Origin of the sequence: Streptomyces sp. NPDC088097 (genome assembly GCF_044741845.1) — a bacterium.
In the GTDB taxonomy this organism is placed as follows: domain Bacteria; phylum Actinomycetota; class Actinomycetes; order Streptomycetales; family Streptomycetaceae; genus Streptomyces.
Map to the genome: position 1 here is coordinate 32,735 of NZ_JBIUTJ010000018.1, position 55,186 is coordinate 87,920.

Annotated in this window: 56 protein-coding genes (1 of these 56 only partly in view); 25 read left to right on the plus strand and 31 right to left on the minus strand. The window is 71.8% G+C overall.

The window, feature by feature from the left end; all coding sequences use genetic code 11:
* From ACIOD1_RS31415 to ACIOD1_RS31430, 4 genes are all read left to right on the plus strand, one after another.
* Positions 1–191 (plus strand): hypothetical protein (locus ACIOD1_RS31415; protein ID WP_401906143.1); only part of this gene is annotated, 191 nt, incomplete at its 5' end.
* 664 nt (positions 192–855) lie between these two features.
* Complete coding sequence (locus tag ACIOD1_RS31420) at positions 856–1,596, plus strand: GPP34 family phosphoprotein (protein ID WP_365626409.1); 741 nt, start codon at positions 856–858, stop codon at positions 1,594–1,596.
* Positions 1,597–1,943: 347 nt separating this feature from the next.
* Positions 1,944–2,828 (plus strand): helix-turn-helix transcriptional regulator, encoded by an 885-nt coding sequence (locus ACIOD1_RS31425; protein ID WP_365626406.1) that lies wholly within the window; start codon positions 1,944–1,946, stop codon positions 2,826–2,828.
* A 271-nt stretch (positions 2,829–3,099) separates the two neighbouring features.
* Positions 3,100–3,303 carry a DUF397 domain-containing protein gene (locus tag ACIOD1_RS31430; RefSeq protein ID WP_401906145.1) on the plus strand — a complete coding sequence of 68 codons (204 nt, stop codon included), beginning with the start codon at positions 3,100–3,102 and terminating at the stop codon, positions 3,301–3,303.
* A gap of 189 nt (positions 3,304–3,492) precedes the next feature.
* Here the strand turns inward: ACIOD1_RS31430 and ACIOD1_RS31435 are convergent, their stop codons facing one another.
* Complete coding sequence (locus ACIOD1_RS31435; RefSeq protein WP_401906148.1) at positions 3,493–4,347, minus strand: hypothetical protein; 855 nt, start codon at positions 4,345–4,347, stop codon at positions 3,493–3,495.
* 148 nt (positions 4,348–4,495) lie between these two features.
* Here ACIOD1_RS31435 and ACIOD1_RS31440 point away from each other — a divergent pair, with 148 nt between their 5' ends.
* A complete protein-coding gene (locus tag ACIOD1_RS31440) occupies positions 4,496–5,722 on the plus strand; it encodes a PLP-dependent aminotransferase family protein (protein ID WP_401906240.1) in 1,227 nt (408 codons plus the stop codon).
* Between the two features lie 37 nt (positions 5,723–5,759).
* Here the strand turns inward: ACIOD1_RS31440 and ACIOD1_RS31445 are convergent, their stop codons facing one another.
* A complete protein-coding gene (locus tag ACIOD1_RS31445) occupies positions 5,760–7,553 on the minus strand; it encodes an AMP-dependent synthetase/ligase (protein WP_401906151.1) in 1,794 nt (597 codons plus the stop codon).
* Positions 7,554–7,670: 117 nt separating this feature from the next.
* On the opposite strand from ACIOD1_RS31445, the gene ACIOD1_RS31450 reads away from it, so the two are divergent.
* Positions 7,671–8,741 carry an AraC family transcriptional regulator gene (locus ACIOD1_RS31450; RefSeq protein WP_365626394.1) on the plus strand — a complete coding sequence of 357 codons (1,071 nt, stop codon included), beginning with the start codon at positions 7,671–7,673 and terminating at the stop codon, positions 8,739–8,741.
* 152 nt (positions 8,742–8,893) lie between these two features.
* Entirely contained in the window at positions 8,894–10,087 is a 1,194-nt protein-coding gene (locus tag ACIOD1_RS31455; RefSeq protein ID WP_401906154.1) for a lipase family protein, read from the plus strand.
* A gap of 34 nt (positions 10,088–10,121) precedes the next feature.
* On the opposite strand, the gene ACIOD1_RS31460 is transcribed toward ACIOD1_RS31455, so the two are convergent.
* Positions 10,122–11,642 carry an alpha/beta hydrolase gene (locus ACIOD1_RS31460; RefSeq protein ID WP_365626388.1) on the minus strand — a complete coding sequence of 507 codons (1,521 nt, stop codon included), beginning with the start codon at positions 11,640–11,642 and terminating at the stop codon, positions 10,122–10,124.
* Between the two features lie 134 nt (positions 11,643–11,776).
* Entirely contained in the window at positions 11,777–13,657 is a 1,881-nt protein-coding gene (locus ACIOD1_RS31465; protein ID WP_401906157.1) for an AMP-dependent synthetase/ligase, read from the minus strand.
* Positions 13,658–13,957: 300 nt separating this feature from the next.
* Between ACIOD1_RS31465 and ACIOD1_RS31470 the strand changes: the two genes are divergently transcribed.
* The 3 genes from ACIOD1_RS31470 (at position 13,958) to ACIOD1_RS31480 (ending at position 17,150) form a co-directional block, all read left to right on the plus strand.
* Entirely contained in the window at positions 13,958–14,680 is a 723-nt protein-coding gene (locus ACIOD1_RS31470; protein ID WP_365626382.1) for a hypothetical protein, read from the plus strand.
* A gap of 94 nt (positions 14,681–14,774) precedes the next feature.
* On the plus strand, positions 14,775–15,152 hold the full coding sequence (locus tag ACIOD1_RS31475; protein WP_401906160.1) for a VOC family protein: 378 nt from the start codon (positions 14,775–14,777) through the stop codon (positions 15,150–15,152).
* Between the two features lie 192 nt (positions 15,153–15,344).
* Positions 15,345–17,150 (plus strand): serine/threonine protein kinase, encoded by a 1,806-nt coding sequence (locus ACIOD1_RS31480; protein ID WP_401906162.1) that lies wholly within the window; start codon positions 15,345–15,347, stop codon positions 17,148–17,150.
* Positions 17,151–17,174: 24 nt separating this feature from the next.
* On the opposite strand, the gene ACIOD1_RS31485 is transcribed toward ACIOD1_RS31480, so the two are convergent.
* Both ACIOD1_RS31485 and ACIOD1_RS31490 read right to left on the minus strand, forming a co-directional pair.
* The gene (locus tag ACIOD1_RS31485) at positions 17,175–18,029 is read right to left on the minus strand and encodes a helix-turn-helix domain-containing protein (RefSeq protein WP_401906165.1); all 855 of its coding nucleotides are present in this window, start codon (positions 18,027–18,029) and stop codon (positions 17,175–17,177) included.
* 311 nt (positions 18,030–18,340) lie between these two features.
* Positions 18,341–18,574, minus strand: coding sequence for a hypothetical protein (locus ACIOD1_RS31490; RefSeq protein ID WP_401906167.1), 234 nt, complete (start codon positions 18,572–18,574; stop codon positions 18,341–18,343).
* On the opposite strand from ACIOD1_RS31490, the gene ACIOD1_RS31495 reads away from it, so the two are divergent.
* Positions 18,573–19,310: a VOC family protein gene (locus ACIOD1_RS31495; RefSeq protein WP_401906170.1), complete on the plus strand. Its 738-nt coding sequence runs from the start codon at positions 18,573–18,575 to the stop codon at positions 19,308–19,310. The two genes, ACIOD1_RS31490 and ACIOD1_RS31495, sit on opposite strands and share 2 nt — an antisense overlap.
* A gap of 141 nt (positions 19,311–19,451) precedes the next feature.
* On the opposite strand, the gene ACIOD1_RS31500 is transcribed toward ACIOD1_RS31495, so the two are convergent.
* From ACIOD1_RS31500 to ACIOD1_RS31535, 8 genes are all read right to left on the minus strand, one after another.
* On the minus strand, positions 19,452–19,793 hold the full coding sequence (locus tag ACIOD1_RS31500) for a HopJ type III effector protein (RefSeq protein WP_365626364.1): 342 nt from the start codon (positions 19,791–19,793) through the stop codon (positions 19,452–19,454).
* A gap of 181 nt (positions 19,794–19,974) precedes the next feature.
* Entirely contained in the window at positions 19,975–21,330 is a 1,356-nt protein-coding gene (locus tag ACIOD1_RS31505; protein ID WP_401906173.1) for a dicarboxylate/amino acid:cation symporter, read from the minus strand.
* Between the two features lie 133 nt (positions 21,331–21,463).
* On the minus strand, positions 21,464–21,547 hold the full coding sequence (locus ACIOD1_RS31510) for a putative leader peptide (protein WP_401906242.1): 84 nt from the start codon (positions 21,545–21,547) through the stop codon (positions 21,464–21,466).
* Positions 21,548–21,768: 221 nt separating this feature from the next.
* On the minus strand, positions 21,769–22,038 hold the full coding sequence (locus ACIOD1_RS31515; protein WP_365626509.1) for a DUF4229 domain-containing protein: 270 nt from the start codon (positions 22,036–22,038) through the stop codon (positions 21,769–21,771).
* Between the two features lie 103 nt (positions 22,039–22,141).
* Positions 22,142–23,707 carry a hypothetical protein gene (locus ACIOD1_RS31520; RefSeq protein ID WP_401906176.1) on the minus strand — a complete coding sequence of 522 codons (1,566 nt, stop codon included), beginning with the start codon at positions 23,705–23,707 and terminating at the stop codon, positions 22,142–22,144.
* Between the two features lie 36 nt (positions 23,708–23,743).
* The gene (locus tag ACIOD1_RS31525) at positions 23,744–24,268 is read right to left on the minus strand and encodes a GNAT family N-acetyltransferase (protein ID WP_365626358.1); all 525 of its coding nucleotides are present in this window, start codon (positions 24,266–24,268) and stop codon (positions 23,744–23,746) included.
* Positions 24,269–24,373: 105 nt separating this feature from the next.
* The gene (gene mqnE, locus ACIOD1_RS31530; RefSeq protein ID WP_401906178.1) at positions 24,374–25,537 is read right to left on the minus strand and encodes an aminofutalosine synthase MqnE; all 1,164 of its coding nucleotides are present in this window, start codon (positions 25,535–25,537) and stop codon (positions 24,374–24,376) included.
* A gap of 56 nt (positions 25,538–25,593) precedes the next feature.
* Positions 25,594–26,049, minus strand: coding sequence for an Lrp/AsnC family transcriptional regulator (locus ACIOD1_RS31535; RefSeq protein ID WP_365626352.1), 456 nt, complete (start codon positions 26,047–26,049; stop codon positions 25,594–25,596).
* A gap of 127 nt (positions 26,050–26,176) precedes the next feature.
* On the opposite strand from ACIOD1_RS31535, the gene ACIOD1_RS31540 reads away from it, so the two are divergent.
* Positions 26,177–26,311 carry a hypothetical protein gene (locus ACIOD1_RS31540; RefSeq protein ID WP_365626349.1) on the plus strand — a complete coding sequence of 45 codons (135 nt, stop codon included), beginning with the start codon at positions 26,177–26,179 and terminating at the stop codon, positions 26,309–26,311.
* A gap of 8 nt (positions 26,312–26,319) precedes the next feature.
* On the opposite strand, the gene ACIOD1_RS31545 is transcribed toward ACIOD1_RS31540, so the two are convergent.
* The 4 genes from ACIOD1_RS31545 to ACIOD1_RS31560 form a co-directional block, all read right to left on the minus strand.
* Entirely contained in the window at positions 26,320–26,994 is a 675-nt protein-coding gene (locus ACIOD1_RS31545; protein ID WP_365626346.1) for a UbiX family flavin prenyltransferase, read from the minus strand.
* A gap of 134 nt (positions 26,995–27,128) precedes the next feature.
* Positions 27,129–28,052, minus strand: a complete 924-nt coding sequence (mqnP, locus tag ACIOD1_RS31550) for a menaquinone biosynthesis prenyltransferase MqnP (protein WP_365626343.1) — start codon at positions 28,050–28,052, stop codon at positions 27,129–27,131.
* Positions 28,049–28,534 carry a hypothetical protein gene (locus tag ACIOD1_RS31555; protein ID WP_365626340.1) on the minus strand — a complete coding sequence of 162 codons (486 nt, stop codon included), beginning with the start codon at positions 28,532–28,534 and terminating at the stop codon, positions 28,049–28,051. Before ACIOD1_RS31555 ends, mqnP begins: the two co-directional genes overlap by 4 nt.
* A complete protein-coding gene (locus tag ACIOD1_RS31560) occupies positions 28,531–29,988 on the minus strand; it encodes a menaquinone biosynthesis decarboxylase (protein ID WP_365626337.1) in 1,458 nt (485 codons plus the stop codon). Before ACIOD1_RS31560 ends, ACIOD1_RS31555 begins: the two co-directional genes overlap by 4 nt.
* A 90-nt stretch (positions 29,989–30,078) precedes the next feature.
* Between ACIOD1_RS31560 and ACIOD1_RS31565 the strand changes: the two genes are divergently transcribed.
* On the plus strand, positions 30,079–30,435 hold the full coding sequence (locus tag ACIOD1_RS31565) for a PLD nuclease N-terminal domain-containing protein (protein WP_365626334.1): 357 nt from the start codon (positions 30,079–30,081) through the stop codon (positions 30,433–30,435).
* A 91-nt stretch (positions 30,436–30,526) separates the two neighbouring features.
* Here the strand turns inward: ACIOD1_RS31565 and ACIOD1_RS31570 are convergent, their stop codons facing one another.
* Positions 30,527–31,408 (minus strand): hypothetical protein, encoded by an 882-nt coding sequence (locus ACIOD1_RS31570; protein ID WP_401906184.1) that lies wholly within the window; start codon positions 31,406–31,408, stop codon positions 30,527–30,529.
* A gap of 186 nt (positions 31,409–31,594) precedes the next feature.
* Positions 31,595–31,960, minus strand: a complete 366-nt coding sequence (locus tag ACIOD1_RS31575) for a cupin domain-containing protein (protein ID WP_365626328.1) — start codon at positions 31,958–31,960, stop codon at positions 31,595–31,597.
* Positions 31,961–32,143: 183 nt separating this feature from the next.
* Between ACIOD1_RS31575 and ACIOD1_RS31580 the strand changes: the two genes are divergently transcribed.
* Together ACIOD1_RS31580 and ACIOD1_RS31585 are read left to right on the plus strand one after the other, a co-directional pair.
* Positions 32,144–32,569 carry a MarR family winged helix-turn-helix transcriptional regulator gene (locus tag ACIOD1_RS31580; RefSeq protein WP_401906246.1) on the plus strand — a complete coding sequence of 142 codons (426 nt, stop codon included), beginning with the start codon at positions 32,144–32,146 and terminating at the stop codon, positions 32,567–32,569.
* A 75-nt stretch (positions 32,570–32,644) separates the two neighbouring features.
* Positions 32,645–33,202: a hypothetical protein gene (locus ACIOD1_RS31585; RefSeq protein WP_365626325.1), complete on the plus strand. Its 558-nt coding sequence runs from the start codon at positions 32,645–32,647 to the stop codon at positions 33,200–33,202.
* 95 nt (positions 33,203–33,297) lie between these two features.
* Here the strand turns inward: ACIOD1_RS31585 and ccsB are convergent, their stop codons facing one another.
* The 7 genes from ccsB to hemL all read right to left on the minus strand — a co-directional run bounded on the left by ccsB (position 33,298) and on the right by hemL (position 41,657).
* Positions 33,298–34,392, minus strand: coding sequence for a c-type cytochrome biogenesis protein CcsB (gene ccsB, locus ACIOD1_RS31590; protein WP_365626322.1), 1,095 nt, complete (start codon positions 34,390–34,392; stop codon positions 33,298–33,300).
* Positions 34,389–36,137, minus strand: coding sequence for a cytochrome c biogenesis protein ResB (locus ACIOD1_RS31595; RefSeq protein ID WP_401906188.1), 1,749 nt, complete (start codon positions 36,135–36,137; stop codon positions 34,389–34,391). The genes ccsB and ACIOD1_RS31595 overlap by 4 nt, the downstream gene beginning before the upstream one ends.
* 13 nt (positions 36,138–36,150) lie before the next feature.
* Positions 36,151–36,936, minus strand: coding sequence for a cytochrome c biogenesis CcdA family protein (locus tag ACIOD1_RS31600; protein WP_401906191.1), 786 nt, complete (start codon positions 36,934–36,936; stop codon positions 36,151–36,153).
* Between the two features lie 4 nt (positions 36,937–36,940).
* On the minus strand, positions 36,941–37,582 hold the full coding sequence (locus ACIOD1_RS31605; RefSeq protein WP_365626316.1) for a TlpA disulfide reductase family protein: 642 nt from the start codon (positions 37,580–37,582) through the stop codon (positions 36,941–36,943).
* 66 nt (positions 37,583–37,648) lie between these two features.
* Entirely contained in the window at positions 37,649–38,881 is a 1,233-nt protein-coding gene (locus ACIOD1_RS31610; RefSeq protein ID WP_365626501.1) for a hypothetical protein, read from the minus strand.
* A gap of 713 nt (positions 38,882–39,594) precedes the next feature.
* On the minus strand, positions 39,595–40,242 hold the full coding sequence (locus ACIOD1_RS31615) for a histidine phosphatase family protein (protein WP_401906248.1): 648 nt from the start codon (positions 40,240–40,242) through the stop codon (positions 39,595–39,597).
* Between the two features lie 92 nt (positions 40,243–40,334).
* Positions 40,335–41,657, minus strand: a complete 1,323-nt coding sequence (hemL, locus tag ACIOD1_RS31620; protein ID WP_365626314.1) for a glutamate-1-semialdehyde 2,1-aminomutase — start codon at positions 41,655–41,657, stop codon at positions 40,335–40,337.
* 133 nt (positions 41,658–41,790) lie between these two features.
* On the opposite strand from hemL, the gene ACIOD1_RS31625 reads away from it, so the two are divergent.
* The 4 genes from ACIOD1_RS31625 to ACIOD1_RS31640 all read left to right on the plus strand — a co-directional run bounded on the left by ACIOD1_RS31625 (position 41,791) and on the right by ACIOD1_RS31640 (position 45,603).
* Positions 41,791–42,390: a hypothetical protein gene (locus ACIOD1_RS31625; protein WP_365626311.1), complete on the plus strand. Its 600-nt coding sequence runs from the start codon at positions 41,791–41,793 to the stop codon at positions 42,388–42,390.
* Positions 42,381–42,929, plus strand: a complete 549-nt coding sequence (locus ACIOD1_RS31630) for a GNAT family N-acetyltransferase (protein WP_401906251.1) — start codon at positions 42,381–42,383, stop codon at positions 42,927–42,929. The genes ACIOD1_RS31625 and ACIOD1_RS31630 overlap by 10 nt, the downstream gene beginning before the upstream one ends.
* A gap of 260 nt (positions 42,930–43,189) precedes the next feature.
* On the plus strand, positions 43,190–43,927 hold the full coding sequence (locus ACIOD1_RS31635) for a Mut7-C RNAse domain-containing protein (RefSeq protein WP_365626308.1): 738 nt from the start codon (positions 43,190–43,192) through the stop codon (positions 43,925–43,927).
* A gap of 41 nt (positions 43,928–43,968) precedes the next feature.
* On the plus strand, positions 43,969–45,603 hold the full coding sequence (locus ACIOD1_RS31640; RefSeq protein ID WP_365626305.1) for an FAD-dependent oxidoreductase: 1,635 nt from the start codon (positions 43,969–43,971) through the stop codon (positions 45,601–45,603).
* Here the strand turns inward: ACIOD1_RS31640 and ACIOD1_RS31645 are convergent.
* Positions 45,591–46,115, minus strand: a complete 525-nt coding sequence (locus ACIOD1_RS31645) for a hypothetical protein (RefSeq protein WP_365626302.1) — start codon at positions 46,113–46,115, stop codon at positions 45,591–45,593. The genes ACIOD1_RS31640 and ACIOD1_RS31645 overlap by 13 nt on opposite strands.
* 52 nt (positions 46,116–46,167) lie before the next feature.
* On the opposite strand from ACIOD1_RS31645, the gene ACIOD1_RS31650 reads away from it, so the two are divergent.
* Positions 46,168–46,500: a YnfA family protein gene (locus tag ACIOD1_RS31650; protein WP_365626300.1), complete on the plus strand. Its 333-nt coding sequence runs from the start codon at positions 46,168–46,170 to the stop codon at positions 46,498–46,500.
* 112 nt (positions 46,501–46,612) lie between these two features.
* A complete protein-coding gene (locus ACIOD1_RS31655; protein ID WP_401906197.1) occupies positions 46,613–47,389 on the plus strand; it encodes an SDR family NAD(P)-dependent oxidoreductase in 777 nt (258 codons plus the stop codon).
* A gap of 2 nt (positions 47,390–47,391) precedes the next feature.
* On the opposite strand, the gene ACIOD1_RS31660 is transcribed toward ACIOD1_RS31655, so the two are convergent.
* The gene (locus tag ACIOD1_RS31660) at positions 47,392–48,066 is read right to left on the minus strand and encodes a polysaccharide deacetylase family protein (RefSeq protein ID WP_365626295.1); all 675 of its coding nucleotides are present in this window, start codon (positions 48,064–48,066) and stop codon (positions 47,392–47,394) included.
* A gap of 295 nt (positions 48,067–48,361) precedes the next feature.
* Between ACIOD1_RS31660 and ACIOD1_RS31665 the strand changes: the two genes are divergently transcribed.
* Positions 48,362–49,180, plus strand: coding sequence for a hypothetical protein (locus ACIOD1_RS31665; RefSeq protein ID WP_401906200.1), 819 nt, complete (start codon positions 48,362–48,364; stop codon positions 49,178–49,180).
* On the opposite strand, the gene ACIOD1_RS31670 is transcribed toward ACIOD1_RS31665, so the two are convergent.
* Positions 49,170–50,363 (minus strand): RtcB family protein, encoded by a 1,194-nt coding sequence (locus tag ACIOD1_RS31670; protein WP_401906203.1) that lies wholly within the window; start codon positions 50,361–50,363, stop codon positions 49,170–49,172. The genes ACIOD1_RS31665 and ACIOD1_RS31670 overlap by 11 nt on opposite strands.
* Before the next feature lie 182 nt (positions 50,364–50,545).
* Between ACIOD1_RS31670 and ACIOD1_RS31675 the strand changes: the two genes are divergently transcribed.
* From ACIOD1_RS31675 to ACIOD1_RS31685, 3 genes are all read left to right on the plus strand, one after another.
* Positions 50,546–51,460 carry a DUF3558 domain-containing protein gene (locus tag ACIOD1_RS31675; protein ID WP_401906204.1) on the plus strand — a complete coding sequence of 305 codons (915 nt, stop codon included), beginning with the start codon at positions 50,546–50,548 and terminating at the stop codon, positions 51,458–51,460.
* Between the two features lie 157 nt (positions 51,461–51,617).
* Positions 51,618–52,457 (plus strand): DUF3558 family protein, encoded by an 840-nt coding sequence (locus ACIOD1_RS31680; RefSeq protein ID WP_365626283.1) that lies wholly within the window; start codon positions 51,618–51,620, stop codon positions 52,455–52,457.
* A gap of 110 nt (positions 52,458–52,567) precedes the next feature.
* The gene (locus tag ACIOD1_RS31685) at positions 52,568–53,959 is read left to right on the plus strand and encodes a DUF2637 domain-containing protein (protein WP_401906206.1); all 1,392 of its coding nucleotides are present in this window, start codon (positions 52,568–52,570) and stop codon (positions 53,957–53,959) included.
* Positions 53,960–54,032: 73 nt separating this feature from the next.
* Here ACIOD1_RS31685 and lysS read toward each other — a convergent pair whose 3' ends face one another.
* On the minus strand, positions 54,033–55,186 hold the 3' portion of the coding sequence (gene lysS / locus ACIOD1_RS31690) for a lysine--tRNA ligase (RefSeq protein ID WP_365626277.1). It continues 583 nt past the right edge of the window; the window shows 1,154 of its 1,737 coding nt (coding positions 584–1,737); its start codon lies beyond the right edge, outside the window; it ends in the stop codon at positions 54,033–54,035.

Here is a 55,186-nt window from a genome sequence, read left to right on the forward strand (position 1 = left end):
GAACGTCCTCGGAGCCCGACCCGGAAGGCGTGCGCGACGTCGCCGCGTCATCCGAAGCCGGAGCCGGCCTCACGACCCCGAAGGCCGTCGTACGGTCCGCGTTCGGCGTGGAAGTGGAATTCGGCTTCGGCGCGTCGTCGGACGCCGGGGCGGGCTTCACGACGCCGAACGCCGTCGTGCGGTCCGACTGAGGCGTGACGCGGGGGTCGGGGCGGTCCGGGCGGTCCGACGGCTTGACGGCCTTGATGAGCGCGGTCTCGTCGGCGGAGTTGCCCGGGGCGTCCCGCGTGTCCGGGGTGTCCGAGTCGTCGCTCGACCCACCCGCTTCGCCGGGGGCGGCCGTCGCGATCCAGGCCGCCACCGCCTCCTTCAGCGGATCGCGGCGCGGGCGCGGCTGGAAGACCGAGAGCCTCGGGTCCTGTTCACCGGAGGACCCGGAGGACCTTGAGGATCCAGTGGACCCGGAGGACCCGGAAGATTCCGTGGACCCGGAGGGTTCCGTAGGCCCGGAGGACCCGGAGGATTCCGTGGACCCGGAGGGTTCCGTAGACCCGGAGGACCCGGAGGATTCCGTGGACCCCGAGGACTCCGTGGACCCGGAAGGCCGCGAAGGCTCCGCCGCTCCCGACGCTCCTTCATCTACCGACTTGTCGGGGGACTCGCCCGCCACCGTTCCTCCTCGATCGCCGTCCGGTCGCTGTCCGAACCGTCTAACAGTGTCCCGTCTAGGGGGCATCGCCCCCGTGCTAGACGAGAACGACATAGTTGCGGGTTCCCACACAAAGCGACCAGGCGCTCTCGACAGATGAATGTGAGAGGCGTCACCCTGTCACTCATCCACGCGGGGAGGCATGGATGGGCAAGAGCCGCAGAACAATTCCGGAGGAGCTCCTGCTGCTCGCCTTGGACCCGACCACGGGAACCACGGCGCAGCCGCAGTCGCTCGACCTCGGCCTGGCCGGGGCACAGCTAGTGGAGCTGGCTCTGGCAGGACGGATAGCCCCTGACGGGGATCGTATCGCCGTGGTGATGCCACGGCCGACAGGAGATCCGACTCTGGACTCCGCACTGGAACTGCTGCGCAGGCGCGGCAGCCCGGTTCGGGCGGTCCACTGGATCGGTGGACCCCGACTGGGGCTCCGCCAGATCTACCTCGCGCACCTGGAGCGTTGCGGCATGGTCCATGCCGTCGCCGGTCAGATGTGCGGGGTGCTGCCGACGACTCGCTACCAGGCGACCGACACGGCGATCAGCCGGGAGATCCGTGCCCGGCTCGACAGTGCGATCCGCACCGGCGTACCGCCGGACCCGCGGACCGCGGCGCTCGCCGCACTGGCCCACGCGGTCGGACTCGGCAAGCACCTGTACCCCGGCAACGAGGGGCGGTCGTCCAGATCCCGACTGCGGGACCTGATCCGACACGACCCGATGGGCGGACTCGTGGCGCACGCCGTGATGGACGTCCAGAACGGCGTGGCCGCACAGCCGCGCCGCGACCGGGTTCCGGCCCAACCGCCCGCCCGGGCCACGGCGAGCAGCGGAGTACCGCTGCAGCCGCGCCGGACGGGTGCGATGGCCCGCGCGGCCGCGCACTGAGCACCACGCACCACCCAGCACCGCCCCAAGCACCACCGCCCCAAGCACCACCGCACCAAGCACCACCGCAGCACTGCACGAGGAGTACCGGCGCCCGCGACACCCCTTGATCCACTCGTGGGCGCCGGTACGACCAGCTCGGCCAGCACCACCGCGACCGGACGTCCCCCAAAGACCCCGGTGCGGGAGATGCCGGCGCGCGGGACCGCAGGACCGGTACGCCGGTCTCGCCGCCCCGCGCGCCGGCATTTCCCGTTCCCCAGCGCCGTCGCACCCTTCGGTGGCAGTCTGCTGAACATCAAACACGCAGAGAGACAGCTACAGAAGAAGGCGGAGGTGCCGTCCCCGTGGCGACCAATGTCAACCCCACCGTCCGACGCCGCCGACTGGGCATGGAGTTGCGCAAGCTCCGCGAGGACAAGGGCATGACGGCCGAGCAGGTCGCCGAGCGCCTCCTCGTCTCCCAGTCGAAGATCAGCCGTCTGGAGAACGGCCGCCGTTCCATCAGCCAGCGCGACGTGCGCGACCTCTGCGAGGTGTACGAGGTCGACGACCCCCGGCTCGTGGACTCCCTGATGCAGATGGCCAAGGACTCGCGCCAGCAGGGCTGGTGGCACGCCTTCGGCGACATCCCGTACAGCGTCTACATCGGGCTGGAGACCGACGCCGCCAGCCTGCGCACCTACGAACCCCAGATGGTCCCCGGGCTGCTCCAGACCCCCGACTACGCCCAGGCCCTCATCCGCGGTGCCCTGCCCGAGACGGCCCCGACCGACGTGGAGAAGCGCGTCCAGGTCCGGATGCACCGCCAGAAGCGGCTTTCGGAGACGGACAACAACAACCCCGACGTCGGGCCGTTGCGCCTGTGGGCGGTGATCGACGAGGCGGCGCTGCGCCGGCACGTGGGTGACCCGCAGTTGATGATCCGGCAGCTGGAGTACTTGATAGAGCAGTCGCAGCAGCCGTACATCACGGTGCAGGTGATGCCCTTCTCCATGGGCGCGCACCCGGGTGTCAACGGCCAGTACGCCATCCTGGAGTTCCCCGACGCCTCCGACTCGACGGTGGTCTACATCGAAGGCGTCACGAGCGATCTCTATCTGGAGAAGGCCAACGACGTTCAGAAGTACAGCGTGATGTACGAGCACCTGCGCGCCCAGGCGCTCAACGTCGATCAGACCCGGCAGTTCATCGCCGAGATCATCGGGCACTACGCGGAGAAGTCCAAGTAGTCGAGTGGCGGAACGACCGGCCGGAACGAGCCGTCGGCCGCGTGTGACGGGTGGGACGGAAGCGGCTCAGGAGGCCGACGGTGGCGAGGGGGCCAGCACGGTACACCGTCGGTCCCCGGCCACAGAAGGCCTGAATGGAATATGCCACCCGGTCGAGTGAATGGCTCCGTCAGCCGTCGGGCGGTGCGGGTAGCGTCGATCACGTCAGCCGGGGAACTGGCTGGCGGACAACCGGAACCACCGGAACTACTCGCTGAACCGGAGAGCAATCATGGCTATTCGTCAGGGCGCCACGGACAAGTGGACCAAGTCCTCCTACTCCGGCGGAAACGGCGCTTGCGTCGAGGTCAAGTCCCCCGTCATGGAAGCCGTCGCGGTCCGCGACTCGAAGGTTCAGGACGGCCCCGCCCTCACCTTCGCGCCCGGCTCCTGGACCTCCTTCGTCACTCAGGTCACCGAGGGTCGCCTCGTCTGAGGCCGTCCGCCGAAGCCGTCCGCCATCCGTCGACCGCCGGACCGCCCGGCCACCGCTGACGCCCTCTCGTCCGGCCCGCCGTCCTGGCCGAGGGGGACCGGCCGTACCCGGGGATCGGGAAACGGAATCCCGTCCCGGGTGCGACCACGACCTCGACCCCCGAGCCCGATCCGGGTCAGCGCAGCCGGGTCAGCGCAGCCGGTCCACGTACCGGTCCGTCCCCGGCACCGTGGGGACGAACGGCGCCACCAGTTCCACCCGCCCCAGCCCCGACTCCGCGACCTCCGCGTCCAGCCCCTGGAAGCGGTCCCAGCAGGTCCGCGGGTCGGCCTCCAGGAACCACAGCAGCGTGAGGCGGGTGTCGACCCCCTCGACCTGCTTGACGTAGGTCATCCGGTCGCCGGGCAGCGGTGTCGGCCGGAACAGGGTCACCATCGCCGCCGGTGAGCCCGCCAGCCGCCCCGGGAGTGCCCGGGAGCGCAGCCACTCCAGGAGTTCCTCCCGCCGCTCGGGGCCCTCGGCGTCGACGACCTGGAGCACGAGCCCGGCGTAGGGGTGGTCGAGGGCGTGGAAGTCGCGCGGCCCGGCGGCCCCGTCGCGGTAGACCGTCGCCGCGTGGTCCTGGAAGGCCGTGAAGACGTGCGTGCGGTCCTGGTAGACCCGACCGTCGCGGTTGAGCCGCTTGTTGATGCCGACGGTCCACTTCATGTGCTCGTCGTAGCGGCCCTCGGTCACCCAGTACGTGGAGAGGTAGCACCCGGCCGTGACGGGCTGGGCGACCGCCGACTTCTCCGGGTAGCGCAGTTCCTGGAGGTCCCTGGTGGCCACCCAGCGGCGGCCCGCGTACATCCAGGGCATGGCCATGGCGCCCGCGTAGTAGTGGTCGTCCTCGTACCAGCGGTTGTACGCGTACTCGTGGCCCGGGTGCGGTTCGACCATGGTGATCAGCGCGTGGCCGGGGCGGACCCCGTAGGGGCCGACCGACGCCAGCGCCGCGTACTCCTCGGGGCGGGTGTCCGGCTCCCGTTCGTCTCTCGTCGTCATGGGTCCGGTGTATCTGATGTTGCGTCAGATGGGGAGCCGCGGGGCGGAGTTCGACCCGTGGACAAGTAGGTGCATCCTGCACCTTCCTTCGCTAGGCTGCGCCCACCCGCCGCCCGAAGGAGCCCCCATGACCGTGGACCCCGTGACCATGGACCCCGCGCACGCGACCCCCGCCGTCCCCGCGCACGCGACCCCCGTCGCCCCGCCCGCCTTCGCCGCCCGCGCGTCCACGGTGGGCGGCTCGCCCGTACGGGAGATCCTCGCGCTCACCGAACGCCCCGGGGTGATCTCCTTCGCCGGCGGCCTGCCCGCGCCCGAACTCTTCGACACCGCCGGGCTGCGCGCCGCCTACGCGGCCACCCTGACCGGGCCCGGAGCCGCCCGCGCCCTCCAGTACTCCACCACCGAGGGCGCCCCCGAGCTGCGCGAGGCCGTCGCCGCCCGGGCCCGGGCGCGCGGGCTGGCCACCACCGCCGGGGACGTCCTCGTCACCACCGGCTCCCAACAGGGCCTCACCCTGCTCGCCGCCACCCTCCTGGAACCCGGCGACACGGTGCTCGTCGAGGACCCCACCTACCTGGCGGCCCTCCAGTGCTTCGGCCTGGCCGGGGCCCGCGTGGTGCCGGTCCCCTGCGACGAGGAGGGCCTGCTCCCCGACGCCCTCGCCGAGATCACCGCCCGCGAACGCACGAAGCTGCTCTACACCGTCCCCACCTTCCAGAACCCGACCGGTCGCACCCTGCCCGGAGGCCGCCGGGCCGAGGTCGCCCGGATCGCGGCCCGCCTCGGGCTGTGGCTGGTCGAGGACGACCCGTACGGGGACCTCCGCTACGAGGGCTCCCACCAGCCCTGGATAGCCGCCCACCCGGGCGCCGAGGACCGCACCGCCCTGCTCGGCAGCTTCTCCAAGGTCATGGCCCCGGGGCTGCGGCTGGGCTGGCTGCGCGCGCCGGCCGCCCTGCGCCGGGCGGCGGTCGTCGCCAAGCAGGCGGCCGACCTGCACACCTCGACGGTGGACCAGCTGGCCGTCGCCCACTACCTCGGCGCCACCGACCTCGACGCCCACGTGGCCGGGGTCCGGGAGGCCTACCGGGCCCGTCGGGACGCCCTCCTGGCCGGACTCGGCGCGGCGCTCCCGGCGGGCTCGCAGTGGAACCGCCCCGAGGGCGGCATGTTCGTCTGGGCCCGGCTCCCTGCGGGGTACGACGCGACGGCCCTGCTCAAGTCGGCGCTGGCCCACGACGTGGCCTACGTCCCCGGCGCCCCCTTCCACGCGGGAGCCCCGGACCCCCGCACCCTGCGCCTGTCCTTCACCACCCACACCCCGGACGAGATCGCCGAGGGCCTGCGCCGCCTGCACCGCGCCCTCGGCTGACACCCGCCCGGGCGGGCCGCGAAGTTGCGCCGTGGGGCTACGTCGTCGTCGCGTCCCGGGAGGCGCCGGCGGCGTACAGGGCGTCGATCTCGGAGGCGTAGCGGTCGACCACCGCGCGGCGGCGGAGCTTCAGGGTCGGGGTCAAGGTGCCCGCCGCGACGGAGAACTCCTCGTCCAGGATCCGGAAGGCGCGGATGCCGGCCGGGCGGGAGACGGTGGCGTTCGCCGCGGCCACCGCTTCGGCGACCAGGGCGCGCACCGCCGGGTGTTCGCCGGGGCGGGGGCCGAGGTCGAGGGACTCCCGGGCCGCCCAGGCGGCGGTCTCCTCGGCGTCCAGGGTGATCAGGGCCACCGGGTGGGGCCGCCGGTCGCCGATCAGCACCGCCCGCGACACGAAGCGCGAGGCGGCCTGCACGGCGAACTCCACCTCGGTCGGGGTGATGTTCTTCCCGGCCGAGGTGATGATCAGCTCCTTCTTGCGGCCGGTGATGGAGAGGTAGCCCTCCTCGTCGAGCGCGCCCAGGTCCCCGGTGTGCAGCCAGCCGCCCGCGTCCAGCGCCTCCGCCGTGGCGGCCGGGTCGCCGTGGTAGCCGGGGAACACCATGGGGCCGCGGGCGAGCACCTCCCCGTCGGGCGCGATCCGGACCTCGCAGCCGTCGATGGGGCGGCCCACCGTGCCGGGTCGGGCGGCGCCGGGGTGGTTGAGGCTGATCACCCCGCCCGACTCGGTCATGCCGTAGCCCTCGAACACCGGGATCCCGCAGGCGCGCAGGAGGTCCAAGGTGGCGGGGGCGATCGGGGCGCCGCCGGTGAGCGCCCACTTCACCCGGCCCCCGAAGGCGCCCCTGACCAGGGAGTACAGGGACAGCTCGGCCGCCTCCCAGGCCGCCCGGGACTCCTCGGGCAGCTTTCCGTCGGCCGCGAGCACCCCCAGGCGCACGGCCTCGTCGAAGCGCGTCGCGCCGTCCTCGCCCTGCCCCTCGGCCAGGGCCCGGACCACCGCGTGCACCTTCTCGAACAGCCGGGGCACGGACGGCAGATGGGTGGGTCGGGCCAGCGCCAGTTCGGCGACGACGTCCTCGACCCGGCCGCCGAAGTAGGAGAGTTCCCCGCCCTCCAGCAGGGTGGTGAACTGGATCAGCTGCGCGAGGAGGTGCGCGAGCGGCAGGTACAGGTACGTGGAGTCGCCCGGGCCGCCCCGGATCAGCGGGAGCGTGGCGTCCTGGATGGCCCCGAGGTTGCCGTGGGTGAGGCGGCAGCCCTTGGGCAGGCCGGTGGTCCCGGAGGTGTAGACGATCGCGGCGTCCGCGTCGGGGGTCACCGAGGCGGCCCGCGCCGCGAGTTCGGCCTCACCGACGTGGGCGCCCCGCGGGCCCCCCGCGGGACCGACCGCCCCCGCCACCAGGTCGTCCATCGCCACCACCGCCCGCAGCTCCGGCAGCTTCCCCCGCAGCGCCTCCACCCGGGCCGCCAGGGCCTCGTCCCCGCAGACCGCGACCACCGCCGCCGAGTCGGACAGCACCCAGGCCAGCTCCTCCTCTCCCGCCGTCGGGTAGACCGGCACCAGCACGGCCCCCGCCGCCAGCACCCCGAAGTGCGTGTACGTCCACTCGGGCCGGGTCTCCCCCAGCACCGCGACCCGTTCCCCGGCGGCCACGCCCAGGCCCAGCAGGGCCCGCCCGCAGCGGCGTACGGTCGCGGCGAGTTCGGCGTACGTCCGGGTCCGCGGGGCGCCCCCGTCCGGCGCCCGGAACCGCAGTGCGGGCTCGGGACCGTACCGTTCCGCCGTCCACTCGGTGAACTCCGCCAGCGTGCCCGGCCGTCCGTCCATCGCGCGCCCTCCCCTGCTCGGTGACCTCCGACGCTAGGCACCGACGTACCCGATCCGGCATGACGGGAAGCGTCACCCCCGCTGACCCCAGCGCTCACAGCGGCTACCGTCGGAGCCATGGGGAGGCGGACGATCACCGTGCACCACGTGCGCGCCGTGCTCGCGGGAGCGCGGCGGGCCGGCACCGACCTCGTGCCGTTGCTCCAAGAGGCCCAGATCCCACCGCTGTTGCTCGGCGACGACCGGGCGCGGATCACCCCCGCCCAGTTCGCCCGGCTCTTCCGAGCTTTGTACCGGACCACGCAGGACGAGTTCCTTGGGCTGTCCGCCGTACCGAGCCGTCCCGGCACCTTCGCCATGATGTGTCACGCCTCGCTGGGTTGCCGCGACCTCGGGGCGGCGGTCGAGCGCGCGGCGGCCTTCTACGGACTGTTCGCGGGCGGGCCCGAACTGGTCCTGGAGGTAGACGGCGACGAGGCCCGCTTCACCGTCCGCAACGCCTTCGACGGGGACGAGGAGCGCTTCCTCACGGAGTGCGTGCTCGCGATCTGGCACCGGCTGAGCAGCTGGCTGATCGGCCGCCGCATCCCCCTGGCGCGGGCCTCCTTCGCCTATCCGGCGCCCCCGCACGCCGACGAGTACGCCACCCTCTTCGCCTGCCCGGTCCGCTTCGGCGCCGAGCTGACCGGCGCGAGCTTCGGGGCGCGCTGGCTGACCGCCCCGCTCGTGCGCGACGAGCCCGCGCTCGACGCGATGCTCCGCCGGGCCCCCTTCGACCTGCTCTCGCGCCCCGAGTACGGGACCACGGTCGCCGAGCAGGTGCGCCGGACCCTGACCCGGCGGCTGCGCTCCTCCCCGAGGCTGCCGGAGCTGGGGGAGGTGGCGGCCCTGCTCGCGGTCTCCCCCGCCACCCTGCGGCGCCGGCTCCAGCAGGACGGGACCTCCTTCCAGCAGCTCAAGGACCACGTCCGGCGCGACGCCGCCATCGCCGGCCTCGCCGAGAGCGGGGAGCCGATCGCGGAACTCGCCGCCCGGCTCGGCTTCTCGGAGGACACCGCCTTCCACCGCGCGTTCCGCCGCTGGACGGGCACCACCCCGGGCGCCTACCGCATCGCCTCGGGAACGCGGTCCCCCGGCGCGACGCCTTCCTCGCCCCCGCCCCCGCCCTCGCCACGCCGGGCCGGCTGAGGCCCCCGCCGGACGGGCCCCGGGGCGGCGCGCCGTGGGGGCATGGAAGTCCGGGTCAGCAAAGGTGAGCTGCCCGGTCAGCCACATTCCGACCGGTCGGTCACTACCTTCACCTCACCTACCCCCGCACGGACCCGTTGGGAGAGCCGCCCATGCGTTTCCGAAGCCCCCACACCCGCCGAAGCCCCCACGCCCGCCGCACCGCCCTGGCCGCCGTCGCCGCCCTGGCCCTGTCGGCCTGGATCCCCGCCACCGCCGAGGCCGCCGGCGCCGCCGGGGCAGCCACGGCCCGTCCCGGTGACGTCGTCGCCAGCGCCCCCTCCGCCTTCCACCCGCTGCCCGGCCAACCCACCAACACCAAGGCCTGGAAAATCCAGTACCGCTCCACCACCGCCGACGGCGCCCCGAACGTGGTCTCCGGGACGGTGATCGTCCCGCAGGACGGCCGCACCGGGCCCCGCCCGCTGATCACCTACGCGGTGGGCACCGTCGGCATGGGCGACTCCTGCGCGCCGAGCAACAACCTCCCGTACGGCACCGCCATGGAGGCCAACCTCATCCAGCAGTACACGCTGCGCGGTTGGGCCGTGGTGGTCACCGACTACGAGGGCCTCGGCACCCCGGGCGTCCACACCTACACGGTCGGCCCCTCGGCCGGCCACGCCGTGCTCGACGCCGCCCGCGCCGCGACCCGGCTGCCCGAGGCCGGACTCTCCGCCGACACCCCGGTCGGGATCATGGGCTACTCGCAGGGCGGCCAGGCGAGCGGTTGGGCGGCCGAGCTACAGGGCTCGTACGCGCCCGAGCTGAAGGTGAAGGGCACCGCCACGGGCGGGGTCCCCGCCGACCTGATGAAGGTGGCCGACTTCAACAACGGCTCCTACGGCTCCGGCCTGATCTTCATGGCCGCCGCCGGGCAGGACGCGGCCTTCCCCGAGCTGAAGCTCGACTCCTACCTCAACCCGGCGGGCAAGGTCCTGGTCGGCGCGATGAAGGAAAGCTGCGTCGCCATCGACGCCATCGCCGGGTCCTTCAAGCGCATCTCCGACCTGACCGTGAAGAACCCCCTCGCGCAGCCCGACTGGCAGGCCCGGCTGGGCCAGAGCAGGCTCGGCCGGACCGCCCCGGCCGCGCCCGTGTACCAGTACCACGCGCTCGGCGACGAGCTGATCCCGTACGCGGTCGGGCGGCAGTTGCGCTCCGATTGGTGTGCGAGGGGCGCGAACGTCGAATTCGACACGATCTGGGTCGGCGAGCACGTCAGCGGGGTGATCACGCACTCCCCGGAGGTCGGGAACTGGATGGCGGACCGTTTCGCCGGCCGCTCCCCGCACCCCAACTGCTGAGGCCTGTACGCAGGGCCCCACCGCCCCGCCGGGGTCATTCCCCGGCGGGGCAGGAGCGCGTCCCGGACGGCAGTCGACCGGCCGTCAGGAAGTCGTCCACGTAGCCGCGCACACAGGCGGAGGTGCCGTAACCGGTGTGCCCCTCGCCCTTGTTGTCCACGATCACGGCCGAGCCCAGCCGGCGGGCCGTCTCCTCGGTCCACTCGTACGGGGTCGCCGGGTCCCCGCGGGTGCCGACGAGCAGCATCCGCGGGGCGCCCGGGTGGTCGATCCTGCGGATGAAGTCGGTGCCGGCGGGGCGCCCGTAGCAGGACAGCACGGTCCTCAGTTGGGCCGGTCCGAAGACCTGCGAGGTCGCCCGGAACTCCTCCGCCAGGCCCCCGATCTCCTTCTCGATGGCCGCGGGCGTGGCGGTGTCGTCGCTCCGGTCCGGGTCGTCGGCGCAGTTCACCGCGGTGAGGGCGGCCTCGGCGTTGTCGGCGGGGACGGGGGCGGGGCCGTCTCCGTCGTCGGGGACCGGGCCGGTGGGGCCGCCGAGCTGCATCAGCCCCACCGGGTCGCTCCGGCGCTCGACCAGGGCGAGGGCGGCGGCGAGGTCGGGCCACATGGACTTCGCGTACAGGGCGACGGCGATGGCCGCGACCGCGTCCTGGCCGGTGAAGTGGGAGCCGTCCTCCCCGACGAGGGGTTCCTTGTCGAGCCGCTCCACGAGGTCGTCGACCTTCCGCTTCGCGGTGCGGGTGTTGGTGCCGTAGACGCAGTCGGGCCGGTGGGCGCACCAGGTCAGGAAGTTGTCCAGGGCCCGTTGTTGGCCGCGTGCGGAGACGAGGGCCTGCTCGGCGAGGGGTTCGGTCAGGGTGTCGACCCCGTCGAGGACCATCCGGCCGGTGGTCCGGGGGTACAGCGCGGCGTAGGCGGCGCCCAGCCGGGTCCCGTAGGAGAAGCCCAGGTAGTCGAGCTTGTCCTCGCCGAGGGCCCGGCGCAGGGCCTCCATGTCCCGGGCGACGTTGACGGTGCCCACGTACGGCAGGACGGGCCCGGAGTGCAGGGCGCACCGCTCGGCCACGGCCTTCAGGGCGTCGAGCTGCGAGCGGGCGTCGGCCGGGACCCGGTCGTCGACCTCCTGGGAGCCGCCGCAGGAGACGGGGTCGCTCAGGCCCACGCCCCGGGGGTCGAAGGTGATCAGGTCGAAGCGCTCACCGAGCTTGGCGTAGTCCTTCGTGTCGGCGGCGAGCCCAGCGATCCCGCGTCCGCCGGGGCCGCCGAAGTTCAGCAGCAGCGACCGTCGGGGTCCGCGACCGGGCGCGGTGGCGGGGATCCGGGCGAGGGCGACGCGGGTGGTGCCCTTGGCGGGGTCGGCGTGGTCGAGGGGGACGGTCAGGACCCCGCACCGCATGGCGGCGGGGACGGGCTTCTCCCGACAGGCCCCCCAGCGTATGGAGCTGCCGGGGGCGGGACTCGGCGCCTCGGGCGGGCCGGCCCCCACGACGGAGCCCAGCAGCAGGCAGGCGGCGGCCGGGACGGCCAGGTGGGAACGGACTCGGGTACGGGGCACTGCGCCCTCCTCGGATGGCCCCCCGGGCCGGTCGGCCAACCCACCTTAAGCAGGTCGCCCGCGCACCGCCCCCGGGCTGACCCGTCAGGGTGAAACCCCTGGTCAGAGCCCAATACCCCGCTGCGGGGCGGCCCTCAGCGGGGCCGCCGGTACAGCTCCGCGATCTCCCGCTCGTGGTCGCGGGCGACGGCTCCGCGCCTGAGTTTGAGGGACGGGGTGAGGTGTCCGCGTTCCTCGGTGAAGTCCCCGGGCAGGACGGTGAAGCTGCGGATGGACTCGGCGCGCGAGACCAGCTTGTTCGCCTCGTCGACGGCACGCTGGAGGTCGGCGAGGAGGGCGGGGTCGGTGACCAGCTCGCGGGTCCGCACGTCCTGCTTCTTGTGCATCTGCCGCCAGTGGGCGAGGCCGTCCGGTTCCAGGGTGATCAGGGCGGTGATGTAGGGCCGGTTGTCGCCGACGACCATGCACTGGCCGACGAGGGGGTGGGCGCGGAGCCAGTCCTCCAGGGGCGCGGGGGCGACGTTCTTGCCCCCGGAGGTGATGATCATGTCCTTCTTGCGGCCGGTGATGGTGAGGTAGCCGTCGGCGTCGAGTTCGCCGATGTCCCCCGTGGCCAGCCAGGCCCCGGGCTGCTGCGCGACCACGTTCCAGTAGCCGGCGAAGACGTGCGCCCCGCGCAGCAGGACCTCCCCGTCGTCGGCGATGCGCACGGCCGTGCCGGGCAGCGGCCAGCCGACGGTGCCCAGGCGCGGGCGCAGGGGCGGGGTGACCGTGGAGGCGGCGGTGGTCTCGGTGAGCCCGTAGCCCTCGAAGACCTCGACGCCGGCCCCGGTGTAGAAGGCGGCGAGGCGGCGGCCGAGGGGGGAGCCGCCGCTGAGGACGTAGCGGACCCGACCGCCGAGGGCGGCCCGGATCCGCCGGTAGACGAGGGGATCGTAGAGGGCGTGGGCGGCGCGCAGCCGCAAGCTCGGGTTCTTGCCCTCGACGATCTCGCCGAAGCTGCGCGCGATGCGGGCGGCGCGGTCGAAGGAGGGGCCGCGGCCCATCTTCTCGGCGGTGGCGCGGGCGGTGTTGTAGACCTTCTCCAGCACGTAGGGGATGGCGAGGAGGAAGGTCGGCCGGAAGCCGGCGAGGTCGGCGAGGAGGTCCTCGGTGCGGATGCTCGGGGCGTGTCCGAGCTTGACGCGGGCCCTCATGCAGCCGACGGCGACCATCCGTCCGAAGACGTGGGACAGCGGCAGGAAGAGGAGGGTGGAGGCGGGGTCCTTGCTGACGGACGTGAAGACGGGGTGGAGCAGTCCGACGGCGTTGTCGACCTCGGCGAAGAAGTTGGCGTGGGTGAGCACGCAGCCCTTGGGCCGGCCGGTGGTGCCGGAGGTGTAGACGACGGTGGCGACGGTGTCGGGCGTACGGGCGCTGCGGCGCGCGTGCACGACCGCGTCGGGGAGGTGTTCGCCGGCCTTGACCAGCCGGGCGACGGCCCCGGTGTCGAATTCCCACAGGTGGGCGAGCCAGGGCAGGTTGACGCGCTCGGCGCTGATGATGCGGGCCTGGACGGTGTCCTCGACGGCGCAGGCCACGGCCCCGGAGTCGTGGATGATCCAGCGGGCCTGGAGGGCGGAGGAGGTGGGGTAGATCGGTACGGTGACCAGTCCCGCGGCCCAGCCGGCGAAGTCGAGGAGGGTCCACTCGTAGGTGGTCCGGGCCATGATGGCGAGCCGGTCGCCCTCCTGGAGCCCTTCGGCGATGAGGCCCTTGGCGACGGCGGTGACCTCGGCGGCGAACTCGGCGGCGGTGACGTCGCGCCAGGTGCCGTCGGCCTCCTTGCGGGCGAGGACGGGCTCGGTGGGGGCCTGGCGGGCGTTGTCGTACGGGATGTCCCCGAGGGAGCCGGTGGTCGGCATGCCGACGAGGGCGGGTACCGAGACCTCGCGGACCACCCCGTCGACGATCGTCTTGACGGGCTCGACCAGCTTCGGGCCGGCGGCGTTGGCTGGGGTCGCTACGGCGTCCATGCGCGTGCTCCTCGGTCGGTCGCTCAGAAGTTACCGGCGGTAATCTACGCACGGGTAACCGCCCCGGACCAGCCCCTGAACAGCTTCTCCTCCCTTCCACCACACCTCCCGCCTCCGCCGCACCTCCCTTCACACCTCCCCTCCGGCGGCCCGCCCCGGCGCGACGCGGTCCGCCGCGCCCGTTCGATCTCGGTCGGGTACCGCCCGGGCGGAACGCCTGCGTCATCCGACGCCCGACGGGCATCATCCGAGGGGGCCCGTCCGACGGTTTCCGCCACTTCTCACCCCTAGGAGCTGCCGGTGTCGCCGCAGGAAATCGAATTAACCCTCAGCCCGCAGCAGGCCGCCTCCGGCGTGGTCATCACCGTGAACCTGCCGACCGGTCCGGCCACCCTGCGCATCCCGCCCGCCCGCGACGGAGACCTCGTGCGCGCCATCGTGGCCGGCGAGGAGGTGTCGCTGCGGATACGCGTGGCCGGCCCGCCGCCCGGGTCGGCCAAGAAGGGCGCGCTGGGCTGGCTGATCGCGGTCGGGGCCGTCGCGGCCGTGGTCATCGGGCTCGTCGCGCTGAACAGCGGGAACGACGACGACTCCAAGAACACGGCGTCCTCCTCGGCGTCCCCCTCCTCGTCCTACACCCCGTACAGCCCGTCCTACCCCACGCCCTCCTACACCCCGCCGGTGTACACCCCGGATCCCTCGGTCCCGGTCCTGCCGGTGCTGCCGTCCCTGGATCCGACGACCCCGGCCCCCAGTCCGTTCGACAAGGGCACCTGCCTCAACGGGCAGCTTCCCGACTCCGAGGTCGCGCAGCGGGTCGACAACGTCGAAGAGGTCTCCTGCTCGGCCTCCGACGCGCACTACCGGGTGATCGAGTCCATCCCGGGCACCTCCGACATGAGCCGCTGCGAGAACAACTCCCGTACGGAATACGCCTTCTCCTACAAGTACACCCTCGGCAGCACTGTCCTGAACGAGTACGTGTACTGCCTGGTCGGGCTCGGTTCCTACTCCCGCGCCTGACCGCCCGCCAGGTCCGGGGCGCCACCCCTCGCGAGGTGACGTCCCGGCCCGAATCCGGTGGACAGCGCCGGCGGAGCCGCCGATAGTGCGCCTCATGACTTCTCTCGTACGCCACATCACTTTCGACTGTTCCGACGCCTACGCCCTGGGCACGTTCTGGGCAGCCGTCACGGGCGGCTCGATCGCCGAGGACGACCACCCCGGCGACCCCGAGGCGCTGGTCAAGGCCGAGGGCACGGCCCTCCTCTTCGTGACGGTCCCCGACGTCAAGACCGTCAAGAACCGCGTCCACCTGGACCTCCAGCCGCAGGACCGCACCCGCGACGAAGAGGTGGAACGCCTCCTCACCCTGGGCGCCGTCGTCGCCGGTGACCACCGCCGCCCGGACGGCGCCGGCTGGGTCACGATGGCGGACCCGGAGGGCAACGAGTTCTGCGTCGAACGCTCCTCGAAGGAGCGGCAGTCGGCCTGATCCGGGCCGAGGGGGCGGGGTGCGTCGATCAGGTGCCGGACTCGCGGTCGATCAGGTCCCGGCCTTGCACGTGAGCGTGAACCACGTCGCGCCGAGCCCGACGGGCCCGGGCGGGGATTGGGTACGCTCCCGGTTGGCTTCGAGGCGGCGGCGCGACCCGGCCGGCCACCGCGTACAGGGGGACGGTTCCTTATGACCAGCGCACCTTCGGGTGACCTTTTCCAGCCGCTCGCGCCCAACGACCCCGAAACGGTGGGTGGTTACCGCCTGGCGGCCGTGCTCGGCGCGGGCGGCATGGGGAAGGTGTACCTCTCGTACACCCCGGGCGGGCGCCCGATCGCACTCAAGGTGATCCGGTCCGAGTTCAGCGAGGACCCCGAGTTCCGGCGGCGCTTCGAGCAGGAGGTGCGGTCCGCGCAGCGGGTGCAGGGCCTCTACACGGCGCCCGTCATCGACTTCGACACCGAGGGCGCCCAGCCCTGGCTGGCCACCGCCTACGTGCCCGGCCCCTCGCTCGCGCAGGCCGTGGGCCTGCACGGCCGACTGCCCGTGCGCAGCGTGCTGTTGATGACGGTCGGGTGCGCGGAGGCCCTCCATGTCATCCACGGCGCGGGCATCGTCCACCGCGACCTGAAGCCGGCCAACGTGCTCCTCGCCTCCGACGGCCCCCGCGTGATCGACTTCGGCATCGCCCGCGCGGCCGACGCCACCGCCCTGACGGGCACCGGCGTCAGCGTCGGCACCCCGGCGTTCATGGCTCCGGAGCAGGCGATGTCCGGGACGGTCACGCCCGCCACCGACGTCTTCGCCCTCGGCCAGATCGTGGCCTTCGCCGGCAGCGGCGCCTCCGCCTACGGGGACGGCCCCTCGCACGGGGTGCTGTACCGGATCGTGCACGAGGAGCCCGATCTGAGCGGGCTGCCCGAGGAGCTGCGGCCCCTCGCCGCGCGCTGCCTGGCCCGGGATCCGGCCGACCGCCCGACCCCGGCGGAGATCATCGCGCTGTGCCACGAGCTCTCGTCGGAGCCGCTGCGGCAGGGCGAGGACTGGCTGCCCCGGGCGGTCGCCGGGTCCATCACGGAGCGGCTGCGCCTGCCCGAGCCGGTCCGGACCCCGCCGCCGGTGGCGACCCCGACCGAGGTGTCCGCGCAGCCGCCGGCGCCGACCGTGCACCCGTACGCGCAGCCGACGCAGACGGCGCCGACCCGGCCGGGCGCGGCGCCGCAGCCCGGGTACCCCACGCCGCCTCCGGGGTATCCCGCGCAGTCGCCCGGGTACCCGCCGCACCCCGCCTACGCGCAGGGCCCGCCGACCCCGCCCCCGTCCTACCCGCAGGCCTCCCACCCGCAGGGTTCCTACCCGCCGGCCTCCTACCCGCCGGCCCCCGCGCCGCCCGCGCCGAAGCGCAAGGGGCTGGTCGTGGCCGGGGCGGTCGTGGGCGCGGTCGTCGCCGTCGCGCTGGTCTACTCCCTGCTGCCGGACGGCTCCGGCGGGGGCGGGGACGCCAAGGGCCGCGAGAGCGCGAGCCCGACGGGCAGCGCCTCCCCGGGCAAGGGCGGCAAGCCGGTGGACCCGCAGCCGGCGACGTACGAAGGCATCGACCTGACGGCGAACTACCACCTCATGCTGGCCGACAATCCGCCCCGTCCGATCGACGGCGCCAAGAGCGGCGGCGTGTTGTACGCGCACGGGGACGTCTACTACTACTTCGACTCCCTGTTCGGCACGGAGAAGTTCGGCACCGCGAACGGCAACATGGTCCTGCTGAACAACGCGCAGAAGGGCTCCCTGGAGACCTGCCGCCAGGAGACCCGCTACACGAAGCAGATCGCCTTCGACCAGCTCACCGACGGGCAGCAGATCTGTGTGCTGAGCGATACCGGGCACATCGCGGTGGTGACGTACCGGGGGAAGTCGGGCGCGAGCGACGCCGGCAAGTACATCACCGTGGACCTCACGGTCTGGCGCAACGCCGACCAGCCCAAGAGCGGCAGCTGAGGCACCGCCGGACCGCACCGCCCGTCACGCCGCGGCTTCCGTGGGCGGGCAGTCGCGGCAGCGGCCGGGGGCCGGTGCCCGGAAGGCCCGTTCGCAGCCGTCGCAGTTCTGGAGCGGGTCGGGCCGTCGGGCCCGTGCCGGGGGCGGGGGCGCGGCGGGCAACCGCGGCGGAAGGCCCGACTTCAGCCGGTAGCCGATCAGGGCGGCCGGGTTGCGCAGCTCCGCCGGGAGCCGGTCGGCCAACACCTGCCGTACGGCTTCCGGTTCGGCCCCGCGTTGCAGCCAGAGGGCCAGTCCGGGCGCGAGCTGGTCGACGTCCCGCTCGGCGAGCAGCAGCCGGGGATCGTCGACCCGCAGCCGCGCGAGCAGGTCGGCGGCCTCCCGCCGCGCCTTGGCCTCCGGCCCGGTGGGGCGTACGGGCGCGGGCGGCGGCGCGGTCTCCGGCTCCGGCTCCGGCTCCGGCGGCAACGGGGGCTCCGGATCGGGCTCCGGCTCCGGGTCTGGCTCCGGATCGGGCTCCTTCTCCGGCTCCGGGTCGGGCGGCAGCGGGGGCTCCGGGTCGGGTTCGGGCCTCGGCGGCTTGGCGCCCTTCGGGTGGTTGTAGGACACCGTCCGGGTCAGCAGCCGGCCCTCGTCGGTCCGTACGCGGGTCCGCTCCAGGTAGCCGTACGCCTCCAGCTCCCTCAGGGCGCCGGCGATCCGGACCTCCCCCTCGGGGAAGCGGTCGGCGAGCACCTTGATGCCGATCTTGGCGCCGGTCGGCAGCGACTGGATGTGGAGCGCGAGCCCGATGGCCACCAGCGACAGGGCGCGGTGCTGGGCGAGGTGGTTGCCGACCACGGTGTAGCGGTCGTGGTGCCGCACGTTGATGTGGACCACACCGGATCGGGCGGTCCCGGCGTGAACCCGGGACTTGGCGCGCGAGGGCGCGCTAGGGTGCCTTGAAGCCATTGGGAAGCGACTACTTCCTGGTTGGTCAGGCCCTCGTTCGGGATGCCAGTCCCGGCGGGGGCCGTCTCAGGTCTGTTGTTGTGGGGCGAGCATATGCCGCCCAACCGCCCCGAAATCCAGCCCGGTTGGCACAGTTCACTCGTGTGAGTGAGCGGGGAGCCGGAGGGGTGGGGTTGGTTGGATTTAGCTCCGTACTTGTCAGTAATACGTCGAGCCGGACCGGGTCCCGGACCCCCGCGTCACGGGGCGGAACGTCCGCCGACGAGATCCACCCCGGCCCACGCCACCCTGCCGGGCGGCAGGCCCTCCTCCACCCCCCGACGGTCGCCCACCGCCGCCACCATGACCGGGCCCCGCCCCCCTTCCGCACCCTGCTCCGCGTCGCGAAGACCGGGGATCCGGTCCCGGTGCGTGTCCACCGCCTCGATCCGGCGCACCTCCTCGACCGGGGCTGCTTTTAGGATCTTCGGCATGGCAACACGACTCGTGCAGATCAACATGAAGGCCCATGACGACTCCGCGCTCGGCCGGTTCTGGGCGGAGGCACTCGGTTGGGGTGTCGACAGCGAGGGGCCCGGCGTGACCAACCTCGAACCCGTGGGCTTCGCCTACCCCGACCCCGTGGCCGTGTGCATCGACATCGTCGCCCGCCCGGAACCCAAAACGGTCAAGAACCGCGTGCACCTCGATCTGGCCACCACCTCGACCGCCCATCAGGCGGAGTGGGTCGCGCGCTTGAAGGATCTCGGCGCGACGCTCGCCGACGTGGGGCAGGGCGATGTCCCCTGGACGGTCATGGCCGACCCGGAAGGCAACGAGTTCTGCGTCCTGGAGCCCCGTGCGATCTACCGGGACACCGGGCCGATCGCCGCGGTGGTGGTCGACTGCGCCGACCCGCGGGGGATGGCCCGGTTCTGGGGCGAGGCGACGGACTGGACGCCGCACGCTGTCACCGACGATCAGGCGACCCTGCGCTCCGCCCGAGGCGTCGGGCCCTACCTGGAGTTCCTCCGCACTCCCGACACCAAGAGCGGATGGAACCGCGTCCACCTCGACGTCAGCCCCTACCCCGGTGACGACCTGGCCGCGGAGGCGGCCCGACTGCGCGCCCTGGGCGCCACCGACCCCGATCTCGATCGGTCCGCCATCCACTGGACGGTCCTGGCCGACCCGGAAGGCAACGAGTTCTGCCTCCTCTCGCCGCGCTGACCGCAAGGCCGCACCGGCCACGGGTGCGGGGCGCGCACGGTGACGACGGCGCCTCGCGGACCCGGAAGCGGACGCCGTGAGGGCGGTGTCCGCTTCCGGGTGGGTCCGGCGCGGACCGGATCGCTGTCGAGGGCCGACTGTTCAGCTCTTGCGGGCCAGCGAGGGCCCGGCGAAGGTCACCCCTGCCAGGCCGTGGGCCATGAGGTTGCGGATGTTGCCGTGATCAGTGTCGTTCGGCGTCGCCAGCACACTGCGGTAGTGCTCACCGAAGGCCAGCAGCGCCTCCTGGTCGGTCAGCCCTTCCAGCACGGCCAGTCCCAACGTCTTGCAGGAACCCTCGTTCTCACCCGCCGCGTTTTCCAGGGCCCCGTTGCGGAACGCCTGCGGCTGATACGCGTAGTGCGCCGCGACGAAGGCCAAGGTGTCGGCGAACTCGTGATCACCTGACGCAAGGCTTGTCCGCAGCGAGTTCAGATCGGTCATGTGGGTTCCCCAGGGTTGGACGGACGATCCGATTGCCGTCCGTAACCGGACGACAGTACCCCCCTTGCGTCCGGCCGCCGAGCGTCCGGGTACGCGCCCGAGGCCCCCCCACGACGCCGAACGCAGACCGCAGCCCCCGCCCGGACGGGGGCGGGGGCTGCGGTGGTTGGGCGGCGGAGGATCAGACCCCTACGGGGACCTTCGCCGGCTCGGCGGCGGCCTCCTCGGCCGGCGCCTCGTCGGAGGTGATCTCGTCCAGCGGGGAGGCCGAGGCGGCCGCGTAGGCCTCCTTGTCCAGGATCCCCTCACGCGCCGACACGAGGACCGGGACGAGTGCCTGACCGGCCACGTTGGTGGCGGTGCGCATCATGTCGAGGATCGGGTCGATCGCCATCAGCAGGCCGACACCGGCCAGCGGCAGGCCCAGCGTGGAGAGGGTCAGGGTCAGCATGACGGTCGCGCCGGTCAGACCGGCCGTGGCGGCGGAGCCGACCACCGAGACGAACGCGATGAGCAGGTACTCCTTGATGCCCAGCTGCACGTCGAAGATGTTCGCGATGAAGATCGCGGCGAGCGCCGGGTAGATCGCGGCGCAGCCGTCCATCTTGGTCGTGGCGCCGAACGGGACGGCGAAGGAGGCGTACTCCTTCGGGACGCCGAGACGCTCGGTGACCTTCTGGGTGACCGGCATGGTGCCGACCGAGGAGCGGGAGACGAAGGCCAGCTGGATCGCGGGCCAGGCGCCCTTGTAGAACTGCAGCGGGTTGACCTTGGCGACCGTCGCGAGGAGCAGCGGGTACACGCCGAACATCACCAGGGCGCAACCGATGTAGATGTCGGCGGTGAAGGTGGCGTACTTGCCGATCAGGTCCCAGCCGTAGCTCGCGATGGCGGTGCCGATGAGGCCGACGGTGCCGATCGGGGCGAGGCGGATGACCCACCACAGGGCCTTCTGGAGCAGCTCCAGGACCGACTCGGCGAGGTTCAGGACGGGCTGCGCCTTGCTGCCGAGCTTGAGGGCGGCGATGCCGGCGACGGCGGCCAGGAAGACGATCTGGAGCACGTTCAGCTCGGTGAACGGCGTGATGATGTCCTTCGGCACGATGCCGGTCAGGAAGTCGATCCAGGAGCCGGTGTGCTTGGGCTCCTTGCCGTCCGCCGGGGTGAGGCCGGTGCCGGCGCCCGGGTTGGTCAGCAGGCCGATGCCGAGGCCGATGGCCACCGCGATCAGCGAGGTGATCATGAACCAGAGCAGGGTGCGGGAGGCCAGGCGCGCCGCGTTGTTCACCTTGCGCAGGTTGGTGATCGACACCAGGATCGCGAAGAAGACGAGCGGGGCGACGGCCAGCTTGAGCAGCTGGATGAAGATGTCGCCGACCTGCTCCAGGGTCGTCTTCAGCCAGCTGACGTCCTGGCTGCGGGCCAGCCAGCCGAACAGGACACCGAGCACGAGACCGGCGACTATCTGTGCCCAGAAGGGAAACTTGAAGGAGGCCTTGGCGGGAGCCTGAGCCTGGGGGGACGCGGACACGGACACTCTCCGGGGGTGACGCACGGGCGTGCGGCGGAAGGTTTCTTCAGGGGCGGTGCGCTGCGGCGGCAGCCGGAAAGGGGCCGGGCCGGGCGTGGACCGCTGCCGTATATCGACTCGGTTCAACGCGGTGAACGGGTCAACGGCAACAGCAACAGGCCGCGGACGCGCGGCGGCAGAGGTCGACGTGCAGGCGCGCCACGAGCGGAACGCTCGCGGTCATCGGGTGCGCAACTGGGGTCGACATGTTGAACACGCTAACACTTCTGCTTTGGGAATCTCAAAGTCATTCTTTGACCATGGATTCCGCCCCGCTCCGCACGTCCGACCCCGGGAACGCGAAAGCCCCAGCGTGACGGGCTGTGGACCCGTGGCTGGGGCGGTTCGGTGTCTTCGGTGTGTGAGGAACGCAACCGGGCGGCGGTCAGGCGGGGCCGGCGGCGGTCAGGCCACGCGGGCGGCGTCGTCGGCCGCGTCCTCCTGGCCGCGGTTCGCGGCGAGCTTGACCTTCGCACCCGCGACGCGTCCGCTGATCTGCTGGGACATCTCCTCGCGCTGCTTGCGCAGCAGGACGAAGGAGAGCGGGGCGGAGAGCAGCAGGGCGACCAGCACGACCCAGGCCGGGTTGGCGTCACCGAGTCCGGAGGGCACCCAGCCCAGACGGACGAGCACGGCGGCCAGCACCAGGCATCCGACGAAGATGCCCAGGCGCATCGCGGTGTAGCGGATCGTCGCGCTCGGCTTGAAGGCCACGGTGACCCCTTCTCTCTCGTCGTCCACGGGTCGGCACGTTCCCGTCCAGTGAAGCACGCCGGAGTTAGGGGCACGGCCGTCGGGGGTCATCAACGGGCACAAGCCGCAGCGCGGATAGTGGCACCTTCAGGGCCGCATTGCCTTGCGGGTCCCACAGGACGACGATTCCACCCGCGTCCCCGAGCGACAGGTACGGACGTGAAGGGGCCAGCGTCCCACCGTCAACAGGAACCTGGGCAAGGTCTCGGACTGGGGTCGCGCACACCCACTCGGGCTTGATCCCGTAGTAATGGCCAGGTGTCCGCCCAACGGCGGACGCGGCGACAGCTCGCTGTCCTGCGTCCATGGCCGGGCCGATGACCAGCCCAAGCCATGCCATCAACAGCACACAGGCACTCACAAAGCTGGCGGCGACATATCCGATCCAGCGTGCGCTGATCATGTGGTGGGTGTGCCGCATATACCCGAGGAGAGCGGGAGCCACAAGCCAGATCAGCGACGCGGCAGCAAACTTGAGCGTTGTCAGCAATCGCATGACTGCCGAAACCTCAATGTCCTCCAGATCAACGCCGAATGCACGGAGATAGAGGGTAGGGACCAACAGCCCAAGGCCCGGAAACACTGCCGGCAGAAAGGCCAAGAACGCGGGAAACAGCCAGGGCAAACTCAGGCGCCATCGTGACTGCCGAACCCAAAGCCACACTCCGGTCATCACGACGTAGCTGACGGCGATCCCGTACACGACGAGAACGAAGCCGATCAGCCTGTCGGGGGCGCTCGCAACGCCGAAGGCTCCGAGGGCCGTCGCCAACATTGGGCCGGCGAGTCCCGCCAGCAGCAGCTGCCCCCCAGACAACTCCGGCAGAGCCCACCTCGCGATCAGCCATCCGGCCCTCGCTGCCCCAAGGAGGAACACAGCCGCAGGTAGCACGGCCCACAGGACTCCGACACCCCAGAGGCCAGCCACCCACGCGCCGCAGACAAGCCCGACCAGGGCCGGGAATCTCATCATGCCCATCCGCCGTAGGGGCTCCCGCCGGCGGGGCCAAGCGACCGGCGACTCGGGCCGGCCCACGTATCCGATGCGGCGCAGAACGACAGGAGCGGATGGCCCGGGCACACCGGGGAGCGGCTGCGCCGCGAGGCTGAGGGCCTCACCCTCGCTCCCGGCCCTCACCTGTCGACCTGTGTCCCGGCTTCCAAGGCTGATCTCCGAACGGGCCCTCGCCCTTCCCCACAATCGCCCAGCTCGCGATGCCGTCGAGCCCGCAGGCAACGGGATGTACGCGTGCCACACGGGCAAATACACGGGATCGCGATCAACACACTGCACCGCCTCAACCACCAGGTCCAACAGCAAGCGATCGGAGACCACTTCCAGATGCTCCCGAGCACCGGCAGCCGCCCTGATCGCCGATCCGAGAAGCCTGACCTCAATCGTGAAATGCCAGCCGGTGTCCCCCTCAAGAATTGCCCCCGAAGAGGGGCGGCACTCCAATATCGGCCAGTCGCGGGCCTGCAACTCCGCCTCGAACAGCTCGTAGTCGGTCGAGGTTCCTATTAATCGCACCACCGCCACTGCACGCTGGTCCCAGCGGCGCGTCGACTCCGTCACCACCACCTCAAGCACCTCTCTCCGTAACGATGATCTGTCGCAGAGTAGCCGTCAGTGCAGCGGGAGGAGCATCGTGATGTCGTCGCGGTCGTCGCCGGGGGCCACCCGGATGGCGTCCGGGACGCGGCCGACCTCCTTGTAGCCGCAGGACGCGTAGAAGTGCTCCAGGCCGTGGCCGCCCCGGCAGCCGAGGCGCAGGGCGTCGATGCCGTCGAGGGTGCGGGCGGCGTCCTCGGTGGCGGCCATCAGGGCGCGCCCGAGACCGCGGCCCTGGTGGGCGGGGTGGACCATCACCGTGTACACCCACAGCCAGTGGCGCTGGAGGTGGTGCACGTTGTGGGCGAGGAAGGACGTGGCGGCGACCCTGCCGTCCTCGTCGTGCCCGACGAGCAGCCGCATGCTGCCGTCGGCGACCTTCGCGAGCTGTCCCACCAGCGCGGGGCGGACGTCGGCGGCCGTGACGGGCGGGACGAAGCCGACGGCCCCGCCGGCGTTGGTGACGTCCGTCCACAGGTCCAGGATCCCGTCGCGCAGGGCGGCGTCGATGCTGGGCTCGAAGGTGAAGGTAAGGGTCATTGCCTCATCGTAGCCATTACCTCCGACACCGGGCCACGCAGAACCCCGGCCCGCCGACGAGCGGCGGACCGGGGTTGCGTGGAGCGGTGGGCGCGGGGCGCGACGTCAGAGGCGCATCGCCTGCGGGGTCTCGCGCAGGTCGACCTCCGGGCCGTCGTACTCGCGGATGATCTCGTAGCGCGTGTTGCGCTCGACCGGACGGAAGCCCGCCTCGCGGATCAGGTCGAGGAGGTCCTCGCGACCCAGCTTGTTCGGCGTGCCGTAGTTGTCGGCGTCGTGCGTGATCTTGTACTCGACGACCGAGCCGTCCATGTCGTCCGCGCCATGCTGGAGCGCCAACTGGGCGGTCTGCACGCCGTGCATCACCCAGAAGACCTTCACGTGCGGGACGTTGTCGAAGAGCAGGCGCGAGACCGCGAAGGTCTTCAGCGCCTCCGCGCCCGTCGCCATCGTCGTGCGCGCCTGGAGCTTGTTGCGGACCTTGCCGTCCTTCATGTCCACGAAGTCGTGCTGGTAGCGCAGCGGGATGAAGACCTGGAAGCCGCCGGTCTCGTCCTGGAGCTCGCGCAGCCGCAGCACGTGGTCCACCCGGTGGCGCGGCTCCTCGATGTGCCCGTAGAGCATCGTGCTCGGGGTCTTCAGGCCCTTGGAGTGCGCCAGCCGGTGGATGCGCGACCAGTCTTCCCAGTGGGTGCGGTGGTCCACGATGTGCTGGCGGACCTCCCAGTCGAAGATCTCCGCGCCGCCACCGGTCAGGGACTCCAGACCGGCCTCGATCAGCTCGTCGAGGATGTCGGAGGCCGACATCCCTGAGATCGTCTCGAAGTGGTGGATCTCGGTCGCCGTGAACGCCTTCAGCGAGACGTTCGGCAGCGCCTCCTTGAGGGCGGACAGCGAGCGCGGGTAGTACCGCCACGGCAGCGTGGGGTGCAGCCCGTTGACGATGTGCAGCTCGGTGAGGCTCTCGTTCTCCATGGCCTTGGCCAGGCGGACGGCTTCCTCGATGCGCATCGTGTACGCGTCCTTCTCGCCCGGCTTGCGCTGGAACGAGCAGTACGCGCAGGAGGCGGTGCACACGTTCGTCATGTTCAGGTGACGGTTGACGTTGAAGTGGACCACGTCGCCGTTCTTGCGCGTGCGCACCTCGTGGGCGAGGCCGCCCAGCCAGGCCAGGTCGTCCGACTCGTAGAGGGCGATGCCGTCCTCACGCGTCAGCCGCTCGCCGGAGCGGACCTTCTCCTCCAGCTCGCGCTTGAGCCCAGCATCCATGCCGGTGTCTCCTCTTAAGTGTCCCGTCCTGCGTGCAACCGCCACCCACCGTACTCTCAGCCCTCCTCGGGCAGCGCCCCGACCCGGTTCTCCCACTTCGTGGAGAGCACGATCGTGGTGCGGGTGCGCGAGACGCCCTTGGTGCCGGAGAGCCTGCGGATGATCCGCTCCAGGCCGTCCACGTCGCTGGCACGCACCTTGAGCATGAAGGAGTCGTCGCCGGCGATGAACCAGCAGTCCTCGATCTCCTCCAGGTCCTTCAGCCGGCGCGCCACGTCCTCGTGGTCGGCGGCGTCGGAGAGGGAGATGCCGATCAGGGCGGTGACGCCCATCCCGAGCGAGGCCGAGTGGACGGTCGCGCGGTAACCGGTGATCACTCCCGCCGTCTCCAGGCGGTTGATCCGGTCGGTGACGCTGGGGCCGGAGAGGCCCACGAGACGGCCCAGCTCCGCGTACGAGGCACGACCGTTCTCGCGAAGTGCCTGGATGAGCTGCCTGTCCACCGTGTCCATTACGTGGAGCCTTCCATTATTCGGCGATCCTGCAAGTCTAGGTATAGAATCTAAGGCATGCAGGGTCAACACCCTGCGAATCTTTTCAGCAGATCAATGATGATCTTCACTTCAGGAGTGGTTCACCGTGTACACGATCGAGATGGCCTACGCGCACATGCGACAGCTTCAGGAGCTGGCCAACCGATCCCGCACCGACCAGCCCGCCGCAGCGCACCGCGTCGACAAGACCCGCAAGCCGCGCTCGGCGAAGAAGCGCTAGTCACAGCCCTACTCACCACGGGGGCGGGAGCTTCCCAGCTCCCCCTCCCAACGGCGGTACAGCCGGTGCGGCACACCTGCCGCATCGAGCACCCGCCCCGCGACGAAGTCCACCAGGTCCTGGATGTGCGTCGCACCCGCGTAGAACGCCGGAGAGGCGGGCAGCACGACCGCGCCCGCCTCGTCCAGCGCCACCAGGTGCTTGAGCGTCTGACCGTTCAGCGGGGTCTCCCGCACCGCGACCACCAGCCGGCGCCGTTCCTTGAGCGTGACGCTCGCGACCCGCTGGAGCAGGTCCTTCGACAGCCCGAGCGCCACCCCCGCCACACAGGCCGTGGACGCCGGGACGATCAACATCCCCTTCACCGGGTACGAGCCCGAACTCGGCCCGGCCGCCAGGTCGCCGGCGCCCCAGTACCGCACCCCGTCGAGGTCGAGCCCCGCGAACGTCCCCGGCTTGCCGTCGGCGCCGCGCCCCAGCCACTCGGCCAGGTCGGCCCGCCAGTGCGCGTCGCGGAAGGCGATGCCCGTCTCGTCCAGCAGGGTGAGCCGCGAGGCACGGCTCACCACCAGGTCCACGCTCTCGCCCGCCGCCAGCAGACCCCGGATCACCGAAGCCGCGTACGGCGTCCCCGACGCCCCGGAAACCCCTACCACCCAAGGGGTGCGCTTGCCGTCAGTCATACCTCCGAGCCTATCCGGCCACGGAGCCGAGGCACTCGGTGAGGCGACCGCACGTCCCAGGGGGTGGGACGGCGACCTTCCGGCCACCGGCCGCCGCCGCGCGCGCGGTGGCGGGAGACGGCCGCAGGGGCCGGCTAGACCGTCAGGCCGCGGACGATCAGGTCCAGCAGGGCGCAGACGAACAGCGCGATGCCGATGAAGCCGTTGACCGTGAAGAAGGCCCGGTTGAGCCGGGAGAGGTCGTGCGGCTTCACGATGGTGTGCTCGTAGAGGAACGCCGCGACGACGACCAGCAGGCCGAACCAGAACAGCGGCCCCGCGTCGGTGGCGACGGCGTACCAGGCCAGCAGGCCCGTGGTCACCACGTGCGCACCCCGCGCGCCCCACAGGGCGGCCGGGATCCCGAAGCGCGCCGGGACGGAACGGACGCCCTCCGCGCGGTCGGCCGCCACGTCCTGGCAGCCGAAGATCAGGTCGAAGCCGCCGATCCACACGCCGACGGCCAGGCCCAGGATCACCGCGTCCCCGGACCACTCGCCGGTGACGGCCAGCCAGGCGCCGACCGGCCCCATCGCCTGGGCCAGGCCCAGGATGGCGTGCGGGAAGTCCGTGAACCGCTTCCCGTACGGGTACACGACCATCGGGACGACGGCGAGCGGCGCCAGCATCAGGCAGAGCGGGTTGAGCAGCGCGGCCGAGCCGAGGAACACCGCGAGCGCGACCCCCGCCCCCGTCCACGCCGTACGCACGGACACCGCGCCGGTGACCAGTTCGCGCCCGGCGGTGCGGGGGTTGCGGGAGTCGATCTCCCGGTCGATGATCCGGTTCGCGGCCATCGCGAAGGTCCGCAGGCCCACCATGCACACCGTCACCAGCGCCAGCGTGCCCCAGTGGACGGTGCCGTCGAGACGGAACATGGCGGTGAGCGCGGCGATGTAGGCGAAGGGCAGCGCGAAGACCGAGTGCTCGATCATCACGAGCCGCAGGAAGGCCTTCACCTTCCCGCTGGTCTCCGGCGCGGATCCGGACCCGAGGACGCCCTCGGCGGCCGATGTCATCCGAGGGACCTCCGGAACTGTTCGAGTTCGGCGCGCAGGTCGGTGACCGACTGCGGGCCGATCTCCACCTCCAGCGCCGGCGTCCCCTCGGACGGCGGTGGGACGACGGCGGCCAGGAAGGCGAAGCCCTCGCCCGCGGGCCGGCCGTCGAGGCGCAGCACGTCGTGCGCGGCCACCGTCAGCACGAGCGTGAACGCGGCCTCCGGGTCGGCGGTCGCGGCGAGCAGCCGGTCGGCGAAGGCGGCGGCGTCGGCGGTGGAGAGGTCGTTCAGGGCGATCTCCCGCCCCTCCCCGTCGGTGCGGTCGGCGATCAGCTGCCACAGGTCGGACGGTCCGGCGAACTCCTCGGGGGTGACACCGGCGCGCTCGGCGGCCTCGCGGACCTCCGGCTGGGCGGGGTCGATCGAGGGGCGCACCAGGGCGACACAGGGGGTGTCACTGCCGATGAAGAGGGCGGGACCGCCCACGGCGATGGGGCTCACAGGCCGTACTCCTTCCAGCGGCGGTCCACGAGGGCCGCCGTCGCGGGATCGGACTCCACCATGTCGGGCCAGCCGCCGTCACGCGTGTAGCCCTCCTCCGGGAGTTTCTTCGTGGCGTCGATCCCCGCCTTGCCGCCCCAGAACTGCTGGTACGAGGCGTGGTCCAGATGGTCGACGGGTCCCTCGACCACGGTGAGGTCGCGGGAGTAGTCGGTGTTGCCGAGCGCGCGCCAGGACACCTCGTGGAGGTCGTGGACGTCGCAGTCCTTGTCCACCACGATGATCAGCTTGGTCAGCGACATCATGTGGGCGCCCCAGATGGCGTGCATGACCTTCTGCGCGTGTTTCGGGTACTTCTTGTCGATCGAGACGATCGCGCAGTTGTGGAAGCCGCCCGACTCGGGCAGGTGGTAGTCCACGATGTCCGGCACGATGATCTTGAGCAGGGGCAGGAAGAACCGCTCCGTCGCGCGGCCCAGCGGCCCGTCCTCGGTCGGCGGCCGGCCGACCACGATGGACTGGATCAGCGGGCGCTTGCGCATCGTCACGCAGTCGATCTTCAGCGCGGGGAAGGGTTCCTGCGGGGTGTAGAAGCCGGTGTGATCGCCGAAGGGGCCCTCGGGGAGGGTCTCCCCGGGCTCCAGCCAGCCTTCGATGACGACCTCGGCGTTGGCCGGCACCTGGAGCGGGACCGTCTTGCAGTCGACCATCTCGATGCGCTTGCCCGCGACGAACCCGGCGAAGAGGTACTCGTCGATGTCGCCCGGCAGCGGCGCGGTGGAGGCGTAGGTCACGGCGGGCGGGCAGCCGAAGGCGATGGCGACCGGCAGCCGCTCGCCGCGCGCGGCGGCCACGGCGTAGTGGTTGCGGCTGTCCTTGTGGATCTGCCAGTGCATGCCGATGGTGCGCTTGTCGTGGCGCTGGAGGCGGTAGAGGCCGAGGTTGCGGACGCCCGTCTCGGGGTGCTTGGTGTGGGTGAGGCCGAGGTTGAAGAAGGACCCGCCGTCCTTGGGCCAGGTGAAGAGGGCCGGCAGCCGGTCCAGGTCCACGTCGTCGCCGGTGAGGACGACCTCCTGGACGGGCGCGGACTCGCCCTTCACCTTCTTCGGCGGCACGTGGACCATCGAGCCGAGCTTGCCGAAGGCCTCGCGGACTCCGATGAAGCCCTGGGGCAGCTCGGGCTTGAGCAGGCCGCCGATCTTCTCGCTGATCTCGGCGTACGACTTCAGGCCGAGGGCCTTGAGGAGGCGGCGGTCGGTCCCGAAGACGTTCATGGCGAGCGGCATCGCCGAACCCTTGACGTTCTCGAAGAGCAGGGCCGGACCGCCGGCCTTGTTCACTCTGTCGACGATCTCCCCGACTTCCAGGTACGGGTCGACTTCGGCCTTGATGCGCTTGAGGTCGCCCTCCCGCTCCAGAGCCCGGAGCAGCGAGCGGAGATCGTCGTAAGCCATGGGGCCCAGTATCCGTCACCTACTACGCTGGGAACGTCACCGGGGCCCGAGGCGGTCCCGCCGCCACTGCCCGGGAGTCGGTCCCACACCGTGTTGCGCTATCTGCCCTTCCTGCTGATCCTCGCGCTGACCATCTACGCCTTCATCGACTGCCTGAACACGCCGGAGGAGGAGGTCAAGCACCTCCCCAAGGTGGTGTGGGTGCTCATCATCCTGCTCTTCTCGATCGTCGGTCCGGTGGTGTGGCTCTTCGCGGGCAGGAAGCGCTCCTCGGTCGGCGGCCCGGGCGCCGGCGGCCGGTCGCGCCGCGCGCAGTGGGTGGCGCCGGACGACAACCCGGAGTTCTTGGACTCGCTGCGCGAGGAGCGCAAGGAGCGCACGGAGCGCGAGGAAGCGGACGACGAGGGCGAGAAGGACGAGAAGGACGGCAAGGGAACCAACGGCTGACCCGGTCGTCCGACCCGGCCGGCCCCGCACGCCGTACGAAGGCCCCGCGCCCGCCGGTGCGGGACGCGGGGCCGTTTCCGTACGGGTGCCGTTACTTCTTGACCTTGGTGAGGTGCACCGCGGCGATGTCGCTCGCGCTCACCCCGACCTGGTAGTCCGTGTCGTACCCGGTCGCGGTCACCTTGACCTCGACGTCACCGGCCTGGAAGGGCGTGGTCCCCGTGGGGTCCGCCTCGGCGCTCCACGCGACGGGCGCTCCCGGCACGCAGTTCACCGAGGTCGCGTAGGAACCGCGGATCAGGATGTTCCGCTTGACCTGGGTGACCAGGCCCGACACGTCGACACGGACGGGCTTGTTGCAGGTCACCTCGCCCTTGACGGTGGCCCGCCCGTTGAGGGCACTGGCCGTCCCGTCCACCGACACGCCGACACCGAGCGACAGCTCGACCGGGGGCGCCGGGTTCTTGATGTGCACCCGGCCGCGCAGGGCCGCCGGGCCGCCCTCGCAGTGCTGCTCGTACGTGGCGTCGAGGGCCTCGACGTAGCCGTTGGGGCCCCAGCTGATCTTCGAGATGGTGAAGGAGCCCGTCAGCTGGTTGCAACCGCGCCCGTTGCCGTCGTGGTTGAGACCCGGGGCGTTGCCCTCGTTGAACGGGTGGCGCGTGGCGCCCTCGTACGTCCCGGCCTTGAGCTGCTGCCCGTCGGGCGCGGCGAGCGAGATCGACCACCAGTCGCCGTTGGTACCGCTGACGTTGACGTCGACCAGGCCGCGCGCGGCCGAGCCGACCACCTGGATGCGGTCCGTGTCGGCGGCGTAGGAGTAGCTCCGACCGCCGCTGATGTAGTCCCCCTCGTCACCGTCGAAGGCGACGGTCCCCTCCGTCACCGGTTGCGCGTGGGCCGCGCCCGCCGTCAGCAGCCCGCCGGTGAACAGGGCCAGCGTGAGCCCGAGCCCGGTGACCGTGCGTGCCACGACGTTTCTCGCCTGTCGCTTCAAAATCGTTTCCCCCGTGTGCCGCGTGAACGTCCGGGCGACGGACCGCCGACCGGCTCCGGAGTCTGGCAAGGGGGGATTTCGGCGACAACTTGTTTTAGTGATGGCCCAGTTGACGAAGGCGCGGGGGCCGCGCCCGGTGGGTCGGGGCCGGGCCGTGCGTGGTCATCGGGCCCAGGGCAGGACGCGGGTGCCCTCGGTGCCGGTGACGGTGGCGACCCCGTCCGCGCGCATCGCGACGTACGCCTCGAAGGGCTCGACGGCGGTGATCTGTCGCAGCACGTCGGGCTGGAGCACCAGGGTCTGGCCGGCGGACACCTTCTCGGTGCGGCCGTCGCAGGTGACCTCCAGGGCGCCCGCGGTGAGCAGCCAGACCTGCTCGCGGCTGACGGAGTGCTCGGGGCCGGTGGACCCGGCGGCCATCTCGACGTGCCAGGTGCTGAGTTCGGAGCTGCCCCGGCTGGGGGCGGCGAAGCCGGTCATGGTGGCGTTCGGGGAGGCGGTGACGTTGTCGGGGGAAGAGCTGATCACGTGCAAGGCGGGCCTCGTCTTCTGGGTCGTAGTGAGTCAAGTTGCTTTACTCATCATGAGTAAAGCAGCTTGACCCGCTTGTGTCACCATGTTCGCGTGACCTCCCCCGCAGAAGACGCCCCCGCCGACCCCCCGGCGCGCGCCGCCGCCGCCCCCGCGCACGCGAACGTCGAGCTCGCCTTCCTGCTCGGCATCGGCTTCCAGTTGCTGCTCGGCGAGTTCACCCGCCGCCTCGCCGCCGCCGGCCAGAGCGACCTGCGCCCCGTACACGGCATGGCCTTCCAGGCGCTGCGCGGCCCCGGGGCCACCGCCACGGAGCTGGCCGAGCGGCTCGGGGTGACCAAGCAGGCCGCCGGGCAGCTCGTGGACGAGCTGGAGAAGCGCGGCTACGTCCGGCGCGCGCCGCACCCCGGCGGCGGGCGGCGCAAGCTCGTCGTGCTGACCCCCGCCGCCACCGAACACCTCGACGTCGCCGGCCGGGTCCTGCACGGGCTGGAAGCCGAACTCGGCACCCGCGCCGACCTCCCGGCCCTGCGCCGCGAACTATCCCACCTCATCGGCGCGCTGCACGGGGACGACGGCCTGCCGCCGCTGCGACCCGTGTGGTGAAACGCCGGAACCGCCGGACCGAATCCGTCCGGAAAGATGATTGAACGCGTTCAAGTCCCCTGTCACAATGGCCCCATGCCACCCTCACGGGCCCTGCGGAACACACGGAACACCGGCGGCCCACCGCGGCTCCGGATCGTCGACACGATCCTGCGCAACCTCCTCGCCTACGGGGTGCTCGTCTCCGCCCTGCTCGCCATGACCGGATGGGACCCCCGGAGCTACGCCGCGACCCCCGTTCCCGCCGTCTACGACGCCGACCTCTCCGAGATCGTCGGCACCTGGCGCTGCGTCGAGGGCACCGTGGTCGTCTTCCGGGCCGACGGCAGCTCCTCCGTCACCCTCCTCGACGGCCAGGAACGCGACTACGCCGCCGGCTGGCGGCTCTCCGGCCCCGCCCGTTGGCACCTCACCGAGGACCGGCGGGCGGGCCGCAACCTCGGCCAGCACCTGCGCCTGGTCCTCCCCGCCGCGACCGGCACGGCCACCCGCTCCGGCACCGTCACCAAGGCGCCCGGCCGGTACGCGTGGACCTTCGAACTGCGCCGCGACGAACGCCGGACTCTGGAGCTGTACTTCTTCCTCGACTCCGTGCACCAACGGGGCTCGTACGTGTTGGAGAAGGACGCGTAGACGCACGCGAAGCGGCCCGGACCGAGGAGGTCCGGGCCGCTTCGCGTGTGCGTGTGTGCGTGCGTGCGTGCGTGCGGTGAAAGCCTGTCGGCGGCTCAGACGCCCGCGTACGAGTGCTTTCCGCTGAGCAGGATGTTCACGCCGTAGTAGTTCCAGATCCAGCAGGCGAAGGCGAACAGGGCCAGGTAGGCGGCCTTGCGGCCCTTCCAGCCGGCCGTGGCGCGCGCGTGCAGGTAGCAGGCGTAGGCCACCCAGGTCACGAAGGACCAGACCTCCTTGGGGTCCCAGCCCCAGTAGCGGCCCCAGGCGTCGCCCGCCCAGATCGCGCCCGCGACGATGGTGAAGGTCCACAGCGGGAAGACGGCCGCGTTGATCCGGTACGAGAACTTGTCGAGCGAGGCCGCCGAGGGCAGCCGCTCCAGCACCGAGGAGCGGAAGCGGCCCGGGGTGCGGCCCTGCTCCAGGTGGCTCTCGTAGGAGTCGCGGAAGAGGTAGAGGACCGCGCCGGCCGCGCCGATGTAGAAGACGGCGCCGCAGAAGATGGCCGTGGAGACATGGATCCACAGCCAGTACGAGTGCAGGGCCGGGACCAGCTGGTCGCTGTCGGTGTAGAGCCAGGTGGTGGCGATGCCGAGGTCAAGCAGGACCGTCGTGATCAGGATCAGGCCGAGCCAGCGGACGTTCTTCTTCAGCGCCAGGAGGGCCAGGTAGGCGCCGACGGCGACCGTGGAGAAGGTCACCGAGAACTCGTACATGTTGCCCCAGGGGGCCCGCTGCACGGACATCGCGCGGGCGACCACGCCCGCGGCCTCGACGAGGAAGCCGAGCACGGTCAGCGAGACCGCGATCCGTCCGTACAGGTCGCCCTTCTCGGTGCCGCCGGCCGCGCCGGGGCCGTCCGGGACGTCCCGGGTGCCGGCGGCGGAGCGGGTGACGACCTGCGGCTTGTCGAGGACCGCGGTGCCGCCGCCCTGGTTCCGTACCAGGACGGCGGGACCGGCTGCGGCCCCGGCTGCGGCCCCGGACGTCGTCAGCGCGGCGGCCGTGCGGCCCACCTTGCTGCGGCTTCCGAAGACCCACTCGGTGATGTGCGCGAGGAAGGCGAGCGTGTAGACCGCCATCGACGCGTAGATCAGCTTGTTGCTGAGATCTGCCAGGCTCTCGTTGGTGGCGGCTGCGAGCAGCGTCATGCGCGCTCTCCTTCGTGGGCTTCTTCTGCTTCTGCGGGGGCCGCGGGATCTGCGGGATCCGCCGGGTCCGTGGGGTCTTGTTCGGGCGCGGGCGCCCGCTCGTACAGGGCGCCGGCCAGCGCCGACAGCTCCTCGGGCAGTTTGGCGGACTCACTGCGGCCGAGCCCGGCCATCTCCACGACGGTGACGCCGTCCTCGCCGCGCACCGCGCGGACCCAGATCCGGCGGCGCTGGATGAACAGGGACGCGGCCAGACCGCCGATGGCGGCGATGGCGCCCGCGAGGGCGAGGCCACTGGCGGGCTGCTGGGTGATGGAGAAGGTCGCCCAGCGCTCGATGCCCTCGAACTTGACGGTTCCCTCACCTCCCGGCAGCTCCATGGCCTCGCCGGGCAGCAGCCGCTTCTTGAACAGCTGCCCGTCCTCGCCCTTGAACTCCTTCAGCTTGGAGGTGTTCAGCTGGTACACGTTCTGCGGCAGGCCCGAGTCCACGCCGAGGCTGCCGTGGTAGGCGCTCAGCGCGAGGACCGGGAAGTCCAGGGCGGGGAACTGCGAGAGCATCGTGCCCTTGCCCTCGCCCGCGAAGGTCGGCACGAACATGGCGTTGAAGCCGAGCTGTTCCTTGTCGCCCTTCTTGTTGCGGTAGCCGTCCGGGACCTTGACGGCGCCGGAGGAGCTGAGGTTCGCGTCGAAGGGCAGCATCGGCACGGCGTCCTTGTAGACCACCTTGCCCGAGGGGTCGGTCACCGAGATGACGGGCGCGTAGCCGTGGCCCAGCAGGAAGATCTTGGAGCCGTCGATCTCCAGCGGCTTGTTGACCTCGATGTCGGTCTTGCGCGGCGCCCCCTCGGCGCCCTCGGTGTAGGTGACGTACGCCTTGAAGTCGCGCGGCGTGCCCTTCTGCGGGCCCGTCTTCTCGTACGTGGCGTCGAACTTGTCCAGGGTGAACGAGAACGGCGGCAGGTTGTCGGAGGAGAAGAGGCTGCCGGACTTGAAGTCGTCGTACTGGGTGAGCGTGTTCGAGAAGCCCTTGCCGCGCAGGACGAGCTTGCCGCCCTCCGACTTGAAGAGCTGACCGGCGGCGAAGGCCACCAGCATCACGATCAACGCGATGTGGAAGGCCAGGTTCCCCGCCTCGCGGAGGTAGCCCTTCTCGGCGGCGACGGCGTTGCCGCTCACGTCCGCACGGAAGCGGCGCCCGCCGAGGACGCCCTTGGCCGAGGCCAGCACCTCGTCGGGGGACTTCTCCGTACGCCACGTCGTGTACGCCGGGAGCCGGTCCAGCCGACGGGGCGCGCCCGGGGGGCGGCCGGTCAGCTGGCCGACGAACTGCCAGGTGCGCGGGATGATGCAGCCGATCAGCGACACGAACAGCAGGATGTAGATCGCGGAGAACCACACCGAGCTGTAGACGTCGAAGAGCTGGAGCTTCTCGGCCATCGGCACCCAGAACTCGTGGGTCCGCTTCCACTCCGCGACCTTCATCGCGTCGACCTGGGTCTGTGGGATGAGGGAGCCGGGGATGGAGCCCAGCGAGAGCAGGAACAGGAGGATCAGCGCCACCCGCATGGAGGTGAGCTGGCGCCAGAACCAGCGCGCCCACCCGAGCACTCCGATGCCCACGGGGGCGCCGGGGGCGTCCTCGACCGGGGCCGTGGAGAGCTGCGCTCCGGCGGCGGCGTCGGTGTCCGCCTCGGCGGTGGAGTCGTGCGGCGCCTCGGTGGACGCCTTGTCGGTCGTACTCATCAGCCTGTAGTCCTCAGATCCCCACCGTGAAGCCATTGGTCCAGCTCTGCATCTCCGACACGATGCTCGTCCACATTCCTGTGACGAGCAGCAGACCGGTCAGGATCAGCATGCCGCCGCCGATGCGCATCACCCACGCGTAGTGCTTCTTCACCCAGCCGAACGCGCCGAGCGCCTTGCGGAAGGCGATCGCGGTGAAGATGAACGGCAGGCCCAGTCCCAGACAGAACACCACGGTGAGCAGCGCGCCGCGGCCGGCCGTGGCCTGGTCGATGGAGAGCGTGTTGACCGCCGCGAGGGTCGGTCCCATGCAGGGGCTCCAGCCGACGCCGAAGAGCACGCCGAGCAGGGGCGCGCCGATCAGACCGGCCGCCGGCTTCTTGTGGAAGCGGAACTCGCGCATCGTCAGGCCGGGGATCAACCCCATGAAGAAGAACCCGAGGAGGATCACCACCCCGCCGAGCACCCGCGAGATGACGTCCTTGTTGGCGGCGAGGCTGTCCCCGAAGTAGCCGAAGAGCGCGCCGGTCGACACGAAGACGGCCGTGAACCCGAGGACGAACAGGCTCGCGCCCGCCACCATCCGGCCGCGGCGGGCCTCCGCGAGGTCGGCCCCGCCGACGCCGGTCACGTACGACAGGTAGCCGGGCACCAGCGGCAGGACGCAGGGGGAGAAGAACGAGACCAGTCCGGCCAGCAGCGAGAGCGGCAGGGCCAGCAGCAGCGCGCCGTTGAGGACGGTGGTGTTCACACCGGTGGATTCGGCGGCGAGGAGGTGCTCGACCACGAGGGCGCTCACCGGGTCACTTCTCCGCGAGGAGCGGGTCGATCATCGACCGCAGCTGCTCCTCGTTGACCGCGACCAGGGTGCGGGCCGCGATCTTACCCTCCTTGTCGAGGACGATGGTGGAGGGGATGGACTGCGGGTTGAGCGTGCCCTTGGGGAAGCGGAGCATCAGCTTGCCGTCCGGGTCGTAGAGGCTCGGGTAGGTGATCCCGAAGTTCTCCTCGAACGAGGTGGCGTTCTGCTTGCTGCTGTCGCGCGTGTTGAGGCCGACGAAGGAGACGTCCTTGCCCGCCTCGCCGAGCTCCTTGGAGACCTTCGCGAAGTACGGGGCCTCGGCCCGGCACGGCGGGCACCAGGAGCCCCACACGTTGAGGACGACGACCTTGCCCTTGAGGGTGGTGGTGTCGAGGGTCTTGCCGTCGACGGTCTCGCCGTCCAGCTTGGGGGCTTCGGCGCGGTCGGCCTTGGCGACGGTGGAGATGCCGTTGGGGCCGGTCACGTAGTTGCCGCCGGCGGAGCCGGAGGTCTTGCCGCCGCCCGAACCGCCGCACGCCGTAAGGGTCAGGGCGCTCGTGAGGGCCACCGCGGTCAGCAGGGCGGCACGGCTGCCGGGTGAGCGGCGGCTGGTGCGACGGACACGGGCGCGGCTAAGGCTCATGTGAAAAGTTTCGCATGGGCGATTTGCGGATCTTCCTCACCCCCCGGCGGGGCGCGCAGGCGCTGGTCAGGTGGCGGAGAGGTACGTGCGCCAGCCACCGACCGGGGACTGACCCGGGGCGAGCCCCCGCAGCCTGGCCACGACCTTCGGATCCTGGACGTCCAGCCAGTCGGTGAACTGCCGGAAGGATACGAGGCGTACGTCCTTTTTGTCCGCCATGCTCTTGAGGGCTTCCTCGACGGCGTCCATGTAGATGCCGCCGTTCCACTCCTCGAAGTGGTTGCCGATGAAGAGGGGCGCGCGGTTGGTCTCGTAGGCGCGACGGAAGCCGCCGATGTAGGTGGAGGTGGCCTGGGTGAGCCAGGACGGGTAGTTGGCGGGCACCCCCTTGGTGCTGCTCTTCGACTGGTTGGCCAGGATGTTGTAGTCCATGCTCAGCACCTCGAAGGCGTGCCCGGGGAAGGGCAGGGACTGCAGGGGCAGGTCCCAGATCCCGTCCTTGCGCTCCGGCCACTGCTGGAGGCCCCCGGAGGAACTGGCGTCGTAGCGCCAACCCAGCTTGCGGGCGGTGGGCAGGAGCGACTCCTGGCCGAGAAGGCAGGGGGTACGGGCGCCGATCAGCTCCTTGCCGTAGTCGAAGGGCAGCGGGGGGAGGTCGGTGAAGCCGGTGTTCGTGCGCCAGTTGGTGACGAACGACACGGCCTGGTCGATCTCGCTCTGCCAGTCGTCCGGGGTCCAGTGGGCGACGGAGCCCTTGCCGCCGCAGAAGTGACCGTTGAAGTGGGTCCCGATCTCGTGGCCGTCCAGCCAGGCCTCCCGCACGTGGCCGAGCGTGCGGCGTACGTTCTCGTCCTTGAGGTAGCCGATGTCGGAGGCGCCGACGGGGTTGTTCGGCGGGTGGTAGAGGTCACGCTTGGACTCGGGGAGGAGGTAGAGCCCCGACAGGAAGAAGGTCATGGCCGCGCCGTGGTCCTTGGCCACCTTGAGGAAGCGCGGGAAGAGGCCGTTGCCGACCTCGCCGGCGCCGTCCCAACTGAAGACGACGAACTGCGGTGGGGTCTCACCGGGCTGGAGGGGCACCGGCTTGGGCGGCTGGTGCGGCTGGGGCCCGGTGTCGGAGGTGGACCCGTCGCCGATCGTCTTGGCCGCGGGGGCCCCCGGCTTGACGGGAGCACCCCCGGCCCCGCCCGGCCCCAACTTCGCCGATCCGCTCCCGCCGCCACTGCAACCGGCGATCCCGGCCGCGGCGGCGACGCCAAGTCCGAGACCGAGCACTCCCCTTCGACTGATGTCGCGCACGTCACTCATGAAAGATCATATAAACGGACAATCCAGCGCCCCGGATAGGTCGACACGTCCAACCCCCCGAACTTGTACGAAAAAAAGCCAACCCATGACTCCCCCATGCCCTTGCCCTCCGGGCGGAGGGCGGGGGGCGGCGGTCGGGGGCGGGGCGGGGGGCGGGGGCCCGGCGGGCGGGGGCCGGGGGCGGGACCGGGCCGGGGCGCAGCCCGGGGGGTGTCCGGGCGGGGGCCGGCGGGCCGAGGCCGGGGGGCGGGGCCGGGGGGGCACAGCCCGGGAGGGGCCGGGGGACGGGGGCCCGGCGGGCCGGCGCGGGGCGGAGCGGGTCCGGGCCGGGGCGGGGCGCAGCCCGGGGGGCCGGGCGATGGCCGGCGGGCCGGCGCGGGGAGGGGCGGGTCCGGGCCGGGGCGCAGCGCAGGGGGGCCGGGGCGGGGCGCAGCCCGGGGGGTGTCCGGGCGGGGGCCGGCGGGCCGGCGCGGGGGACCCGGCGGGCGGGGCCGGGGCCCGGGTGGCAGGCAAGTCCGGTCCGGGCACAGCCCGGGGAACGGGGGAAGGGTGGGGCGGGGAGTGGCTCCGCGCAGCGGCTGCACCGGGCTCAGCCCGAGGGGGGCCGGGCGCGGCCCGAGGGGGCTTCCGGGGGCAGGCCTCAGGGGGCCGGCGGGGGCGGGACGTGTCCCGGGGGCGGGGTGTTGCCCGCCCCCGGGCAGGGGCTACGCCCCGAAGGCCTTCGACTTGCCCTTCACCGGCTTCGCGCCCGCCAGCAAATGACTCGGCACCAGATCCCGCGCCGGCTCGCTGTAGCCGACCGACACCAGCCGGTCCCCCTGGTACGTGAACGAGGTCAGCGAGGCCAACGTGCACTGCCGCCGCCGCGGGTCGTGCCACAGCCGCCGCTTCTCCGCGAAGCTCCGTACGATCCAGATCGGCAGCTGATGGCTGACCGCCACCGCCTCGTGCCCCCGCGCAGCGTCCCTCGCGGACTCGATCGCGCTCATCATCCGCACGACCTGCTCCACGTACGGCTCGCCCCACGACGGCCGGAACGGGTTCGTCAGGTGCTTCCAGTTGCCCGGCTTGCGCAGCGCGCCGTCTCCGACGCCGAAGGTCTTGCCCTCGAAGACGTTGCCCGCCTCGATCAGCCGACCGTCCGTCGCCAGGTCCAGGCCGTGCGTCTTGCCGATCGGCGCCGCCGTCTCCTGGGCCCGCTCCAGCGGCGAGGACACCACGTAGGTGATGTCCCGCTCCTGAAGGTGCTCGGCGACCCGGTCGGCCATCTGCCGACCCAGCTCGGAGAGGTGGTAGCCCGCGCGGCGCCCGTACAGGACCCCGTCGGGGTTGTGCACCTCCCCGTGCCGCATCAGGTGGACGACCGTGATCTCGGCAGACCCGGCAGACCCGGCGGTCTCGCCCGCACCGCCCCGCCCGCTCTCGCGGTCACTCGTGCGCTCGCTCATGCGGTCGCCTCCGCGGCGGCTCGGGCGGCGGCGGGCAGCGCGGCCGCGATGCGCTCGACGGCGCGCTCGTCGTGGGCGGTGGACACGAACCACGACTCGAACGCCGACGGCGGCAGGTAGACGCCCTGCGCCAGCATCGAGTGGAAGAAGCCGTTGAAGCGGAACGCTTCCTGCTTCTTCGCGTCGTCGTAGTCGCGCACCTCGTTCTCGGTGAAGAACACCGAGAACATGTTGGAGGCGGTCTGCAGCCGGTGCGCCACGCCCTCCTTGCTCAGCGCCGCCGTCACCAGGCCCTGGATCTCCTTCGAGACCGCGTCGACCTTCTCGTACGCCGCCGCGTCCAGCAGCCGCAGCTGCGCGAGACCGGCGGCGGTGGCGATCGGGTTACCCGAGAGCGTGCCCGCCTGGTAGACCGGGCCCGCCGGGGCCAGGTGGCCCATGATGTCCGCGCGACCGCCGAACGCCGCCGCCGGGAAGCCGCCGCCCATGACCTTGCCGAAGGTCATCAGGTCGGGCTTGACCCCGTCCACGCCGTACCAGCCGGCCCGCGAGGTACGGAATCCGGTCATCACCTCGTCGGAGATGTACAGGGCGCCGTTCTCGCGGCACAGGTCCGCCAGCCCCTGGTTGAAGCCCTCGCCCGGAGTGACCACGCCCATGTTGCCGGGGGCGGCCTCCGTGATGACGCAGGCGATCTCGCCCGGGTGCGCGGCGAACGCCGCCCGCACCGATTCGAGGTCGTTGTAGGGCAGCACGATCGTGTCGCCGGCCTGCGCGCCGGTCACCCCGGGGGTGTCCGGCAGCGCGAAGGTCGCCAGACCGGAACCGGCGGCGGCCAGCAGCGCGTCGACGTGGCCGTGGTAGCAACCGGCGAACTTGACGATCTTGGCGCGGCCGGTGAAACCGCGCGCCAGACGGATCGCCGACATGGTCGCCTCGGTACCCGAGGAGACCAGGCGCACCTGCTCCACGGGCTCGATGCGGGCGACGATCTCCTCGCCGAGGGCGACCTCGCCCTCACCGGGCGTGCCGAAGGACGTGCCGCGGGCGACCGCCGCCTGGACCGCCTCGATCACCTGCGGGTGGGAGTGGCCGAGAATCATCGGTCCCCACGAGCAGACCAGGTCGACGTACTCACGCCCGTCGGCGTCGGTCAGGTAGGGACCGGTACCGGACACCATGAACCGGGGCGTACCGCCCACGGCACGGAAGGCGCGCACAGGAGAGTTCACGCCGCCGGGGGTCACGAGGGACGCGCGCTCGAAGAGCGTCTGCGAAACTGGGGCTTCATACGGGTACGGGTAGCTCACACCAGCCATGGTCTCAGAGGCCGCGACAGACTTGCGGACGGGCGTTTCACCGCGCCACCGCGGGGGAGGTCACTGCCATGATGATCAGGCTGCGTGGCGGGGGCCGCGGGGCCGGGGCAGGCAATACCAGTCGGGTGGAGATATGCAACGCGGTGGTGGACCGGGCGAGGGCACGGACGGCCTGGACCCGCAGCGCGCCCGTGATGCCCGCCGCCGAGGCAAGCACCGGCGGCGTGGCGCCGAGGCCGCCGATCCCGTACCGGCACCGACCCAGGCCGCCGACGGCCTCCCCAGGGGCCGCGGCATGGGAGTGACGTACAAGTACTTCGGCGCCCCCGACGGCGCCACCGCCGCCCGCGTGCCGGTGACCATGCGCCCCGAGGAGCTGGGCGGCGACGAGCTCGGCATGGGCGGCATGTTCACCAAGATCAAGCCGGAGACGGTGGCCGCGATGGTCCTGACCGGCATCGAGGGCATACCCCTGCACAAGGTGCCCCCACTGGAGCTGGTCGTGCTCCACCCCGACTACGCGGTGGTCAAGCTCCCGACGACGGTGGTCGACCCGCTGCGCGGCATCGGCGAGGAGTCGGTCGGCGCGGCCGCCTTCATCTGGTCGACGGTGCCCGACCGCGGCGGCCCCCGGGACGCCTTCAACGTCTACCAGCTCCTGCACGAGTGGCAGGACTTCTCCCACCGCCTCCACGAGGCGGGCCACCAGCCGTACTGCCTGGTCTGGCCGTGACCGAACCCCCCGGGCACGCCGTTCCCGCCGCGCCCGCGTCGGACCTCGCGCTCACCGCGTGGGCCGAGGGCGACCTCTGGTTGCTGCGACGGCAGAACGAGCCGGAGATGACCCGGTTCCTGGGCGGGCCCGAGTCCGAGGAGAAGCTCGCCGACCGGCAGCGCCGCTACGAGGCCCTGACCGCTCGGGAGCCGGCCGTCGGGCGGATGTTCCGGGTGACGCGGGGCACCGAGACGGTCGGGTCGATCGGCTTCTGGGAACGGGAGTGGCGCGGCGAGCCCGTGTACGAGACCGGCTGGGCGGTGCTCCCCGAGTACCAGGGGCAGCGTCTGGCGGCGGCCGCCCTGCGGGAGCTCGTCGCGTACGTGGCCACCCACGGCACACGGGCCTCCCTGCACGCCTTCCCCGGCTTCGACCACCCGGCCTCCAACTCGGTGTGCCGCCGGGCGGGCTTCACCTGCCTGGGCCGCGTGGACTTCGAGTACCCCCCGGGCACCCCCCACCCGAGCAACGACTGGCACCTCTCCCTCCGCCCCTGAACCCGCACCCCCGGGCCGATCCGGCACCACCGGCCGAGCCCGTACCACCCCAGCCCGCGCCACCACCCGAACCCGCCGCCGGCCAAGCCGGCCCGGCCCGCCCCCGCCGCCCGCACGTCCACCCGCGCACCCGGCCGCCCCCCGTCGGCGCCGACCTCCAGCTCGCCCACCACCCACCCCCCCCACTCCCAGCCCATCCGCCCCGCCCCCGCACGGTAATTCGGCCGCACCCACCCACCCCCGAATGGCATGCTGAGACCGTGAACGGTCCCGGTATCCACCTCACCCTCGCCCCTGAACTGCGCCTCTTCGCCCCGCCCAGCCGGCGCGCGGAACGCGTACCGACCGCCACCGACGGCGCCTCCAGCCTCGGCCACGTCGTCGAGGCTGCGGGAGTCCCGCTCACCGAGGTCGGCCGCCTGCTCGTCGACGGCCACGAGGTGCCCGTCTCCTACGTGCCCCAAGCAGGCCAGTCCGTCGAGGTGTTCGCCGTCGAGCGCCCCCAACAGGTCCCCGGCGCACCCCTGCGCTTCCTCCTCGACGTCCACCTCGGCACCCTCGCCCGCCGCCTGCGCCTGCTCGGCGTCGACGCGGCCTACGAGAACGAGGACATCGGCGACCCCGCCCTCGCCACCCGCTCCGCCACCGAACAGCGTGTCCTGCTCTCCCGCGACCGGGGCCTCCTGCGCCGCCGCGAGCTCTTCGCCGGCGCGTACGTCTACAGCGACAGTCCCGACGAACAACTCCGCGACATCCTCGGCAGGTTCGCCCCCGTCCTCGCCCCGTGGACCCGCTGCACCGCCTGCAACGGCCGCCTGCGCGAGGCCGACAAGGACAGCGTGGGCGACCGTCTGGAGCAGGGCACGCAGCGCTCCTACGACGTATTCGCGCAGTGCGCCGACTGCGAGCGCGTCTACTGGCGCGGTGCCCACCACGCCCGCCTGGAGGACATCGTCGACGAGGCCCTGGCGGAATTCGGCAACGGCGCGCCCCGCTGACGCCCCCCGGCGGCGAACGCCGGCCGGCAGACTCTCGGGACATGACTGCCGCCGCCGAGGACCCCGCGCACGTCGTGAATCCCACCGCCGCCGGGCGCACGGCGGCGCGGCCACCCGGAGCCGATGACACCGTCGATGTGGTGGTCGTCGGCGCCGGGCCCACCGGACTCCTGCTCGCGGGCGATCTCGCCGCCGCCGGACTCTCCGTCACCCTCCTCGAACGACGCGCCCAGACGGCCGCCAACCTCACCCGCGCCTTCGCCGTCCACGCCCGCACCCTCGAACTCCTCGACGCGCGTGGTCTCGCCGACGAACTCGTCTCCACCGGACGGCGGATCGACGGCGTGCGCCCCTTCAACGGCATGGCCCTCTCCCTTCGACGACTGCGCTCCCGCTACCCCTTCGTGCTCATCACGCCTCAATATGAGACAGAGAAACTGCTGGAGCGTCGCGCGTTGTCCACAGGCGTGCACATCCGGTACGACTGTCAGGTCACAGGCCTCCACCAGGACCGCGATACGGACACCGGCACCGTCACCGTCGAGTTCCGTGCCCCCGGCCACACCTCGCCCCACGACACCGCCCTGCTCCACGCCCGTCACGTGGTCGGCGCCGACGGCGTCCGCTCCACCGTCCGCGGGGCCCTCGGCCTGCCCTTCCCCGGCCGGGCCGTCGTCCGTTCCATGGTGCTCGCCGACGTCCGCCTCACCGACCCGCCCCGGGACGTCCTCGCCGTCAACGGCAACGGTGAGGCCTTCGGATTCCTCGCCCCCTTCGGCGACGGCTGGTACCGCGCCATCGGCTGGCGCCGCGACGACCCCCGCACCGGCTCCCCCACCGAGGACGACCCCGTCGACTTCGAAGAGGTCCGCGCCGTGATCCGCGACGCCCTCGGCACCGACCACGGCATGCACGACCCCCGCTGGATGTCCCGCTTCCACAGCGACGAACGCCAGGTCCCGCACTACCGCGTCGGCCGCGTCTTCCTCGCCGGGGACGCCGCCCACGTCCACTCCCCCGCCGGCGGCCTCGGCATGAACACCGGCCTCCAGGACGCCGCCAACCTCTCCTGGAAACTCGCCGCCGTCCTCCACGGCCAGGCCCCGGACCCCGAGTCCCTCCTCGACAGTTACCAGCGCGAACGCCACCCCGTGGGCCGCCTCGTCCTGCGCGCCAGCGGCGCCCTCGTCCGCTCCGTCATGGCCGCCGGGCCCGCCCTGCGCACCGCCCGCACCCTCGGCGCCGCCGTCCTCGCCCGCGTCACCCCGCTCCAGGACCGGGCCCTCGGCCTGGTCTCCGGCATCGGCATCTCCTACCCGCCCCCGCCCGGCACCCGCCGCCCCACCCTCGCCGGCCGCCGCGCCCCCGACATCGCCCTCGCCCCCGCCGACGGACCGGCCGGACCCGGCGCACCAGCCGCCCCCCGCCGGCTCTACGAGGCCCTGCGCGCCGGCGGCTTCGTCCTCATCACCCCGCCCGGCGCCACCACCCCGCCCGGCGCCCCCCTCGCCCACCACCACTGGGCGACCCCCGGACGTACCGCCTGCGCCCTCGTCCGCCCGGACGGGTACCTCGCCTGGAGCGCCCCGCGGGCCACCGACGCCGAGCTCGCCCGGGCGGTCGCCGCATGGCTCCTGCCCCACCGCGCACCCGGCCAGGGGGGTCAGAAGACGTAGGAGTCGCCCGTGTCCAGCGCCAGCACCACGTGCTCGTTGTTGGCGCCGTTGCGGTCGGTCGCCCCGCCGTTCCACCAGGTGTCGACCGTCAGCACCACCTCCGCCGGCCGCTCACGGAAGCCCAGCACCAGCCCGATGTGCCGGCCCCGGCCGTGCTCCGGGAGCGGACCCGTCTCGCACACCACCTCGCGCGGGCCCACCCGCGCGCACCCCGCGGCCAACTCCTGCCGGTCCGCGAGCTCCTCCGACAGCCGCAACCGCAACGTAGCGTTCGCCACCGCGGACGGCCCCTCGTTCTCCGGGACCAGCAGCACCCGCAGCTGCCCCTTCGCCAGGGCCACCCGACCGTGGTACGCCAGATCGGCCTCGGGTCCGGCCCACGCACCCGCCGGCCCGGCCGCGCCCAGCACCAGCAAGCCCGCCACCACCACACTCCGTACGGCACCCACGCGCACCGCGACCACCTCCTCGCGCGGACCGTAGCCACCACGCCCACCGCCCGGTCGGACCATCACACGATCGTGGGCGTGCCCTGCCCCCATTCGCCTGCGTACGCTTCGAGCCATGCCGATCGCCCGCTCCGCCGCCCTCTTCCTCCTCGCCGCCCTCCTGGAGATCGGCGGCGCCTGGCTGGTCTGGCAGGGAGTCCGGGAACACAAGGGCTGGGCGTGGATCGGCGCCGGCGTCATCGCCCTGGGCCTCTACGGATTCGTCGCCACCCTCCAGCCCCAAGGGGATTTCGCCCGCGTCCTGGCGGCCTACGGCGGGGTCTTCGTCGCCGGATCCCTCGTCTGGGGCATGGTCGCCGACGGCTACCGGCCCGACCGCTGGGACATCTCCGGAGCCCTCGTCTGCCTCGCCGGAATGGCCTTGATCATGTACGCGCCGCGCAGCTGAGCACGCCTATGCTGGCCAGGAATCACCCGTACGAACGAACGAGCGCCACCACCCGGCGCCGCGAAGGCGAACGCCACGAGCGGACGTCACGACCGAACGAGGAGCCCCGCCCATGAGCACGCGCCCGGCCACCCGAACCGCCGTAGTCACCGGCGCGAGCAGCGGAATCGGCGCGGCCACCGCCCGGCAGCTCGCCGCGGCCGGCTTCCACGTCGTCCTCACCGCCCGCCGCAAGGACCGCATCGAGGCCCTCGCCGCGGATCTGAACCAGGCCGGCCACGAGGCCACCGCCCACGCCCTCGACGTCACCGACCGCGCCGCCGTGGACGCCTTCGCGAGGTCCCTGGAACGCTTCCCCTCCGTCGACGTCCTCGTCAACAACGCCGGCGGCGCCATCGGCGCCGAGCCCGTCGCCACCGGCGACCCTGCCGACTGGCGCGCGATGTACGAGGTCAACGTCATCGGCACCCTCAACGTCACCCAGGCGCTCCTGCCCGCCCTCGTCGCCTCCGGCGACGGCACGGTGGTCGTCCTCTCCTCCACCGCCGGCCACTCGGCCTACGAGGGCGGCGCCGGCTACGTCGCCGCGAAGAACGGCGCCCGCGTCCTGGCCGAGACGCTCCGCCTGGAGATCGTCGGGCAGCCCGTCCGCGTGATCGAGATCGCCCCCGGCATGGTCAAGACCGAGGAGTTCGCCACCACCCGCTTCCGCGGCGACGCGGCCAAGGCGCAGAAGGTCTACGAGGGGGTCGCGGACCCCCTCTCCGCCGACGACGTGGCCGACACCGTCACCTGGGCGGTGACCCGTCCCAGCCACGTCAACATCGACCTCCTCGTGGTCCGCCCCCGCGCCCAGGCCTCGAACACGAAGGTCCACCGCGAGGCGTAGCCCTACGGGAGAAGTCCGGCCGCCTTCAACTGCGGCATGAGGGCCGCCGGCTTCAGCCCGGCGGCCTTCGCCGCGTCCAGGGCCCGCCGCAGGTCCGCCGCCAACGTCGGCGTGAAGTGGAGCAGCACGATGTCCCCCGCCCGCAGTCGCGGCGTCGGCGGGGTCTCGCTCCAGGTCGTGAAGTCGTACGTCCACGTGACCAGGGCCTTCACCCCGCACGCCTTCGCCGCGAGCCGCACCTCGTCGTTGACCGCCCCGTAGGGCGGCCGCAGCAGCTTCGGCGCCTTCCCGAACGTCGCCCCCAGCTGCTCCCCGGCCCCGCACACCTCGGCGTCCTTCCCGGCCGCGTCGAGGGTGGTCAGGTCGGGGTGGTTGACGGTGTGGTTCTCCACCGTCGCGCGACCCTGCTCGACGAGCCCGGTGAAGTACCCGGTGTCGTACGAGGTCGCCCCCGGCAGCAGGAACAACGAGACGGGCACCCGGTTCTCCGTCAGGATCCTGGCGGCCTCGGGGTCGTGGTTCCATCCGTCGTCGACGGTGATGAAGACGACCTTGTCCTGGGTCGGCACGTGCGACACCACGGGCGGCAACCCCACCCCGGCCTGAGCCGACCCGGTGGCCCCGAGGGTGAGCGACAACGACGCGAGCGCGGCCGAAAGCACGCGAGATCTCCACATGCCGCACACCTTGGTCTAGACCAACCCCACCGTCAACCCTTCGGACGCCCTCCTTCGGCGACACCGAAGTCCGTTGCACCCCATGCCGGTTGGCCCGCCTACCGGGAACCTCGCATTCCGCCACACGTTCGAGTGAAGCCACCCCCAATGGCCCCATACGAGCCGAATCAGCCCTTACGTTCGGAATCACAAGAACGGCCCCCGACCGGGATGGCAGTCCCGGCCGAGGGCCTCGGCACGAGGAAGAAGGGCTTCCCCATGGCTGACCAGGACCCTAGGCGCCCCCACGCACTTCATGGACCTCCAAATACCCTGCTACGCCTACATGTTCGGCTTTCTCCAAGCCGACGGGCACCTCGCGCGCAGGGTCGGACAGAAGGGCAGGCTCACCGTCGAGATCAACGCGCGGGACATCGAGATCCTCCGCGCGTTCCAGCGGCTCACGCCGCACTACAGCTCGATCACCGAGCGCGTCCGGGCCACGAACTTCTCCCCGGAGCACCACTCCGCCACGTGGAGCCTCTACGCAGCGGAGGCGAGGGCCGTCCTCAACGAACTCGGCATGCCCTACGGCAAGAAGTCCCTCACCATCAGGCCTCCGCGACGGGAGTTCTCGCGCCCCGACTACCTTCGCGGAATCATCGACGCGGACGGATCCCTCGGCTGGACCGCACAGGGGTACCCCTACCTCGCGCTGACATCCGCGAGCACCGCCCTCGCCGCCTACCTGTGCCACTACGCCAAGAAGGTCACCGGAACGGCCCGCACCATGTCCCGCAACGCGCGCGACGGCGTCTACAACATCTGCTACTACAAAGAGACGGCACAGCGACTGGCCGCCCACTTCTACTACGACGGCTGCCTGGCCGTCCCCCACAAGAAGGCCAACGCCGAGTCGATCCAGACCTGGGTGCGCCCACCGGACATGAGGGTCGCTCCGCCCCGGCGCCGCTGGACGGCGCGCGAGGACCGCGAGCTGATCCGCCTCGGCCATCCGGACAGGGCCGCCGCCGCCCTGGACAGGACCCCGCAGAGCTGCACCATGCGGCTGTGGCGGATCCGGAGTGGCCAGGTGACGCTCACCCCTCCGCCGGCCCCCTTGCTCAGCCCTTGACGCAGACGACCTGCCGGAGCTTCGCCACGACCTCCACGAGGTCCCGCTGCTGCTCCATCACCTGCTCGATCGGCTTGTACGCGGCCGGGATCTCGTCGACGACCCCGGAATCCTTGCGGCATTCCACGCCCTTGGTCTGCTCCTCCAGATCCCGCGCCGTGAACCGCTTCTTCGCCGCCGTCCGGCTCATCCGACGGCCGGCGCCGTGCGACGCCGAGTTGAAGGCGGCCTTGTTCCCGAGGCCCTTCACGATGTAGGTACCGGTCGCCATCGAGCCGGGGATGATCCCGTATTCCCCGCCGCCCGCACGGATCGCCCCCTTGCGCGTGACCAGCAGGTCCATGCCCTCGTACCGCTCCTCCGCCACGTAGTTGTGGTGGCAGCTGATCTCCTGCGTGAAGGAGACCTTCGCCTTGCGGAACTCCTTGCGGAGCGATTCCTTCATCAGGCTCATCATCACCGCGCGGTTGTACTTCGCGTACTCCTGGGCCCAGTAGAGGTCGTTGCGGTACGCGTCCATCTCGGGGGTGGCCGCGAGGAAGACCGCGAGATCCCGGTCCACGAGACCCTGGTTGTGCGAAAGCGCACGCGCGACGCCGATGTGGTGCTCGGCGAGCTGGTTGCCGATTCCACGGGAGCCGGAGTGCAACGTCAGCCACACCGTGCCCGATTCATCCAGATTGACTTCGATGTGATGATTGCCCGCTCCGAGGCTTCCCATCTGCCGCAACGCCCGGTCCCGCCGGAACTTCACCGCGTCCGCGACGTAGTCGAACCGCTCCCACAGATCCCCGAAACCGGACTCCGAGAAGCCGTACAGCCTCACCGGGTCCACGGCCTCCTTGTGCAGGCCCGCCCCCACCGGGATGGCCTGCTCGATCCGCGATCGGAGTTTCGACAGGTCTCCCGGCAGGTCGTTCGCCGTCAGGGAGGTCTTCACCGCCGACATGCCGCAGCCGATGTCCACCCCGACCGCCGCCGGACAGACCGCGTCCTTCATGGCGATGACGGAGCCGACCGTGGCGCCCTTGCCGTAGTGCACGTCCGGCATCACGGCCAGGCCCTTGATCCACGGCAGACCAGCCGTGTTCTGGAGCTGACGCATCGCGCTGTCCTCGACCGACGCCGGATCCGTCCACATCCGGATCGGGACCCGAGCCCCCGGTACCTCTACATACGACATATGACGTCAATCCCCCGAAAACCATGGAAAAGTCAGAAAACGCAAAAAGCCTCGCTCTTGGCCCCAAAGACGACATCGGACCGGCGCCGGCACCAGCGTGTGCGATAGACATTGTGTCCATCCGTGCCCAAGTCGAGGCAACGGGTTTTCCCAAGGGAACAAGGGAACAAGGGAGCCAAGGGGTGCCAGTGCACGTGGAGCGCAAGGCGGTACGTCGCGGGGTCCTGCCCGGCATCGCGATGCTCACCGCCCTCGCGGCGGCCGTCACCGGCCTGACCGGCTGCACCGACAGCGGCGGACTCGGTGGCGCGACCGACCAGAAGAACAGCGGCAGCACCGCCGTCCCGGCCCAGCCCGGGAAGTACCGCAGCCTGCCCCAACCCTGCAAGGCGGCCGACGGGAAGAAGCTCAAGGCCATGCTCCCGGCCGACGACTCGCTCAGCGCCGAACAGCGCGAGCAGCTCTACGCCGGGACCGCCGACCCCTCCTTCGACGGCGACCGGCGCGTCGGCTGCCGCTGGAGCGCCCAGGCGCCCACGGGCACCCTGCTGCTGTCGGTCGACTTCGAGCGCGTGGTCTCGTACGACCGGGCCACCGCGAGCGACGACGACAAGGCCCACCAGGTCTTCGTGCGCCGGCTGACCGAGGCCCACCTGCCCTTCCCGGGCCCGACCAACAGCCCCGGCGCGAGCCCCGACAGCCCCACCCCGCCCCCCACCGGCACCCCCACCGGCAGCGACCCCGCCTCACCCCAGGCCTCCCCGCCCCCGGAGGCACCCGCGGCCTCGGGCTCCCCCTCCGGCTCCGGCTCCGCGTCCCCCTCCGGGTCCCCCTCCTCCACCGCCCCGCCCGAGCTCGGCTCCCGCGTCCTCGAAGAGCCGGGCGACGAGGCGTTCCTGGAGGACAAGCTGAGCCCGGCCGGCGCCACCGCCGCCCAGACCCGGACCGTGCGGATTGTGTTCCGCACCTCGAACGTCATCGTCACCGTCGAGTACAGCGTCCAGCCGTCCGGCGCCGCCGCGGTCCCCCCGAGCACGGAAACGCAGGAGAAGGCGCGCCAGTTGGCGGTCGCCCTGGCCGAGCGTTTCAACGAGTGACGGACCCGTCGGCCGGGCCCCCACGGGCCCGGCGTGACGGCGGGCACAGCAGCCGGCCGCCCGGTCGGGCTACCGTTGCTCGGGTCCCGTGCCCCTGACCGCGGTCGCCAACGCGTCCGCGAGATGACCCAAGAAGACCCCAACGTCTGAAGGAACCATGCACCGATCAGCCTCGCGCCTCACCCGCGTCCTCGCCTGCGCAGCCGTCCCGGTGATACTCACCGTCGCCGGGTGCTCCTCCGACTCGGGGAAGGGCTCGGCTTCGGGCTCCGGCGGCAAGTCCTCGTCCTCCTCCTCCCCGAAGGCCGGCGCGAAGTCCGCGGCCCCGCTGGAGAAGGCGGTGTACTCGAAGCTCCCGGACCCCTGCAAGGCGGTCACGGCGAAGACCATCGAGTCGATCGTCCCGGAGGCGAAGGACAAGAACGGTACGTCCGCCAAGTCCAACGACCTCGCCAGCCGCGCCAGCTGCTCCTGGAACGGCCTCGACACGGACGGCACGAAGGGCTCGCAGTACCGCTGGCTCTCGGTCTCCATGGTCCGCTACGACTCGCACGCCACCCTCGGCAGCGGCGACAAGCGCGCCGAGGAGCAGTACAACAAGCAGATCGAGGCGGCCAAGGGCACCGAGGGTGCGAAGGACGTCAAGGTCGAGGAGGCCGGCGGCATCGGCGACCAGGGCACCTCGGTCGTATTCGCCTCCAAGAAGGACGTCGACTTCTCCAACAACACCGTCGTGGTCCGCACCCACAACGTCGTCCTGACCCTCGACTACAACGGTGCCGCCTACGAGGGCGCCGGCGCCCCCGACCAGGCCAAGCTGCTCCAGGACGCCATCGCCGCGGTCCGCGAGACGGTCTCCGCGGTCGAGGCCGCCAACAAGCCGGGTGCCTCCGAGGGCGACGCGGGCCAGGCCCCGGCCCCGTCCGGTTCGCCGTCCTCCTCCCCGTCCACGTCGGCCAAGCCCTCCGCCTCCGCCTCGGCCTCGGCCGAGCAGTAGGAGCCCGCGACAGGCGGGCGGCAGGGCGCCGAGGGGGCCTACGGAACGGGTGACATCGAGTCACCCGTACTCTGTGGCTGCCGTAGCACGTCAAGGGGAGGGGACCGCGGGTGGCCGCGATGCAGCTGACTCGTACGCACCGGATACTCATCGGTGTGGTGGTCGCCGGAGCCGTGGTCATCGCGGGCATCGGATTCGCGGGCTCGTACGCGGCCGTGCGCGCCCTGGCCCTGCAGAAGGGTTTCGGCAGCTTCTCGCTGGTGTTCCCGATCGGCATCGACATGGGCATCTGCGTCCTGTTGGCGCTCGACCTGCTGCTGACCTGGATCCGCATTCCGTTCCCCCTGCTGCGCCAGACGGCGTGGCTGCTGACCGCGGCGACGATCGCGTTCAACGGCGCGGCCGCCTGGCCGGACCCCCTCGGCGTGGGCATGCACGCGGTGATCCCGATCCTGTTCGTGGTCACCGTCGAGGCGGCGCGGCACGCGGTCGGCCGGATCGCGGACATCACCGCGGACCGGCACATGGAGGGCGTCCGCATCACCCGCTGGCTGCTGTCCCCGATCCCCACGTTCAAGCTGTGGCGCCGGATGAAGCTGTGGGAGTTGCGCTCCTACCAGCAGGCCGTCTCCATGGAGCAGGACCGGCTGATCTACCAGGCCCGCCTCCAGGCCCGGTACGGGCGGGCCTGGCGCCGCAAGGCCCCCGTGGAAGCGCTGATGCCGCTGCGGCTGGCCCGGATCGGGGTGCCGCTGTCGCAGACCGTCCCGGACGGGCTGGCGGCGGCGGGCATCGAGCCCGCGCTGTTGGCCCCGGCCGCCGCGGTGACCCCCGCCGCCGCTCCCGCCGTGGGACAGGCTCCCGCCCAGCCCGCGCCCGCCCTGGCCGCGGCCCCCGTGCCCGCGACGGCGGAGCCCGCAGGGTCGACGCAGCCCCCGCAGGGCGCACAGGCCCCGCAGGGCGCCCAGCCGGAGCCGCAGGCCACGCAGCAGGCCGCCACCGGCGCCTCGGTCGCGCCCACCCCGTCCGCCGTCGCGGTGGACCCGACGGCGATGCCGGCGGCCCACAACAGCGCCTGGTTCGCGGGGCCGCTCGCGCCCCAGGCGGCGTACCAGGGCGACTACAACCCCCAGTACGTCGAGGGCCTGGAGCCCATCCCGGTCATGCCCCCGTCCGGTCCGGAGACCGGGTCGCCCGTGCCCGCGCCCCGCACCGGGGCCGACCCGGCGGACGCTGCCGACGCGGCGTTCGAGACGGCCTCCGCGGACGAGGCGGACGAGGCCGTCGACCAGGAGAAGTTCGAGGAGGCGGCGTACGAGGCGTTCCGCGCGTACGACGAGGCGTACAACGCCAACCCCAGCGCCCAGCAGCTGAACCAGGCCCTCACCGAGCGGTACGGCTTCATCCACCCGGACAGCGTCGCCATCATCGAGTCGATGCTGCCGGGCCTCAAGCAGCGCTACCAGCGCGACCTGGAGAACAACTTCATCTCCCCCGCCTGACCGACCGGCACCCCCGCGCACGCGGAAGGGCCCGCACCCCCTCGGGGATGCGGGCCCTTCCTGCGTCGGACGCCTACGCCGCCAGCAGCTTGCGCACCCGGTCCGCTCCGACCGCGAGCAGCAGGGTGGGCAGGCGCGGGCCGGTCTCCCGGGTCACGAGCAGCCGGTAGAGCAGCGCGAAGAACTCGCGCTGGGCGACCTTCAGCTCCGGCGTCGGCTTGGCGTCGGGCTCCAGGCCGGCCATGACCTTCGGCACGCCGTAGACCAGGGTGGTGAGCCCGTCGAGGGACCAGTGGGAGTCGAGTCCCTCCAGCAGCAGCCGCAGGGACTCCCGCCCGGAGTCGTCCAGCGAGGACAGCAGCTCGGTGTCGGGCTCCTCGCGGACGAGGGTGCGCTGGTCGGCCGGGACCTGGGTGGTGATCCAGTTCTCGGCGCGGTCCAGACGCGGGCGGACCTCGTCGAGGGAGGTCAGCGGCTGCGTCGGGTCCAGGTCGGTCAGGATCCGCAGGGTCTGCTCGTCGTGCCCGGCGGTGACGTCGACGACCGACGCCAGCGTGCGGTACGGCAGGGGGCGCGGGGTGCGGGGCAGCTCGTGGGCGGCGACGCGTACGGCGCGGGCGTGCGCGGCGGCGTCGGCCGGCAGCACGGAGCCGTCGGCGACCTTGCCCTCCAGCTTGTCCCACTCGTCGTAGAGCCGCTGGATCTCCTGGTCGAAGGCGATCTTGAAGGACTGGTTCGGGCGGCGGCGGGCGTACAGCCAGCGCAGCAGCTGCGGCTCCATGATCTTCAGCGCGTCGGAGGGGGTGGGCACCCCGCCCTTGCTGGAGGACATCTTGGCCATGCCGGAGATGCCGACGAAGGCGTACATCGGGCCGATCGGCTGCTCTCCGCCGAAGATGCCCACGATCTGCCCGCCGACCTGGAAGGACGAACCGGGCGAGGAGTGGTCGACGCCGGAGGGCTCGAAGATCACGCCCTCGTAGGCCCAGCGCATCGGCCAGTCGACCTTCCAGACCAGCTTGCCGCGGTTGAACTCGGAGAGGGCGACCGTCTCGGTGAACTCGTCCTCGGCGCAGACGTAGGTCAGCTCGGTCGTCTCGTCGTCGTAGGCGGTGACCTTGGTGAAGTCCTTGCCGCACCGACCGCAGTAGGGCTTGTACGGGAAGTACCCGCCCTCGCCGACACTGCCGTCGTCCTCGGCGGCCGCGCCCGAGCCTTCGGCGGCCT

What these genes read in the sequence shown, in the direction of transcription:
- ACIOD1_RS31420 (WP_365626409.1), top strand. Translation starts at nt 856, where the DNA reads ATGGGCAAGAGCCGCAGAACAATTCCGGAGGAGCTCCTGCTGCTCGCC.
- ACIOD1_RS31430 (WP_401906145.1), top strand. Translation starts at nt 3,100, where the DNA reads ATGGCTATTCGTCAGGGCGCCACGGACAAGTGGACCAAGTCCTCCTAC.
- ACIOD1_RS31435 (WP_401906148.1), bottom strand. Translation starts at nt 4,347, where the DNA reads ATGACGACGAGAGACGAACGGGAGCCGGACACCCGCCCCGAGGAGTAC.
- ACIOD1_RS31440 (WP_401906240.1), top strand. Translation starts at nt 4,496, where the DNA reads ATGGACCCCGCGCACGCGACCCCCGCCGTCCCCGCGCACGCGACCCCC.
- ACIOD1_RS31445 (WP_401906151.1), bottom strand. Translation starts at nt 7,553, where the DNA reads ATGGACGGACGGCCGGGCACGCTGGCGGAGTTCACCGAGTGGACGGCG.
- ACIOD1_RS31450 (WP_365626394.1), top strand. Translation starts at nt 7,671, where the DNA reads ATGGGGAGGCGGACGATCACCGTGCACCACGTGCGCGCCGTGCTCGCG.
- ACIOD1_RS31455 (WP_401906154.1), top strand. Translation starts at nt 8,894, where the DNA reads ATGCGTTTCCGAAGCCCCCACACCCGCCGAAGCCCCCACGCCCGCCGC.
- ACIOD1_RS31465 (WP_401906157.1), bottom strand. Translation starts at nt 13,657, where the DNA reads ATGGACGCCGTAGCGACCCCAGCCAACGCCGCCGGCCCGAAGCTGGTC.
- ACIOD1_RS31475 (WP_401906160.1), top strand. Translation starts at nt 14,775, where the DNA reads ATGACTTCTCTCGTACGCCACATCACTTTCGACTGTTCCGACGCCTAC.
- ACIOD1_RS31480 (WP_401906162.1), top strand. Translation starts at nt 15,345, where the DNA reads ATGACCAGCGCACCTTCGGGTGACCTTTTCCAGCCGCTCGCGCCCAAC.
- ACIOD1_RS31495 (WP_401906170.1), top strand. Translation starts at nt 18,573, where the DNA reads ATGGCAACACGACTCGTGCAGATCAACATGAAGGCCCATGACGACTCC.
- ACIOD1_RS31490 (WP_401906167.1), bottom strand. Translation starts at nt 18,574, where the DNA reads ATGCCGAAGATCCTAAAAGCAGCCCCGGTCGAGGAGGTGCGCCGGATC.
- ACIOD1_RS31500 (WP_365626364.1), bottom strand. Translation starts at nt 19,793, where the DNA reads ATGACCGATCTGAACTCGCTGCGGACAAGCCTTGCGTCAGGTGATCAC.
- ACIOD1_RS31510 (WP_401906242.1), bottom strand. Translation starts at nt 21,547, where the DNA reads ATGACCGCGAGCGTTCCGCTCGTGGCGCGCCTGCACGTCGACCTCTGC.
- ACIOD1_RS31515 (WP_365626509.1), bottom strand. Translation starts at nt 22,038, where the DNA reads ATGCGCCTGGGCATCTTCGTCGGATGCCTGGTGCTGGCCGCCGTGCTC.
- ACIOD1_RS31525 (WP_365626358.1), bottom strand. Translation starts at nt 24,268, where the DNA reads ATGACCCTTACCTTCACCTTCGAGCCCAGCATCGACGCCGCCCTGCGC.
- mqnE (WP_401906178.1), bottom strand. Translation starts at nt 25,537, where the DNA reads ATGGATGCTGGGCTCAAGCGCGAGCTGGAGGAGAAGGTCCGCTCCGGC.
- ACIOD1_RS31535 (WP_365626352.1), bottom strand. Translation starts at nt 26,049, where the DNA reads ATGGACACGGTGGACAGGCAGCTCATCCAGGCACTTCGCGAGAACGGT.
- ACIOD1_RS31545 (WP_365626346.1), bottom strand. Translation starts at nt 26,994, where the DNA reads ATGACTGACGGCAAGCGCACCCCTTGGGTGGTAGGGGTTTCCGGGGCG.
- mqnP (WP_365626343.1), bottom strand. Translation starts at nt 28,052, where the DNA reads ATGACATCGGCCGCCGAGGGCGTCCTCGGGTCCGGATCCGCGCCGGAG.
- ACIOD1_RS31560 (WP_365626337.1), bottom strand. Translation starts at nt 29,988, where the DNA reads ATGGCTTACGACGATCTCCGCTCGCTGCTCCGGGCTCTGGAGCGGGAG.
- ACIOD1_RS31585 (WP_365626325.1), top strand. Translation starts at nt 32,645, where the DNA reads ATGCCACCCTCACGGGCCCTGCGGAACACACGGAACACCGGCGGCCCA.
- ccsB (WP_365626322.1), bottom strand. Translation starts at nt 34,392, where the DNA reads ATGACGCTGCTCGCAGCCGCCACCAACGAGAGCCTGGCAGATCTCAGC.
- ACIOD1_RS31595 (WP_401906188.1), bottom strand. Translation starts at nt 36,137, where the DNA reads ATGAGTACGACCGACAAGGCGTCCACCGAGGCGCCGCACGACTCCACC.
- ACIOD1_RS31605 (WP_365626316.1), bottom strand. Translation starts at nt 37,582, where the DNA reads ATGAGCCTTAGCCGCGCCCGTGTCCGTCGCACCAGCCGCCGCTCACCC.
- ACIOD1_RS31615 (WP_401906248.1), bottom strand. Translation starts at nt 40,242, where the DNA reads ATGCGGCACGGGGAGGTGCACAACCCCGACGGGGTCCTGTACGGGCGC.
- hemL (WP_365626314.1), bottom strand. Translation starts at nt 41,657, where the DNA reads ATGGCTGGTGTGAGCTACCCGTACCCGTATGAAGCCCCAGTTTCGCAG.
- ACIOD1_RS31625 (WP_365626311.1), top strand. Translation starts at nt 41,791, where the DNA reads ATGCAACGCGGTGGTGGACCGGGCGAGGGCACGGACGGCCTGGACCCG.
- ACIOD1_RS31640 (WP_365626305.1), top strand. Translation starts at nt 43,969, where the DNA reads ATGACTGCCGCCGCCGAGGACCCCGCGCACGTCGTGAATCCCACCGCC.
- ACIOD1_RS31645 (WP_365626302.1), bottom strand. Translation starts at nt 46,115, where the DNA reads ATGGTCCGACCGGGCGGTGGGCGTGGTGGCTACGGTCCGCGCGAGGAG.
- ACIOD1_RS31650 (WP_365626300.1), top strand. Translation starts at nt 46,168, where the DNA reads ATGCCGATCGCCCGCTCCGCCGCCCTCTTCCTCCTCGCCGCCCTCCTG.
- ACIOD1_RS31655 (WP_401906197.1), top strand. Translation starts at nt 46,613, where the DNA reads ATGAGCACGCGCCCGGCCACCCGAACCGCCGTAGTCACCGGCGCGAGC.
- ACIOD1_RS31660 (WP_365626295.1), bottom strand. Translation starts at nt 48,066, where the DNA reads ATGTGGAGATCTCGCGTGCTTTCGGCCGCGCTCGCGTCGTTGTCGCTC.
- ACIOD1_RS31665 (WP_401906200.1), top strand. Translation starts at nt 48,362, where the DNA reads ATGGACCTCCAAATACCCTGCTACGCCTACATGTTCGGCTTTCTCCAA.
- ACIOD1_RS31670 (WP_401906203.1), bottom strand. Translation starts at nt 50,363, where the DNA reads ATGTCGTATGTAGAGGTACCGGGGGCTCGGGTCCCGATCCGGATGTGG.
- ACIOD1_RS31680 (WP_365626283.1), top strand. Translation starts at nt 51,618, where the DNA reads ATGCACCGATCAGCCTCGCGCCTCACCCGCGTCCTCGCCTGCGCAGCC.